The following is a 57,671-nucleotide window of genomic DNA, read 5'->3' on the forward strand; positions in this document are numbered from 1 at the left end:
CGGTTGCTGCGACAACTGTTTTGTCCAAATCTCGTTGTCTTTTTGAACAAATGCTTCGCGCAATGCTGGGTCAACCTGGATTTTTAACCACTCAATAACCATAAAAGCAACGTGTGATGATAGAGAAAACGTACTCTAGCGCTGCACGCTAACGAATGCAACTAGCAACCAGCGGCATCAATCACTGTTTTTTGTTGCATCGGATGAATTAGGCACAAACTAATGTCCTCGCTAAATACTTTGTAGCGAATGATTCGCTCAGAAATTAGCTGAGTGTAAATCTTTTTTACTGTAAGACTGCGCTGTTGTAGCGTTGATGCGGTTAACCGCACCCTGAACGACACAGAGGTAACCGCAAATTTGACAGAATAAAGCTATACGTGAGGGACAATGCCTGGAAAGCAGGATGGCAGTGTACCGTGTAACATAGTCACGCCTCTCCAACCCTGGCACTATGCGTTGGTGATTGGAGACAGTCATCCCGTTGCTCACAATGCCAACTTTCAACGTCATTATAGGAAAACCGCATGGATAACAATAATTGGCTCTCGCAACTGTTGATGCTGGGTGTTGGTACAACATCACTAGTTGCAGATAAGGTGAAAGAGGTGAGCGAACAGCTTGTGAAGGATGGCAAGCTGAACCCAGAGCAAGCGAAAGACGTTGTAGACGATCTTATGCAGACATTGAAGTCAGAGCAGGGTAACTTTGAAACGGTTGTACAACGGCAAATTCGTAACATTATGCAAGATGTGGGCGTGCCCCGGCAGTCAGAAGTGGATGAACTGCGTGGTCGCATCGATCGCTTAGAACGACAGCTTCGAGACTTGGAAAATAAGCTTTGGCGTAAGCCGTAGGGGTTAATTGTTGTTTCTGGGCTGCTAGAGAACGTTACTGTTACAGCATTTGTGCGTAAACTAACAGCCAGCACATATCTATTCATCCTAAAAGCTCTTCTGCCATGAACCAACGAGCGTTGCTTCTAGTCAACCGTCATGCCCGTCGTGGACAGACAGATCTATCACGGGCGATCGATCGATTGCGCGAACTTGACTTTGAGCTAGTGGAAGTGCCCATTGAGTCATCAGAGCAGATCTCAAAGGTAATTCGGCAGCATAAGGACGCGGTTGATCTAGTGATCATTGGTGGAGGGGATGGCACGCTAAATGCTGCGATCGACGGTTTAATTGCTACCCAACTGCCACTAGGGATTTTGCCGCTGGGTACTGCCAATGACCTGGCTCGTACGCTTCAGCTGCCAACGTCACTAGCCGAAGCCTGTGATGTGATTGCAAAAGGACAATTGGAACGGATTGACCTGGGTTGGGTCAACGGCAACCATTTCTTCAACGTGGCGAGTTTGGGCTTGGGTGTCAAGATTACGCAGCGGTTGAGCCGTGATATTAAGCGACGCTGGGGTGTGTTTGCCTACGCGATCGCCGCCGTCCAGGTATTGTTAAAGTCAGTCCCGTTTACTGCTGAAATTCGCGTGAATGGCGAGAGCTACCAAGTGAGAACCGTGCAAATTGCGATCGGCAATGGTCGTTATTATGGCGGCGGTATGACCGTAGCCAAAGATGCAGCAATTGATGATCAACGCCTCGACCTTTACAGTTTAGAAATCCAGAAGTGGTGGCAAATGGTAGCGCTATTGCCCAATATGCGATCAGGGACCCATAGCTCCTGGTCGTTTGTGCGATCGCTCTCAGGGCAGGAAATTGAGATCAAAACGCTGCGACAGCACTCCATCAATACAGATGGTGAGCTTACAACCACTACTCCAGCTCATTTTCGCGTCATTCCCAAAGCTATCTCAGTTCTAGTGCCTTGAGAGTGTAAGAACCCACTAGCTATTAACTAGATTCGGTTAAGGATAGAAGGCAAGTTGCGGTAAGCCTAGAGTCTCATCCCAGCCCATCATGATGTTGACACATTGGATTGCTTGCCCTGCCTGTCCTTTCATTAAGTTGTCGATCGCGGACATCACAATCACGCGATCGGTGCGGGGATCAACTTCTACCCCGATGTAGCAAAGGTTTGTGCCTGCTGCCCATTTGGTTTGAGGATAGGTGCCGCTGGGCAAGACTCTGACCCAGGGTGCATTACGGTAAAAGGCGTTGTAGATGGTCAAGAGATCCTCGCGTACTAGCCCAGGATCGCGTAGGGTGGCGTAAATGGTTGCCAGAATGCCGCGTACCATTGGCACCAGATGCGGCGTGAATTGAATCAGCACCTCATGTCCTGCCAGGTCACTGCAAACTTGCTCGATTTCTGGCGTGTGGCGATGGCGACCCCCAACGTTATAGGCTGCAAAGGTATTGTCAGCCTCTGCCAGCAGCATCCCTACTTTTGCCTGTCTGCCACCACCAGACGTACCCGATTTTGCATCAATAATGGCAGTCTCAGGAATCACTAAACCTTGTTTTAGCAAGGGCGAAAGACCGAGCAAGCTGGCAGTGGGATAGCAACCAGGGCAACCAACTAGCTGTGCTTCTGCAATACGATCGCGGTACAGTTCCGGCAAGCCATACACTGCTGTTTCCGCGATCGTCTGATCGGTTCGATCGCCGCCATACCAGCTTGTGTAAGTAGAAAGATCGGTAAAACGATAGTCTGCGGACAGATCCAGCACCTTACAGCCCTTTGCCAGCAGCGTGGGAGCCATCTTGTGCGCCAAGCCATTTGGCAATGACAGAAAGACCACCTCACAGCGATCGGCGATCTTCTCCAGATCAAGTGGCTCTACAACCTGCTGAACGCAATGTCCCAGGTGGGGATAAAGATCTGCAAACGGCTTTCCCGCACTGCTTTCGCCACCAAGATAGGCAAGTTCTAGACGCGGATGATCCATTAAAAGGCGCACTAGCTGCACACCGCCATAACCCGACGCACCGACAATACCAACCGGAATGCGTCCTACATCACCCATGATGATTTACCTTCTTTGCGGATTAAAAGACTCAATGTTTGATGCATTGTAGTACCAGCGCACCCATTTTTGGGAAAATCGTTTGCCATCTACCAAGAATTGCTGACTTTGTGGAGGCGTTAGCGGTCAGCAGCCAGAGGGCAGTAGTCAGCGGTCAGCTTTTAGCTTTCTGCCAGCCTTTAGCCTTCTTTCCTCCTCTCTCTGCCTAGCGTTCAGAAGTCAGCAATGCATGATGTGCTTATGTTCAGGCTACAAGGAAGCCTGAAACAATAACGCTTTTCTCAACCACTGCTCGCTGATGGCTAATAGCTGACGGCTGATAGCTGATAGCTGTTAGCTGATTCCTTCAGTCAGTTATTCTAGCCTCATGCTGCCAGAGCAAAAAGACTACAATTTAAAGATAAGTTCGCTTCAAAAAACTTTACGGTACTCCTGCCTTGAACGTCTCTGCTGATTCTTCTCAACCCATTCCCTTTAAATTTGATGCCATTGAAACAGCGCTGGCAGACCTTAAATGTGGTCGGGCGATCGTCGTAGTCGATGACGAAAATCGCGAGAATGAGGGCGACCTTATCGGTGCTGCCCAATTTGCCACACCAGACATGATCAACTTCATGGCAGTGGAGGCCCGTGGGCTGATCTGTCTGGCAATGACGGGCGATCGACTCGACGAACTCGATTTGCCGCTGATGGTGACAAACAACACAGATAGCAACCAAACTGCCTTTACCGTCAGCATTGATGCATCACCTAGCGCTGGTGTGACAACGGGTATCTCTGCCGAAGACCGTGCCCGTACGATTCAGATTGCTATCAACTCGGTGACGCGCCCTAGCGATCTGCGTCGCCCTGGTCATGTGTTTCCGTTGCGTGCTAGAGAAGGCGGCGTGCTCAAACGAGCCGGACATACCGAAGCTGCTGTTGATCTGTCGCGGTTAGCAGGGCTGTATCCGGCTGGTGTCATTTGCGAAATTCAGAATTCTGATGGCTCCATGGCACGACTCCCCGAACTGATCGAGTATGCCAAACAACATCAGCTTAAAATCATCAGCATTGCCGATCTGATCAGCTATCGCCTGGAGCATGAACGGCTGATCCAACGGGAAGCGATCGCCGATTTACCGACCGAATTTGGTCACTTTCAGATCTATGCCTACCGCCACACTTTGGACAACACTGAACACGTAGCGATCGTCAAAGGCAATCCAGCGACCTTTCATGATGCGGCTGTGATGGTGCGGATGCACTCTGAATGTTTGACCGGCGATGCGATCGGTTCCCTTCGGTGCGATTGTCGGATGCAGCTACAAGCTGCCCTAAAGATGATTGAGAATGCGGGACAGGGTGTAGTGGTTTACCTGCGGCAAGAAGGGCGAGGCATCGGGCTGGTAAACAAACTTAAGGCGTACTCACTGCAAGACATGGGCTTGGATACCGTCGAAGCGAACGAGCATTTGGGTTTTCCGGCTGACCTGCGAAACTATGGTATGGGTGCCCAAATTCTCAATGACCTGGGCATCCGTCAAATGCGGCTAATTACCAACAATCCCCGCAAAGTTGCTGGGCTGAAAGGCTACGAATTAGAGATTGTTGAACGGGTGCCGCTGCTGATTGAGGCTACCGCTTACAATTCCGATTACCTGGCAACGAAAGCCGAAAAGCTGGGTCATTTATTCTTACGGACGTATTTGGTGACGCTGGCAATTCGTTGGCAAGCAACCGCTGATACTGTGGCAGAGCGCTACGATCGCCTCCAAAAACTACGCTATCTTGCAAAAGCACACGATCTGCTGTTGCAAGAAGAGGTGCGACCCGTTGCCAAGGCGTTGTTTGGTGACTCTGCGCTGATTGTTCATCTCGGCTTTGACCAACCGCTTTTGGGAAACCCAGACTGGTATCACACGCCTGGGCATCCCTATGTGCAAGCGATCGCCAATATTTTGGATAGCCTTGTCGCGTTGCCCAACCTGCAAACGCTTGAGTTTATTGTTTCTCCTGGCACTGATCCACTTACAGGCTTACAGGTGCAAATCGATCGTCAGGTTTTTCCCCTCCAGCAAAAGCCTTCGACGCTCATCGAAACCTTACAAACACAAACCATCTATAGCTTCATAACCGATATGGTTTGAAGAAAGAGTGGTATGGAAAGATGGTGATGAAACGGGATGAAGTGCTATCTCAAGTGGCAGTACACCAGGAAGAACTTAAGCAACTGGGCGTGAAGTCACTCGATCTCTTTGGCTCTGTTGCACGCGATAAAGCTCGTCCTGAAAGCGATGTCGATTTCTTAGTAGAGTTTGCGATCGATGCTGGCTTTTTTGATTTGTTTCAGGTGCAACATTACCTAGAAGCTATTTTGGGGAGTGGCGTTGACTTAGGCACTCAAGCGGTGTTAAGGGAAGACCTCTGTGAACCCGTCTTAAGGGATCTAATCCATGCCTTCTAGAGATTGGCGATTGCGCGTTCAAGATATTTTGAAAGCCATTGAAGGTATTCAACAGCGCACTGCAACCCTTACGCTAGAGGAGTTTGAGTCAAATGACACGATCGCTAAAACCGTTCTTTTTGATTTCATCGTGTTGGTGAGGCAAGCAGAAATATTCCGATTGCCACTCAGGCTCGCTACCCTCATGCCCTTAGCGTTTGATGAACGATATGCGAAACATAGCCGCTCACGAATATTTTCGAGTCAATTTGACCCTCGCTTGGCGAACGATTCACAACAATCTGCCTCCGCTGATTGCCCCATTACAACAGCTCTTGGCAGCAGAGTTGGTCGAACCTTAGGCGATTGCCGTTCATTCTCGTCTCTCTTGCTTACGGTGCAGCGGTTGTGACAGGTTGCGTAGAACCAGCGGCGATTTGATTAAGCTGATCAGCCGTCAAGGTGCGAAGGAGGGTTAAGGGCAACGGTGCTTCACTAATAGCATTGCTGTAGGAAGGACTCAAATAGCTGCGATAGGTTGGTTGCTTAGCAATGTAGGTTTGGAAAAAAGCAACCGCCAGCGCATTAACATAACGACGACCAGTGGCAGGGCTAGGACCAATCACTTCTTGGGGTAGGGGCACCACATCTTTAGACGCAGTTGGGTCCAAGGTCGAAAAGTGCGTGCCACCTTCCATCAGCACCAAATAGCGATCGGTTGTTGTGAGCCAAGTAAATGGCTGGATTTGCTCTGGGACAGCCGGGGCGATCGTATCGGCATTGCCGGTCATCATCAGGGTTGGCACTTTGATCTGGCTGATGCTGGCTTGTCCTAACACAGCACTTGTGATGGGATTGATGGCAAACACTGCCTTAATGCGCCCGTCCTGTAGTATGGGTGCTGGCTGCGCCAACGCACCAGCTCGACATTGCAATAGCAACGATAGGTTCAGCGTTTCTTCTAAATTCTGACAGCTTGCCTGTAGCTGCTGCGAGTTAATCGGTGCGCCTGCCAGCGCTAGCGCAGTATAACCCCCAAACGATTGCCCTAGCACTCCCACCTGTTGAAAGTTGAGCCGTCCGCGTAGCTCTGGTGTCGCGTTAATTCGGCTTTCGACCTGATTGAGTACAAAGGTAATATCCAGTGGTCGATTCACAAACTCGGCGGGTTCCGAAACTTCGCTAGCCGTACCAGTGACCAAAGCCTGAAGCCGTGCGGCGTTGCTCCCTGGATGCTCTGGCACCAGCACAGCAAAGCCATAGGATGCCAGGTGAATAGCTAAATAGGCAAAGGTGGTGCGATCGGAGCCAAGTCCATGCGAAATCACAACAACCGGGGCAGACGACTGGGGTTGCGTTTGAGTCGGTAGATAGAGATCAACAGGAATTGATCGTCCGCTAACTACGTCACTCGGAACCGCCTCTGACAAAGCGGCTTGAGCCGAAGGTGCAACAGTACCCGCAAGGGTAGGATTTAGTACCGCACTACGGCTAGGGTCTACCAGCGCGATCGTTTGTTTTTGCCAGGTGAATGATCCTCGTTGCCGCAGATCTGGGAATGGGATAGTAATGCCGTCTGTCGCTTGCTCTTGCTGTGCTGCTTGAGTCACCACCGTTGTGGCTCGCTGGGTTTGATCGATCAGTTGCCCTACGTCAGCAGCAATCTGCAAGCTTTGTGCTACATCAATCCGCAAAGCACGAGTTGGGAACCGACGCAGAATATTGAGAAATGTCAGCCCTTGTGGATCGGCTGCTGCTAGAATCAGCGCTGCCCGAATGGCTTTAAAGCCAGAATCTCGCGTTTCCGGCTGAATTACCTGCCCCAACCGTTTCAGCAGCACTTCGCCTTGAGGCGTGTAAAGAAACTGCGCGACAGTCACAAGATCAACATCTGCCCGTGCCACAAGCGCGCTTTGAAGCTGTGCGAGCTGCTTTGCATCCCCATACTGCGCGTAAACAGCTAGATCATCATCGATCGTACCGTCTTTGGCATAGGCTTCTAAGGAAGAAACCGGAATCGATCGCTCCAAAAGACCATAGGAGATATAAACTTTTTCGGCTGCCTGTGCAGGAGTAGGGCTGAGAACAAGCCAGCCAAGCAGATTTAGAAGCACCCCTGCCCAGAGTGGGGGACAAGATGGGGCTGTTTTAGTAACATTCATCCAGGAAGTTTATCCACAAAGAGCTGACGCGAAGGTGCGGAAAGCCGCATTGTTGACCTGTCTCCGATCGGGGAAAGGGGTTGGTAGATGAGAGCCTTAAGAGACACAGATGTAGTAGAGCCAGCTTTTTTATGTAGGGGCATGGGATTGCCATGCCCTGACGATATGTGAGGTTTGCAGGTGATCTAATTCTCTGAGCCTAATATTGGCTACCGACTTCGAGTACTGCGATCTCAGTTAGTTTTGGATCATTTTTCGCACTTCTTGCTTCAACTGTGGGTCTTTTTGCACAGCCGCAAAGATCTGGTTGAACCGCTCCATAGGTAACCCTTGGGCTTGCACAACCTGATCCATCTTAGTCTGAGCATCTTTCTGAAGCTGGGTGAGTTGAGTTACTGCTTGCTTATAGCTTGCCTCTTCTTTGGAGGTGATTTGAGTCGCCGGTTTAGCATTGGGGTTTTGCTTCGACTGGTAGATTTCATTGAAACGGGTTTGAGAGAGCCCCTGCTTTTCTACAGCCTGTACCATTTGGCTTTCTGTGTCATTCACGATCGCCAACAATTGCTTGGTCGCACTGGCAAACTTTTTCAGCTCCTCTGGACTTACTTTTTCTTGAGCGGTGGCTGGTTTGGTGGGTGCAGGGGTTGCCGCTGGCGCAGTCTGAGTTGCAGGAGCTGGCTTTGCACCAGGGGCGGGCTGAGTTGCAGGAGCTGGCTGTGCTGCTGGGGCTGGCTTTGCAGCAGGGGCGGGAGTATTCTGTGCTTGTGCTGGCAAGCTACTTACAGCTACCGCAACCAGAAGTGAACAACCTGCCAAAATATGTCTCATCATCGGTGAACTCCTGGAGTAAGTAACTGGGTTTTTGATTACCTGCTTCTTCAGCAGATTAATTCGCAATCAGATTAAACAGTGTTAGCTCTAGATTGGCGCGAATGCATAGCTTCAGTGTAATCACCCTCAAATTTTCTGCAACGCTGACAGGAATCATAGTCATCTTTATATCGCATCACAAGCGTGCTTACTAAAGGCTGACAATGGACTCAATTGACGAACTTTTAGTCAGAATTGCTCCCCCTTTTTGTAGAGATTCATGCGTCAATTACGGTTAACGTGCGGTAAATTTAATGGCGGTGAAGGATGCAATACCTTTGTATCAAACTTTCTTGTCTGTAGGAGTTCGCTTCTCGCTTGGTGCATACTGAGCGATGCCAACACTGCTAACGGTTGGTCTGTTTTTTGAAAGCCTGTAACTCAAATTCTGTGATCAAGCAACTCTCTCCCGATGCCGCTACCGTCAGAAAACTACCCGATCAACGCTGGCAAATCGCGATCGCTCAAGCTGACCAGGTAAAGGCGATCGCCCAGGCGACTAAGCTTTCCCCGCTGCTGGCGCAAGTACTGCTAAACCGGGGCATCAACTCTCCAGAGCAAGCGCAACGCTTTTTGCATCCAGAAACCGAGGTGCTTACGTCACCACTGGACGACTTTACAGATCTGCCGCTCAGTTTAGAACTGCTGATTAATGCCATTAATCAGCGCCAGAAAATTGCGATTTGCGGTGATTATGATGCGGATGGGATGACCAGTACAGCCCTGTTGCTACGGGCACTGCGAACACTGGGCGCACAGGTCGATTACGCTATCCCCAGCCGCATGAGTGAAGGGTATGGTATTAACCAGCGCATTGTGGAAGAGTTTTACGACGAAGGCGTAAAGCTGATTTTGACCGTTGATAACGGTATTGCTGCTCATCAACCGATCGCCCGTGCCCGCGAACTGGGTGTTGCGGTCATCATCACCGATCATCATGATTTGCCGCCAACACTGCCAGACGCAAATGCGATTCTCAACCCCAAGTTGATTGCTACCACTTCGCCCTATCGCGGTGTGGCAGGTGTGGGCGTTGCCTATATTCTGGCGATCGCGCTGGCACAAAGCCTGGGCAAAACCTACGAGTTAGGTAACTCATTGCTGGAGCTGTTTACCCTCGGTACGATCGCGGATCTGGCACCGTTAACGGGCGTAAACCGACGCTGGGTGAGGCAGGGGCTACAACTGTTGCCAAAATCGAAGTTGGCAGGTGTGCAAGCCTTAATTCAGGTGACAGGTCTAAGCGGTGCCAAGCAGATGAAGCCAGAAGCGATCGGCTTTCGGTTAGGACCGCGCATTAACGCCGTGGGTCGGTTGGCTGATCCGCAAATTGTGATTGAGTTGCTGACGACTGACGATGATGGTGAGGCGCTGGAGCGGGCAATGCAGTGCGAACAGATTAACAAGCAGCGCCAGCAGTTGTGTGAACAGATTGAGCAAGAAGCGATCGCGATCGTCGAAGATGCTATCAACCAAACAGCGAACGGTTTAGCCAGTTCCTTTGCGCCGCCCACAAAAGGACGTGTTCTGGTAGTAGTGCAACCCGGATGGCATCATGGCGTGATTGGCATTGTTGCCTCGCGTTTGGTGGAGCGGTACGGAGTGCCTGTCTTCATTGGCACCTATGAAGATGAAGCCCAGACCCACATTCGCGGCTCGGCACGAAGCATTCCCGAATTCAACGTGTTTGATGCGCTCCAGTTTTGCAGCGATTTGCTTGGCAGGTTCGGTGGACATCGCGCAGCGGGGGGCTTTTCCCTGGAGGCTAGCAATTTGGGAGCATTGCGATCGCGTCTCCAAACTTTTGCACATCAATGCCTTCAGCCCGAACACCTGAAGCCCTTAGTCGTTATCGACACCCAAGCAACCGTCGAGCAGCTTGATCTGAGTCTCTACGCCCAGATTGATGCACTGCATCCCTGCGGCATTGAGAACCCCGATCCGGTCTTTTGGTCTGCGAATGTACGCATCTGTGAGCAAAAACGCATTGGCAAAGGGCATATCAAGCTAGTGGTCACCCAGGATGATGCCATAACTGAAGCGCGCAAGTTCACAGCGATCGCGTGGCGCTGGGGTGACTACTATCCGCTGCCCAGCCATCTGGATCTTGCGTATCGTCTGCGAACTAATGACTGGAACGGCGAAATTTCCCTGGAGCTAGAGTTAGTCGGTGTCCGCAAACCGGGCGCGATCGCTGCTGTCACTTTTTTGCTTAACGATCGCACCTATACTTGCGAGGAACTTCAGCACCCAGTAGGCAGGCAGCTTAGAATCCGCAATGACCAAGGGAAGGAACTAATTGTGCAGCAGGGTCAAAAGGTAGCCACTTTAAATGAGGCACAGCGTGAACCAACATCGGTAGATATTTGTAAACCCCCCTATTACGCTGTGGTTAAAGCCGCCTCAGAAGCGATAGACAGTGCTAACGGCAAGTTGGGCTTTGTGTGATCTATTTGCCGTAGATGCAAGCGCTACCAACGCTAAACTGCAAGGTATTTATGCACCAGCGTGTCGGTTAAATCGGCTGTGTTGCCTTTTGCCACAACCGAACCTTTTTCCATAATGAAAAACTTCTGGGCAAGCTGGCGAGCAAAGTCAATCTTTTGCTCAACCACGACAACCGTGATGCCTTTTTCACGGTTGATCCGCTTGAGTGTTTCTTCAATTTCCTGAACGATCGAGGGTTGAATACCTTCGGTTGGCTCATCCAGCAGCATGATTTTGGGGTTGCTCAAGAGCCCACGGGCGATCGCCAACTGCTGTTGTTGTCCCCCGCTCAACAGCCCGCCCTGACGCTTGAGATGCTGCTTGAGCATAGGGAAGAACTCAAAAATTTCTTCTGAGATCTTTTTGGACTTTTGCTTGGCGGCAGTCATGCCCAGCTTCAAATTATCCAACACTGACAGGTAGGGAATAATCTCCCGACCCTGAGGAATAAAGGAAATACCGTAACGGGCACGCAAGTAAGTGGGCGTTTTGGTAATTTCGTCTGCATCAAAAATAATGCTGCCAGACGAGACTTTGTTCAGCCCAATCACGCTGCGGAGAAGTGTCGTTTTGCCCACCCCATTACGACCCAGAATGCAAGCAATTTCGCCTTTTTCAACTGCCATATCGACGTTGAACAACACAGGCGTTTGACCGTAAGAGACGGTGACATCCGATAGATTAAGCAGCGGCATCGATTCGTTCACGACCTAAATACACCTCAATAACTTTGGGATTTGTCTGTACTTCCTGGACGGAGCCTTCGGTGAGTTTCTCGCCTTGATGCAACACCACAATACGTTGAGCAATCTGCTTCACAAATTCCATGTCGTGCTCAATAACCACAACCGCATGATGGTTTGCCAGCGTTTTGATAATCTCACCCGTCTCGTGAGTTTCATCAGTGGTCATACCGGCTGTGGGTTCATCTAGCAGCACTACTGTAGGATCTTGAGCCAGCACCATGCCGATTTCAATCCACTGCTTTTGCCCGTGAGAAAGGGATGAAACTTTGGTAAACGCTTTGTCCAGTAGACCAATACGCTCAAGAACCGTTTCAATCTTGGCTTTTTTGACGCTTGTGAGCTTGGTTTTGATGGATGCAAACACACCATGCGACCCTTTCAGCGCCAGCAGGATGTTCTCAAAAACGGTTAGGTCGTTGTAGACGTTGGGATTCTGAAACTTGCGCCCAATGCCCATGTGAGCGATCGCATGCGGTCTTTTGTTGGTGATCTCGTTCCCTTTGTAATAGACGTGACCAGACGCAACAGGCGATTTGCCAACGATCGCATCCAGCAGCGTACTTTTACCCGCACCATTGGGTCCAATAATGGTGACAATTTCCCGATCAGCGACATCCAGGCTCACGCCTTTAATCGCCTGAAAGCCGGAGAACACAACTTTCACATCTCTGACAGACAGAATCGATTCGGCGGGTTGTGCCCTGACATCGTTGGCAGACAAGAGTGTATCCATACTAGCCTTGTGTTCAAGTTGATTAACGTACCTTACAATTCCTCGCCGCCGCTGTTCTGTGACCTAACTAGCGCTTTGAGAACGCATTGACTCAGAGACTATTTCAGCTTTGAGCGCCCTTTGGACGATCGTGCTGAACCGCTTACAGTTCTGCTCCAGGTGATGAGCGATCGACCTGAACGCTGCACCATCCGTTGTAGTGGAGTGAACCAATCAAAGAGCCGTGCCTGCACAAACCCTGAGGTTGTGTTGGGGGCGGGCAAAAGGCTGCTTTGTTCGGCTAGCTTGAACTGCTTTGGCAACAAACCCATCAGCCCATTTGGTAAAAACAAGACAACAATCAGCAGCATAATGCCGACAATCAACTGCCAGTCTTGTGTGATTCGGTCTACAGAGTTTTGCAATTGACCCAGCAAAATGGCAGCAATTAAGGGACCAACCAGGGTGCCCCGCCCACCAACTGCCACCCAAATAACGACCTGTGTACCAAAGGCAACGCCCAGATAAACGGGTGAAATAAAGCGGTTCAACGGTACAAATAAGCCACCCGCAATCCCTGCAATGCCTGCGGATAGAGTCCAGATGAAAATTTTGAAGCTGGCAACGTCATAACCCAGGTAGGAAATCCGCTGTTCATTCTCTTTGATGGAACGCAGAACCAAGCCAAAGTTAGACTGCGTTAACCAATAACTGCCCGCCAACACAGCGGCAGCAAAGATGAGAATCATAAAATAAAGACCGATCGGCGGAATGACTAAGCCACCGAACAGAGTCAATCTAGAAACATCTGTAATGCCATTTGTACCACCTGTGTACGCCTGTTGGCTGACAAAGAATGTGGTGAGCGCTGAGGCGATCGCCAGCGTAATGATCGTGATATAAACACCGCTGACCTTTGAGCGGAAAATGAAAGAGCCAATGATGTAGGCAAATGCTGCGGGAAGCGCCACCATCGCGATCGCTGCAATGGGAAAGAATTGTAGTGGTGCAATAAACCAGGGCAACTCTTTTAGCCCGTTCCACACCATGAAGTCAGGCAGCGTACCGCCATAGTTATTGGCAGTTGCAGAGAGGTTCAGCTTCAGGTAATACGCCATCGCATAGCCACCCAGCGTGAAGAAAACGCCGTGGGCAAAGCTCAAAATGCCTGTAAAGCCCCAAACCAGATCGAGTGAGATCCCTAGCACACCAAACAGCAGTAGCTTTGCCATCAAGTTTGCCTGAAACTCACCCGCGACAAATGGCAGAATAGCGAGAATCAAAAAGGCGATGCCACCGATCGCCAGTAGTTTGACTGGTACGGTTGATTGTCGCAGCCGACCCATAACCTGTGTCACGTTGAAAACCCCCTACATTGATGGCAAAAAATAAACCCCGCCAAGCGATGCAACGTTTTTTGCTGCTGGTCTAGAACAGAATATCTATTTAGCAACCAACAGCTAAAAACTCTAAGCCCGTTTCTGTACCGTGAACAGACCTTCGGGACGGTAACGGATCAAGACGATGACAGAAAAAAGCACGATGACTCGTGCCGCCGGATCGTTTAGCAAGTAGGCGATCGCGGAGTTGGCAGACCCAATCAGCACCGAACCTGCCAGCACGCCAATCAATTTGTCTACACCGCCCGTTACAACCGTCATCCAGGCATCCACTAGGTAGTCTTGTCCCATGGGTGGTGCCACGCTCTTTAAGGACGAAATGACTGAACCTGCAATACCAGCCAGACCACAGCCGTAAGCAAACGTTGCCATGTCTACTAGGCTCGTATTCACGCCCAAACACCGCGTCATCTCCCGGTTTTGCGTCACTGCCCGAATCTGACGACCCAGAGCTGTCTTGTAGAGTAAGAACGCCGTTAACCCTAGTAATGCGATCGCTACAGCAAAGATGAACAGCCGATAGTACGAGATTTCAACTGACTGACCACCTGCATTAAAGAGGGATAGATTGCCTTTAATATAGGGCGGTGCTTTCACATACTTTAGCTGTGCCGTAAAGATCAGCTTGACAACACCTTGCAACACAATGCTGAGCCCCCACGTTGCCAGCAGTGTTTCTAGCGGTCGCCCATACAGCTTTCGGATAATGGTAATTTCAACGATCGCCCCAATTACTGCCGTCAGCAAGAAGGCAAAGGGAATCGTGAGCAGCAAATCCATCTTGAAGTTCTTTTGCAGCACAAAGGTAGTGTATGCACCCAGCATGATGAACTCACCATGTGCCAGGTTGATGATCCGCATCACTCCAAAGGTAATTGCCAAACCTAACCCAGTTAGCAGCAAAATACCTATGATCCCGATACCATTCAAAAGTTGATTGGCAAAGGCGATCGGGTCAATGCTTTTTGCTGGTGGAGACGACTGTGCTAGATAGACCAGAGACGAAAGAAAATCCATGAACCCCCCTACTCAACCAGAACAGCATCTTGTCAAATGAGCGTGATAAAAACAGCCTGACCAAACACGATCGCATCCAGTCAGGCTCAGGTTTGCAGGCGCTATGCCTGCTTCAGAAACTCAACCGGAATATCCTTCTTCGTTTCTATAGTGGGGTTGCTGCGATCGTCCGGTGTTTTGTGCTTGCAGATCCGACCCTTGTAGAGCGCTTGACTCCAGGGAATCGGCTTCACTGCCGCCTCGGTGGAAAACACAATTTCTGCCTGTCCATCTTCTTTCCACTTGCCAATGCGGGAGTACAGATAGGTGTGGTAATTGTCTGGGTCAACTTTGACGGTGCCCTGTGGTGCCTTAAATTCTTGCCCACGAGTGGCTTCACGTAGGTTGGCGGTTGTCAATTCCTTGCCTTCGCTCACGCACTTCTCCATCGCCTGTGCCATAAAGAAGGTTTGGAGATAGGCGGCTTCCATCACCCCATTAGTTACACGATCGGGACCAAACTTTGCCTTGAACTGTTCTACAAACGCTTTGTTTTCGGGCGTATCAACCGTTTGGAAATAGTTAAAGCTGCTGTAGTGCCCTTCGGCAAACTCAGAACCCATCGCCTGAATTTCTTCTTCGGTGGTGGGGTACGCCATGATGGGCGTGTCGGCTGACGTGAGTCCAGCGTCTTTGTACTGCTTGTAGAACGCGGGAATGCTATCACCCACCAAGTTGCTCAACACAAAGTCAGGTTTTGCCTGCTTGATTTTGTTAATGATGGTGATGAACTCGGTTGTCCCCAGTGCAGCATATTCATCGCCAACTACTTCTCCACCGGCTTTGACAAGCTCGGCTTTCGCAATCCGGTTGCTTTCTTTGGGGTAGATGTAGTCAGACCCGATGAAGAAGCCTTTCTTGCCAAAGTTTTTAGCGCAGTAAGGGATCGAGTCGGTGATTTGCTGGTTCGGTGCTGCGCCCGTGTAGATGACGTTGGAGCTACACTCGTTTCCTTCGTAGTAAACGGGGTAGTAGAGCATTTTGTCTTTTTCTTCAAAGACAGGCAGTACAGATTTGCGGCTGGCGGAGGTATAGCAACCCAGGACGCAAACCACTTTGTCTTCGTCGATCAACCGCTTTGACATCTGGTTGTACAAATCCCAGTTGGAGTCTGGGTTGACGACCACTTGCTCAATCTTTTTGCCCTTAATCCCTTGCTTACCTGCCCAGGGACCTTTGCCTTCGTTGATTTGCTCGATCGCCAAAAAGGTAGCGTCTTGCAGAGATTTTTCCACAATGGCGATCGATCCCGTTGTGGAGTACATTACCCCAACCTTGATGCCATCGCCAGATGCGGTTGATGCCACCGGGCTAGCACCAGGTGATGCAGCGGTATCACCCGTTTGGGTGCCGCCAGAGCAAGCGGCAAGAATACTAGAGCCAAGTGCAAGCGAACCATACTGGATAAACCGACGACGGTTGATGCCACCAAGTATGATCTGGGATCGACGCGACTTCATGAAGCAATTCTCCTTCCTGTAAAAAGCTTGTATGTGCAATCCCATGCAACCGAGCTGGCGCGATCGCGAAGCCCGACTTAGTAATCCTTTATGTAGAGGAGTGCAGCAATACTGTGTGATATTAGAGTTACGCCTGCACAGTATTTGTATCTGGCTATACAAATAACTTTTGGTCAAGCTTAAAAGGCACTCGGTGAGCCAGATCACAAGCTACCAAAGAGATAGATCACAAATTGCTAAGGGCATACGTTAATGCCGCGATCGCTCCTTTGTCCCAGCACGTAGACAAGCTGCCTTGAGTCATTGGGCTTTGACCCCTTTAGCAGCACGACAGCGTTGAGCTTTCAACTTATGCAGAGGTTTGCACTTGATTTGTGTGGAGGCTTGGTGGCAAGTTGGCAACCAGAAAAGCAATGACAGCCGTTAACCCTTCCTGAGTTTTGAGATTGGAAAAGATGAATGGCTTGGTGCCCCGCATTTTTTTGGCATCTCGATCCATCACGTCTAAATCTGCACCGACATAAGGGGCTAGGTCAATTTTGTTGATCACTAACAGATCAGACTTGGTGATTCCTGGACCACCCTTGCGGGGAATTTTGTCGCCACCCGCGACATCGATCACATAGATGGTGAGATCCACTAATTCTGGGCTGAATGTGGCTGCTAGGTTATCGCCGCCGCTTTCTACAAACACCAGATCGAGATCAAGAAATTGCTGCTCCAGGTCTTCGATCGCCGCCAGGTTCATTGATGCATCTTCCCGAATTGCCGTATGCGGACAGCCTCCTGTTTCTACCCCACGGATGCGATCGCCCTCTAATGCCTGACTCCGCACCAAAAACTGCGCGTCTTCCTGGGTGTAAATATCGTTGGTGACAACTGCCAGATTGTAGCGATCACGCAGCGCCTTACACAACGCCTCCACCAGCGCTGTCTTCCCTGACCCAACCGGACCCGCGACCCCAACTCGAAACGCACTCATAGGATTTTTAACTTACGAACTCTAGATTCTAAAACGATACTGCCCCAATGCTTAAAGTTGAACTTGGCAGAGTAACCACAGACTAATTTAGCAATTAACCAATTCTCCGATTTTAGAAAACATGGATAATGTGCTTTCTTTACATCAGCGTTTAACCTTCATATTTTGTTAAAGAAAACCGAAGCAGGGCGAACCGTTGCGTCGATCGCTGAGTTAGCAAATTTTCAGGTGAAAGCTGATACTCGCACGGAAGCATTAACAGTAATTCAAGCATTGGTAAGCAATCGATTGAAAAATGTTGAATTATTGCCGTTAGCAGCCTCTTTAAAGCAATTTGATTGAAAGAATCCCTGGGCAGATTTTATCTGTATGCTGAGGGTGACACTGAGTTTGCAGAATTAGCAGAGCAAGGTTAATTAGAGCGCTAACAGGATGACGCTCATCTGTCATGAGTGCTTGGATTTGAGTTACCGATCACGTTTCGTTGCTGCTAGCAGGACATTGCAAGATTAGTCGTCGAATGACTGAAGTGGAAGCAGATGTTTCTCTCTCAGTTGTAACGGTTCAAGAACTTTTTAATGGCTGGATATCGCAAATCAACAATTCAAATGACGTACAAGATTTAGTGCGGCTGTATAGCAAGCTAAACCAAGAGATCGCACTGTGTAAGCAAGTACCTGTGGCAGAGTTTAATCAAGCTGCTGGCGATTGTTATCAACAACTGTTAATTAACACTCTTACATTATCAAAAGGGCGCTTGCAAAAAGATATGCGGATTGCTGCGATCGCATTATCAATTGAGGCAACTGTTGTCGCACGCAACCATCAATTTCCCAAATTCCAGGGTTGCCGCTAGAGGGTTGGACATAGGAGGGCTAAACGATCGCCTTGTAAAACCAAAGTTTTAGCTGAATTGAGCAGGTCGCTAAAAATAGTGATGGGGCAAAAACTTTAAAGGATGTGCTTTAAAGATTATCCCAGAGCAGAATTCTTAAAAACCAACAGTACTGGCTGGTGATCGAGTGGCTTGTATTTCAAAAAGTAACCTGGCGACTCGTTAACCAAAGGCTTGCAGTGGTCGTCGCTTCTTTCGGCTAAAGACCAGTAGGGCGACCAGCACGATCGACAGCACGATCGCCGTTATCCAGATCGCTGGGTTGGCAGCCTGACGTACCGCGATCGCGATATATGCCCAAACAAAGACGAGCGTAAAGGTAATATCTGCCTGCCGCAACGCAACAGTAGCAGCGATCGTGGCACTCACCAGCAGCATAATTACCGTCCAGGTAGTTGCGTTGATGCCCCACCCTTGCCATCCAGCCGCATACAGTGCTGATGCCACATTGACGACCGTTGCAACTGAGATCCAGCCGAGATAAAGGCTAAAGGGCAGGTGTGCAAAGCGCAGGCGATCGCGCGAGACTCGTACGTTGCCGCTGCTCAATTGTAGGTATGCCCCAATGAGCGCTAGCAGTATGCCCAGCATTGCCACGATCGACAGCCCAAAGAACCGCAGCGTAAAGAGATACACCCAAATGATCTGCGCGACACAGGCAACAATCAGCAGCCAGTTCACCCGCTGAAACGTGGGATGGCGACGTTGAGCTGGACGAAGCTGGTAAAAGCCGTAGGCAAGCAACCCAAGGTAAATAAGTCCCCAAATGGCAAAGGCATAGTTGGCGGGCGTAATCTGCACCCCTTGCAGAATCGTGTTGGCGATCGCGCCAATATTCAGCCCTTTCGGCGGATACAGGTTAGACAGTACATTTACCATCAGCGTGGCGAAGATCGCTATGAGGGTGGCGATCGCCAAACCCAGCCCTGAACCTGGTTCTCGCGTAAATGTTCTTATCATTAGAGCGGTGCCTGCTGCATACTACATCCATCCTAAAGGGATGGAGCCATCCTGACGCTGCCTAATCCTAAAACACGGGTTACATTAAATAGGCTGTACAAAACCTGCATGAAGGCTTTATGAGTAATGCCATTGAGTGGACAGTAGAAGCGGAAGCTCGCTTGAAGGAAATTCCGTTTTTCGTGCGTCCTGCTGCCCGCAAAAAGATTGAGAAATTTGCCCAGGAGTCTGGCATGACTCAGATTACGATCGAGGTTTACGAACAGGCAAAGAAACAATTTGGCTCGTAGAACCAGACGGTAGCGATCAATCTGGTCAACGATTCGGTCAACTTCTAGATCTACGTCCACTGCAAATGTGAGATCGGTATGCCGCTAGTCACACTTACCATCGTGATGGTTGCCACCCTGGCGCTGATCAATCTGTTAGTGCTACCACTTGACTGGTTAAGTGCCTTGAGTCTGCCAACATGGCTCTATTTAACTGGGGCATTAGCGCTACTATCCTGGTGCCTCGACGATTAGCAAACGGCTATTGCCTGCCTGTTCAGCCTTCGCCTTCAGTTTGTATGCTTAAAAGCTTGCAGTCTTAAGTAGAAGGGCTAAATTAAGCACTACTGAGAGACCGGGTTGAGCACAGTCGAAACCCGCCGACATATAGGACTGAGAGCCTTGAGACCTTGGCGTAAGTGCTCTGTCGAAAGGCAGCTTATCAATAATTATGCGCAGCTATTTAGTCGTGGGACGATCGCCGTGCTGCCAAGTGCAGGAAAATGGTCTGGGAGCGTGAGTGTCGCTACTGATTAGGGCAGACTCATAAAATATTTGGGCAGTCACGGACAGCCTCAGTCATTTGTAAGCAAAGCTCTAACAACGCGGGACTAATAACTGCGCCTCTACAACAGTCTCATGGCGTAGGTGAGATGGTTACAGATAAGCAGAATGCGTACTGAAGCAGGCAACCAGAGGGTAGATATGAAGGCAGTGCCACAAACAGAGGAAACGAAGCGGCTAGAGGCTCTGTTTCAGTACCAAATTCTGGATACAGCGCCTGAGGAAGCCTTCGATGACCTGACGCAGCTAGCGGCTCAGGTTTGCGGTACACCGATGGCGATGATGACTCTGGTAGCGGGCGATCGCCAGTGGGTTAAGTCAAAAGTAGGGGTGGCGATCGATACCCTAGAGCTTCACGTTGGCTTTTGTGCCCTCTGCGTCGAACGGCGGGAGCCTCTCATCATTGCTGATACCGCCGCTGATCCTCAGTTTGCCAAAAACGTAGTGGTAACAGATGCGCCGTATGTCCGCTTTTATCTGGCTGTTCCTTTAATTACACCATCAGGGTATGCGATCGGCACCCTTTGCGTGATGGATCGGCAGCCTCGCGAACCGCAGCCAGCGCTTGTGGATGCTCTTTGTCGGCTCGGTCGCCAGGTCGTCAGACAGCTAGAGCTACGCCTGAGTCTTGATGCCTTGACGACTGCGATCGACGAACGGCGGCAGGTCGAGGTCGCACTCCAACGCAGTGAAGGTCGCTTTCGGGGCGCGTTTGACTCTGCCGCAATCGGCATGGCGCTCGTTGGGCTTGATGGACGCTTCTTGCAAGTCAATCGCTCAATCTGCGCCATTTTTGGTTACTCCGAGTCAGAAATGCTGACCAAAACCTTTCAAGAGTTGACCTATCCTGATGACCTGGAGCAAAATTTGCGCTTTTTTCAGCAAATGTTGTTAGGCGAGGTTGAGTCCTATCAGTTAGAAAAACGCTACCTTCACAAAACAGGGTATATAGTGTGGGTCTTGCTCACATCGTCTCTGTTGCGCGATGCCGAGGGCAACCCGCTACACCTGGTTTCTCAGCTTCAAGATATTACCCAGCGCAAGCTGACCGAACACGCCTTGCAGCAAAGCGAAGCCCATTTTCGTGACCTGGTGCAGAAGCTCTCAACAGGTATTGCGTTGCAGGGTTCAAAGGCTGAAATGTTGCTGGTTAACCCAGCCGCCCTAAAAATGTTGGGTCTAGACGAAGCCCAAATGATGGGGATGTCATCTCTAGATCCTCGCTGGCGAGTCGTGCATGAAGACGGCTCTCCCTTCCCTGGCGAAGAGCATCCTGTACCCCAGGCGATTGCCACTGGCAAACCTGTACATAACGTCGTCATGGGCGTGTATCGTCCCAAATTCGGTGATCTGGCTTGGCTTTTAGTCAACGCCGACCCGCACTTCAACCCTGATGGCAGCATCCAGCACGTTCTTTGTTCCTTCAACAACATTACCGATCGCAAGCAAATTGAGGAAACCTTACGCAAGACTGAAGCTCGCAGTCAGGCGTTGCTTAATGCCCTTCCTGACCTGATGCTGCGCGTCAACCGTGAGGGTGTTTACCTGGATGTCAAATTTGCTAAAGACTTTGGTACGCTTCTGCCGCCTGCTGAAATTATTGGCAAATGTGAAGCCGATGCCCTGCCTCCCGAAGTAGCTCAGAAGCGTCGCCACTGCCTGGAGCAAGCCCTTAAAACAGGCGAACTCCAATTTTGTGAATATCAACTGACGCTGGAGGATGGTATTCACTATGAAGAAGCCCGCATTGCCGTTAGTGGTGATGATGAAGCCGTAATCATCGTGCGCGATGTCACCCAACGCAAACTGGCAGAAGCAGAGCTAGAAAGTCAAAACTACCGCGCCTACCTCCTTACAGCGATCACTCTCCGCATTCGGCAATCGCTGAAGCTAAGTGAGATTTTGAGTACAACGGTGGCTGAGGTGCGCCAGTTTCTGCAAGTCGATCGCGTTCTCATGTATCGCTTTGAACCGAATTGGGATGGCACGGTTGTTGTGGAGTCGGTCGCTCCAGGCTGCATGTCTACCTTGGGAGCGATGGTTCAGGACACCTGCTTTAAAGATGGTGGTTGGCAAGTGTACTACCGGGGCAGAACGCAGATACTCGACGATGTTGAACAGGCTTCCCTCTCCACCTGTTACAAAGACCTGCTGGCTCAATTTCAAGTGCGAGCCAATCTGGTAGTGCCCATTCTCGAAGGGCGCAGTGCCACTGGCAAAACCAGGCTTTGGGGGTTGCTCATTGCTCATCATTGCGCTGCTCCTAGGCATTGGCGCACTTTTGAAATTGACTTTTTGACCCAGCTAGCCGATCAGGTGGGCATTGCGCTGACGCAGGCGCATTTGTTAGTACGCGAAACCCAACAGCGCGAACAGTTAGCACAACATAATGTGGCGCTAGAGCAAGCCCGCCGCGAGGCAGAGCAAGCCTCTCAGATGAAAAGTACCTTTCTGGCAACTGTCAGCCACGAAATTCGCACACCAATGAACGGTGTCTTGGGCATGACTGGGCTGCTCAAGGAAACCAGCCTTAACCCAGAACAGCGCGATTTTGTCGAAACAATCCAGACCAGTGGTGAAACGCTGCTGCATTTGATCAATCAAATCCTCGATTTTTCTAAGCTGGAAGCTGGGGAAATGGAGCTAGACGCGATCGACTTTAACTTAAACCTATGTGTCGAAGAGGTCGCAGGCATCCTGGCTCCCGTTGCCCATGCTAAACGGCTTGAACTGGCAACCCTTGTTTACCGAAACCTACCGACTCAACTTCGCGGCGATGCCAATCGGCTTCGGCAAATTCTGACCAATCTGGTGGGCAATGCGATTAAGTTCACCAGCGCTGGTGAGGTGGTGGTACAGGCATCGCTCATTGCTGAAACGTCTACCACAGCCACCATTATGTTCTCTGTAACTGATACGGGTATTGGTATTCCTGCTGCTGGTCTAGAGCGGCTGTTCAAGCCGTTTTCGCAGGTAGATGCGTCTACCACACGACGCTATGGTGGTACAGGCTTGGGGTTAGCCATTGCCCGCCAGTTGGTCGAGCTGATGGGCGGCGAGATTGGAGTGGAAAGTACGCTGGGGCAAGGATCGCGGTTTTGGTTCACGCTGACATTCGATCGCCCCTATCGTCCGGCTACATCACCGCCACTGACGATCGCCGCTCCCCTCCATCAACTCCGTCTACTAATCGTGGATGACAATGCCACCAATCGCAAAATCATGCGTTATCAGGTTTCTGCCTGGGGGATGCACGCTGATGAAGCTGAAAATGCAACGACCGCGCTCCAGGCGTTGCGAGAACACGCCAGTATGGGCATTCCTTACGACGTAGCAGTGTTAGATATGCGAATGCCAGAGATGGATGGCGAGATGCTGGGCTGTCAGATCAAGGCAGAGCCACTGCTAGCTAGCACAAAGCTGATTATGATGACCTCCCTTAATCAGGGGAGCAGCAGTAGCCGGATTTTAGCGCAAGGGTTTTCGGCTTACCTGGTCAAGCCCGTTAAGCAGTCTCGCTTGATCGACTGCATTCTAAATGCCGTGATGGCTGATCCATCGCTGCGATTGCCCCTCGTCCCTGCACCATCTGATGCTGAGCAGTTGGCTTGTCCTTTTGATGCTGGCTCTTTTGATGCTAGCTCGCTACTAGCTAGCAAGACAGGGCGATCGACCGATTCAACTCCTGACAATGCTCATCCCGCAATCCCCCTGACCTTGTTGCTTGTAGAGGATAATGTCGTGAATCAGCGGGTGACATTGAGCCAGCTTAAGCATTTAGGCTATACCGCTGATGTTGCCTCTGATGGCGAAGTGGCGTTACAAATGATGACCCAAACCACTTACGACCTGGTGCTGATGGATTGCCAAATGCCTGGGCTGGATGGCTACAGCACAACTCGTGTCATTCGTCGGCTGGAAGAAGGGCAACTGCAACAGGTGATTATTATTGCGCTCACGGCAAATGCGATGAAAGAAGACCGCGATAGATGTCTTGCAACCGGGATGGATGACTACCTGAGTAAGCCACTGCGGAAGGATGTTTTAGCTGCTAAATTAGCCCACTGGAGCCAGGTGCTGCTAGCACGTAGACAGACCGCTACAAGTGCGCTACCATCCCCAGCAATAACTACTGTTCTCCAGCCACCATTGGCACCATCGGCAGACGCGATCGCTTCCTCTACGATCGCTAGCCCACCCACGGCTAACAACGCATTGAGCCACGTGATTGATTGGAATTATTTACATCAACTTTCGGACAATAATGAGGAGTTTGAGCGTGAGCTACTGCATATTTTCGTCGAAGATGTTGGTAATCATCTAGCGTGCCTGAAAGTAGCAATCGAACACCGTCATTTTCTTGACGTAGAACATACCGCTCATCATATTAAAGGTGCCAGTGCTAATGTGGGTCTAGCGGCAATGTCCGCGATCGCGTCTCAATTTGAGCAAGAGGCACGGCACAATCAAATTCAAGCAGATGCGGTTGAACAATTAGCTAAATTGCAACAAACCCTTGATGCTGTTCAACTCTTTCTGTCAACCGGAACCTGAGCCGTAATGGGTATCTGATCAATCATTAAGTAGGAGGGCTAAATTAAGTACTATTTAGAGACTAGGTTTCGGCTGCGCTCAACCTGCCTACATATAAGACTGAGAGCATTGAGACTTCGGCATGAGCTTTCGACCTGAGCACTCATGCCTAAGGGCGTTTAAGCCGAAGGACGTTCAGGCTTCGACGTTGAGCTTCGTGGAAACGTCGAACGCGAAGTCGAAATGCAGCTTGTAAATAACGCCCAGCTACTTACTGACACCTAAAGACTGACACCTAAAGCTGCTGCTTTTACTTTAGTCATTTTAATTAAAGTGATCGCTATGGTAGTTAGGAGGATTGGGAAAACTGATCCGACTATTGCTATAAAAGATAACTCCAAACCTTTAAACTAACTTTCTTTTTATGGCTCAAATCTTAGTTATTGATGACGATCCAACTACTCAGGTTATTCTGAAAAAAATACTTAAAGATCAGGGACATAACGTTGCTGTTGCCAACAATGGGCTAGAGGGTATTAGACAAGCACGAGAACTTCGTCCATCGCTTATTATTTGCGATTGGCTAATGCCGTTGATCGATGGCTTAGAAGTGTGTCGTCAGCTTAAAACTGATTCTGATTTAGCCAACATTTTCTTTATTTTGTTAACGTCTCGCGGTGCGATCGAAGACCGTGTACATGGGTTAGATAATGGTGCGGATGACTTTTTAGCTAAGCCAGTTGATCTCAACGAACTGAAGGCACGAGTGCGGGCAGGCTTGCGTTTGCAGCAAGCAAATCAAGACTTGCAGACTCAGAAAAATCTGTTGGAAGCTGCTTTTAGCGAAGCGGCAGAGTATGTGCGATCGCTGTTGCCAGCGCCTTTAGAGGGCAGCATTGTGATTGACTCACGGTTTGTACCATCACAGCATCTAGGTGGCGATTGCTTCGACTATTACTGGCTTGATCCTGAGTACTTAGCGATTTATCTTTTGGATGTTTCTGGGCATGGTTTAGGTGCAGCCTTGCCATCCGTCTCAGTCCTAAATATGCTGCGAGCGCAGTCAATGGGTGACGTAAACTTCTATCAACCCAGCCATGTTTTGACGGCTCTTAACGAAGCCTTTCAAATGGATAGTCAGAATGCCAAATACTTTACAATTTGGTACGGTGTTTACAATCAGACGAAGCAGCAACTGGTTTATTCAAGCGCCGGACATCCGCCCGCTATCTTGCTGCACGACAGCACTGATCAAGGCATTCAAGTCACGCACTTAAAGACGACTGGTATGCCGATTGGTCTCTTTTCTGATACACGTTTTACTGATCAGCGTTGCGATATTGACGAAGCCAGCGTTCTCTATGTCTTCAGCGATGGTCTTTATGAGTTCTTTCAGGGCAATGAGCTTTGGGGTTTTGATGCTTTTGCTTCTTTATTAGTTGACGATCGCGCTGCAATTGAAGCGCACGGCTTAGATCATATTCTGAACCGTATCCATACACTTAATAATCAAGCGGCGTTAGACGATGATTTATCGTTACTGCGAATTCGCTTTGGTGCCAGTTAACTTTAATCTAAGTGCCAGCTAACTTTAATCTAAGCGCTAAAAAATTGGCTGCACCAAATATAGTGAGTTTCGTTAAGCGCTAACGACGAATGCTACAGGGCTTGGTCAGATAGAGCGCTGCTAGAGAGAGAAACTTATGCAATGTTTGTATAAACTTTGCGGATATATTGAAGGCATAAGAGAAGCAAGAGTATTAGACAGACAGTTGCTTGCTACGGCTAGTAATAGATTTAGTTTTCACTGTAAAATTTTGCCCAATTGCCTTGAAAGTTATAGCCGGTATGCTTCTATCGTTGGACGTTCTTAGTCATGGCTAATGGTCTTTCCCTTGCTTCTAAAAACCGCCGTATCCACGTTGGACTGACACAGCGATCGCAGCACGCGGTGATTTTTCTGTTGATTGTAACGGGGTTGATCAGCACTTGCCTGTTGCGATTGATTCAGCTTCAGCTTGTTCAGGGTGAGTATCACCGACATCTTGTTGATAAAAACCGGATTGCACTAGTGCCTTCGCCGTCCGATCGAGGCAATATTCTCGATCGCAATGGCAAACTGCTGGCATCCAATCGGCTGGCGCGATCGGTCTATCTTTCGCCTAGAGAACAATCTAAGGCGCAGTGGGCAGACACCGCAACAAAACTAGGTCGCATTCTTAACATGCCGCCTGAAGAGATTCTTGCCAAGCTAGAACAGGGTGGGTATAACTCTCCCGCACCAGTGCGCGTGAGCCGTGATTTGACACCGTCTGCCTTTGTTGCTTTAGCAGAGACCCATAATCAGTTTCCGGGGTTAGAGATTCGCAGTGAGTCAAACCGCCACTACCCCCATGGCAGTCTAGCCTCGCACATCCTGGGCTATATCAGTGAGGCAACGATTGATGATCTCAAGCAGCATCCTGAGTACCACATGGGGATGCTGGTAGGGCAGATGGGCGTTGAGCGCATTGCCAACAACTCACTTCAAGGAGTGTGGGGCGGACAACTGCTGGAAGTCGATGCCGCTGGACAAATCGTTAAATCGCTGGGCATGAAGCCGTCGCAGGCTGGTTCGCCGATGCAGCTAACCCTCGATTTGGAGTTGCAAAAAACGGCAGAAAAAGCGCTGGCAAAGCGTCGAGGCGCTGTCGTGGCACTAGATGTGCACACAGGTGAAGTACTCGCGCTGGCAAGTGGTCCTACGTTTGATCCTAATTTGTTCACACGCCGCATTTCTCCAGCCGAATGGAAAGAGCTACAGAGCAGCAGCCAGCCCTTTTTGAATCGTGCTTTGCAAGGCTATCCACCTGGTAGCACCTTTAAAGTGGTAACGGCAGCCGCTGGTATTCAGTCTGGCAAGTTTTCGCCCGATTCAACGCTGGCAACCTTTGCTGCACTCAACTTGGGTGGGCACTTGTTTCACGAGCATGGCGCTGGCTATGGGGTGATTGGCTTTCGGGATGCTTTTGCTTACAGCAGCAATACGTTCTTCTATCAGGTGGGGTTGGCAGCGGGACCCGAACAAATTTCTAAATGGGCAAAACGGTTGGGGATTGGCACTACAGACACGATGGGCTTGGATGGTGGAAGCCGGGGCTTAGTACCAACACCAGCGGAGAAGGAGACGTTATACAAAGAACCCTGGTATGGTGGCGACACCGTAAGTATGGCGATCGGTCAAGGGTTAGTGCAGGTCACACCGTTAGAAATGGCAGTGATGACAGCGGCGATCGTGAACGATGGCAAGCGTGTCAAGCCGCATTTACTGAAAGCTCAAACGGCTGATCCCCAACTGAAACCTGAAGCAACTGGGTTAGACCCAGGCACGATCGCCATTATTAAAGCAGGTCTGAACGCCGTTGTACAAAAGGGGACAGCTAAACAGCTTAGCGATGGCTCGATTCCTCCGACTGGCGGCAAGACAGGAACATCCGAAGTGTTGGGGCAACCGGATCATGCCCTCTATGTTGGCTTTGGTCCTGTAGGTAACCCCCGCATCGCAGTGGCAGTTGTAGTCGAGAATGGCGGTTTTGGGGCTGTGTCAGCAGTGCCGATCGCTCACGAACTTTATAAGACGTACTTCAAATCTCACCCTAAGAAGTGAGGTTAAACCTTTCCCTAACCAGGGGCAGTGTACATAGATCTCTCAGGGAGCCGCAAGTTGTAAAGTGCCCCTCCTTAGTTCCCTTAAATAAAGAAACTTAAACGTTGTAGTTTGGTTTCCTTTTTGAAAGCGGGCTAGGGAGGATTAGTGCGACTTTTGTCTACAGGCAGGGAGACGATCGCAAAAAGTATCGTCTAGCAGAGGCGCAGAGTTTGCAGGGAATTTCCTTAGCATTCTCGGCGCTTTTGTGTTAGCAGCTTGTACAGCGCTCGCTAAAAAGCTAACAAGTTGTGACTTTTGCACCTTTTGCAATTCTTATCATTGCCTTTATTTTTCCCCACGAAATCCACAGTGTTTCCACAAGTTGTTGAGCGCTTTTCCCCACGAAATCCACAGCTTATCCACAAGATTGCGAAAGTTTTCCACAGGCTGCACGAAGGCATCGGTCTTTGCCGCCGCGATCGACCAATTGGGGACGATCGGGTTCAAGGCGCGAAAATCGCCCAAGCTTCATGAAGTTATGTAACAAAAAAGTGCCTCAAACCATGATTGCCTCGTGAATCTTTTGATCGTCTAAAGTCGTATGTAACATTTCGCAGCATTGACAAGACAGGGAACCCGACCGCACAATGTGACGACTGGCTTGAAAGCGCACCGACCGATTGCTGGCAAACGTCCATCCTGTCTAACTTCAGAGATGGGCGCGTCTCCTGGTAAGGTCAGCTTTGCGCTGCGTTTGGCTGCTTAACACACCATCCGTCAAGTATTCGCGTTGCTTCATAGCGAGATGAATTGTGCTCATTCCTGACCCTTCTCCCTTTCCCAAAAGGAGTGGGAGAAGGGCAGGGCAGATTAGATGACTTCATCTCAGATCCAGCAACGCCAGGTATTCCACCCATTCACCCTGCCCAGATTAGGGAGAACCAAAATTTCTATGAATAGCACCGTTAGCCTGTTAGTCGAAGTCCCTGAAGTACTACACGATTCCCTCAAGCATTACCTAGAAGTCCGTCCTGACTGGGATCAGGATCGGGTGTTTACTGCTGCCCTATCGCTATTTCTACTGCAAAACCGTAGCCCCGATGCTTTCCCAGAAAAGCAAAACCAACGTCAGGCTTCGCGCATTTACCTGGATGCCTTGTTCAAACGTCCGATCGGGCAAAACAATTAGCTAGCAGCCGTTAGCGGTTAGTAACTAGTAGCCGGTGGTCAACCTTGACTAAACGGTGAATGCAGAAAACTAGCTGGCAATTCCATTCCCAGTGCCTTTCATTCAAAGCGAGCAGTATGGCTTACCAAATTTCAGCGACGAAGCTTCAGGCGTACAACCGCTGCCCCTACGCCTACTACCTCCGCTATGAGCGAAAGCTAACGACCAACGAGTTTTTTGGGTCAGCCTCATTGGGTATTGCGCTTCACCAGGCGCTTGCCCAATGCCACCGAGACTGGCACTACGAACAGCCAATACCAGATTTACGCTGGGTGCATCATTGCTGGCGGCAGCATTCGACAGAACTGAGCGCTAGCCAGGCTATGGAAGGATTTGAAATCCTAGAAAATTATTACCACCGTTTTATCGCCAGCGAAGTTGCACTGAGGCAGCCGCTGGCGGTAGAAGGGCGGATTCAAGGCTTTTTGCAAGTCGAAAATTTGGAGTTTTTGATCACGGGACGGTACGATCGCCTCGACTTTCTCTCAGATGGCTTGGAGCTGATCGACTACAAATCGAGCCGTGAGGTGAAGCTGCCAGACGCAACAGAGATTGATGTTCAAATTGGTCTGTACTACCTGGCACTAGAGCAAACCTATCAGCAAAGCCTGAAATACCTCAGCCTCATCTTTTTACGTACGGGCGAAAAAATTCGCTTTGAAGCAACAGCAGAGCATCGGCAGCAGGTGGAATCAATGATTAGCAATCTGGCAGTGCGGCTACGCTATGATCGCGGCTGGGAGCCAAAAACCGGACGGCAGTGCGATCGTTGTACCTTTGCCCGTTACTGTTCAGCAGTGAGTGCCAGCCCTGTACCGCTACCCGAAAACCGCTCTCGGTCACAGCTTCAGTTAGCGTTGAATTTGTAAGGGCGATGAAGAACTAATGGATAGCTATCAGCTATCAGCCTTCAAGGTTCACTAAATAACCAGCTGACTGCTGACCGTTGAATTTGTGAGGGCTATGGAGAACCAATTTAAGAGCTATCAGCTATTAGGATTCACTAAATCATAGGCTGACTGCTGACTGCTGACTGTTGACTGCTGATAGCTAAACCTCTCGAACGATGCACGGCACTCATAGCCAGCGTTACAGTAAGCGTGAACCCTAGCCTAGCGACAGAGATGGAAACGCGAGAACTTGGTACATCAGGCATCCATATCACACCCATCATTACGGGCACCTGGCAAGCCGGTAAAAGCCAATGGGTTGGTGTTGAAGATGCCGAAACCATCAAAGCCATACGAGCTGCGTTTGATGCTGGGATCACAACCGTTGATACGGCTGAGGTTTATGGAAAAGGACATTCTGAGCGGGTTGTTGCCGAAGCGCTCTCGAACGTGCGGGATCAGGTTGTCTACGCCACGAAGGTATTTTCCAATCACCTTAAGTACGATCAGGTGATTGCCGCTTGTGAGGCTTCGCTCCAAAATTTGAAGACCGATCGCCTCGATCTGTATCAGATCCACTGGCCCTCTGGTGCATTTAAGAGTGAAGTAGTGCCGATCGAAGAAACGATGCGGGCGCTTACTGATTTGAAGCAACAGGGCAAAATCCGGGCGATCGGTGTGTCTAACTTCTCCCAGAAACAGCTAGAAGAAGCGGCTCAGTACGGGCGCATTGATAGCCTGCAACCACCCTACTCGTTATTTTGGCGCTATGTGGAAAAAGATGCCGTGCCCTATTGTGTAGAACAGAAGATTTCCATCATCGCTTATTCATCGTTGGCACAAGGACTTCTGACAGGCAAATTTGGACCTGATCACCGCTTTCCGCCAGAAGACAACCGCGCGAAGAACAAGCTATTCCAAGGCGAGACCTATCAACGTGCCCAGACTGCTTTAGAAAAACTACGCCCGATCGCTGATCGCTACCAAACCAGCCTTGGCAATCTAGCATTAGCGTGGCTGATCGCCCAACCTCAGGCAAACGCGATCGTGGGTGTCCGCAATGCCGAACAAGCGATTGACAATGCCAAAGCAGGCGAAATCAAGCTTACTGACGCAGATATTGCCGAAATTGACCAGATTGGGCGTACCGTCACTGATTCATTAGACGACAGCCCGCTGATGTGGAACTGGGACTAGCAGACAACCATGCACATCGATCGCCTGGATCATCTGGTTCTCACCGTTCGCAGCATTCAGGCAACTTGCGACTTCTATACCTGCACTCTAGGGTTAGAAGTGATTACGTTTGGAAAGGATCGCAAAGCGTTACGCTTTGGTCAGCAAAAGATCAATCTGCACGAAGCAGGCAACGAGTTTGAACCCAAAGCACTCCAGCCTTCACCAGGCTCAGCGGATCTCTGTTTTATAACAACGGTGCTACTGGAAGATGCGATCGCACATCTTCATTTCTGTGCTGTTGAGTTACTGGGAGACGCGGTAGAACGGACAGGCGCGATCGGCTCTCTTCGCTCTATTTACTTCCGCGATCCAGATGGCAATTTAATTGAACTCTCCAACTGTCTGTAAGCAATGATTAGGTAATCAATCTGAAGAAGTGTAGCAAGTAGAAACGTTGGCTCAGGGATATTACAGATGATCCCTGAAAATTCGCTGCTTACCAGATCTTCGCCATTTGTAAAACAAACCCTGGTAACTCTGGATCACCATTCACAGTCTCAGGGTTATGTAAGATGGTCGGTTTCTGCTGAGGACGATAAAGATGCACCGCTTGGTTTTTGCGATCGATTAAAAACCCCAGCACAGTTCCATTCGCAATGTATTCCTTCATCTTGTCTTGCAAGCTGGTCAGCGTGTCGCTAGAAGAACGTAGCTCAATCACAAAATCAGGGCAGATCGGTGCAAAGGATGCTTTTTGTGCTTCCGTTAAGGTCTGCCAGCGCTCTAGCTTAATCCAGGAAGCATCAGGAGAGCGAGTTGCACCATTCGGCAGAGTAAAGCCTGCACTGGAGTCGAAGCCGATACCTGTTCCATCTTGCTCTGTCCAGTTCCAAAGTTGGGCAGCAATGTTGAAGTTTCGGTTCCCTGTATCGGCAAAAGCAGGCGGCATAATGATTACATCTCCGCTGGCAGTGCGTTCAATGCGTAGATCGCGATTGGCTAAACAGAATTCGTAGAACTGCGCAGTAGTCATGGGGGCGATCGCAGGCAAATTCACTGTTAATGGACTGTTTTCTGTTTGAATGAGCAGCGTTGTCATGATTGCCTCTCAAACTGTGAATGGGAAAGACCATGAATGTAAAGGCGTAACTGAGATCTCTATGCGAGCAGCCTGTAACTCTGCAACGACTTTGAGAGCGATCGGCTCAAAGGTCTCGTGCACAAGCGCTACTTCTGAACAAATTTGTCTGTAGGCGATCGCTCTGCCGATTCTGCTTTACCAACTATGCTGACACTTTCCTGACGTTTTAGTGACAATCAACGACGAGGAAAGCTCTATGACTTTGAACGATCGCGTTAGCAGTTGTCGTTCCAGAAAGACATTATTAGGATTACGCCAAGATCCCCGGCTCCTACAGTAGGCTAAGGCTTACAGTTGAGCTTTAACCATAAGTCGGGGATCTAAATACTTTATGCGTAAATTCTAATTATCTATATAACGTCTTTGCGGTGGGCGACACATTCAAGTCTTCTCTCTAAATACAACTTTCCACGCTTCGACAGTGCCTTTACCCACTTCGATATCTTTTGTTTTGCCGTTCTCCCACACCAACCGGATTCGCATATTTCCTGGCGGAGCGCTGGCAAGAGCGGTTGCTAATTCAGGCTCCACTGCTCCATCCTCATAGGTATAAAGCTGACCATTAACGGCGAACAAAATTGCCTTGGGTGTCTCGTCGAAGCGGGTGTAATGGTAGATTGGCTCCTGCTGAGAGTAACTTTCTTCAACTTTTTTACCCTTCTTTTCAACCCAACGAGTGCGCCAAACAGTTTTATAGCCAACGAGGTCTGACTCGTACCAGGTATAAGTAGCGCGAATACTACCTTTTGACCAGCTTGTGACAAAGACAAAGCCGTGGTCAGAGGGGCTAAAGTTTTTGTCATAAACAACCACACCATCAAAGGGATCGCTGATGACTTTAGACCATTGCACTTTAGCATTGCCATCAATCGGCGCAGGTTGAACAGCCTCAGCGGTCGATCCCATTAACGCGAACCCGATACCAAGCCCGAAAGCAAGTACTTGTTTCTTCATCTCAATCTGTTTTACGAAAGCAACTGATGACGTGGAACTTAGCTAGCGATGCTAGTAACTAATATTGTTTTTCTACAAACGCTGTAAGGGCGATCGCGGACAATTCGTGAAAATCAGGAGCAGGGGAAGGAGAGGTAGCAAGGGAAGCAGGGGTCGCAGGGGAGTCAGAAAAAACTTCATCCCCTTGCCTCCAACGCTTCAGCCTTCAGGACTGACCAGGACTCGCGATCGCCTCTAGCACTGTCGCGATCGCCCTGTCCTTCTGAGGATCACTTCCCTGTGCGTAGGGGACGGTGAACGGTACATCAATATCAGGGGCAACGCCTTTGCCTTCAAGCCGCTCTCCATTGACTGACACGTCGGCAACCGCAAGGTAGAGCAGGCTGCCATCCCGCATAATGTAGGCGCGTCCGGCTAGCAAGGCTCCAGCCGTTTTGCTGCCCACAATTTTGCCGACTCGAAACTGTCGAAAGCCGTAGGCAAGAATTTCTTTGCCGCTGCGTGATCCCTGGTTAACTAGCATCACGACTGGCTTCTTCCACGGCAGGTCAAAGCGACCTTTGGTGCCGTTGCGATTGGTAAACGTTATGTTGAGCGCGGGTGCCGTAAACGGATTCAAATAGCTTGGGTCAGCGCCACCCCAGCCATCCCGCAGATCCCAAACGAGTCCATCGACTTGGCTCAGACGATCGCTCAATTCTTGCTCAAGCTGTCGTTGGTAAAGGTCATTAGCGTAAGACCAAATGTGGATATAGCCAATTTTTTTACCGCCGCGCTCAATGACTTCGACGCTTGACTTCATCGCTTCGAGAAACATGGTTGTGGGGTCAAGGCGCTTGGGTGTAACGGCGATCGTTTGAGGTGCTGCATTTGGAGTGCGCTGGATTTGGATTTTGACGGGGCGATCGGCGCTTTCAGCAAAAGACTGGATTGGCTGGAAGGGTTTGCTATCCACAGACAGGAGTTGATCCCCAACCTTTAGTTCAGCACGGGCAGCAGGCGAACCATCTAACACCGCACGAATAAAGGTCTTGCCGTCAACGTCACGAGTATAGGCACCAATGCCCACGTACTCTAGTTTGCCGTTGGGTAGAAAAGGCTTGAGTTGCCGCTGTATACCTCGCTGCCAAAAAATGCCTGCAAGCTGGTAATACTCTGGCTCTGCCGACGTGTAATAGCGCGTATGAGAGACGTTTAGCTCGCCAAGCATTTGGTTAACCACCACTGCTAAGGCTTCGGGCGATCGTGCCTGCGTTGCTTGGGGCGCATACTTCTGCCGCATTGCCTGCCAGTTAACGCCATTAAACTTTGGATCGTAAAAATTGTCGTTGACTGTTTGCCAAATTTGCTCGAATACTTTTGCCTGCGAGGACTCTGCGCGTGACAGCACAGGTGCAACAACCCCATAAAACAAAAGCGCCAGCACGCTGGCTAAGAGTACAGTCAACCACTGACGAGATAACCGCCGCGATCGGTCAGCCAGCGATCGTGTGAAATTGGTTAGCATAAGCACCTTGCTACCGTTCTAAGAACGATTTCACTCTTTAAATACTGTTTAAATTGAATTGAATTGAATCCTTAAAGTTCCACAAAGCCCTGATTCCCCCATGCAACTCCGCGTTCAGCTTTTTACTGTCCATAAACGCTTTGCTCTTACTATCAGCCGTGGCACGACAGCACAGACAACAAACGTTTGGGTCGTGATTGAGCATGATGGCATTGAAGGGTGGGGAGAAGCATCGCCCTTTTCGATCGGTGAGCAGCCACAAACTACTGAGGCGATCGCGCGATCATTGCAAAAAATTGCGCCACTGTTGAAAGCGCTCAGCCCCCTGGAACGGCAGCGCGTTGAACGGCTCATGCTTGAGGCACGTTTGCCCTCTGGAGCGCGAGCAGCTTTAGACATAGCCTTGCATGATTGGGCGGGTAAGCAAGCAAACCTGCCGCTATGGCAACTGTGGGGCTTGGAGCGCGATCGCATCGTGCCGACCTCAATCACGATTGGCATCAACCCACCTGATCTTGCCCAACAGCGCGTCAAAGATTGGCTGGGACATGTGCCTACCCTTCAGACGCTGAAACTCAAACTAGGCAGTCCTGCCGGGTTGGAGGCAGACCAGGCAATGGTGTTAGCCGTCCAAAATGCTGCGCCCCACATTACCAAAATGAGCGTTGATGCAAATGGCGGCTGGAAGCTAGAGCAAGCGTTGCAAATGTCCTCTTGGTTAGCCGATCGCGGCATTACCTACATTGAGCAGCCCCTACCAAAGGGGCAGGAAGGTGATTTGCCCACGCTTTACCACGAATCGCCCTTACCAATTTTTGTCGATGAAAGCTGTTTTAGTAGCTATGACATTCCACCGTTAGCCGATCGCGTGCATGGCATCAACATCAAACTCATGAAATCCGGTGGTTTAACAGAGGCGTGGCGCATAATCCATACTGCTCGCGCTTGTGGGTTAAAGATTATGTTTGGCTGCTACTCCGACAGTGCATTACTGAACACGGCGATCGCTCAGCTTTCGCCCCTAGCTGACCATCTAGATCTGGACAGCCACTTGAATCTGCTTGACGATCCCTTTATCGGTGCCAGCTTCCAAAATGGGCGAGTGCTGCCGCAGGAGCAACCGGGCATTGGGGTGAGGTTGAGAAGTCCAAAGGCTGAGGGCTGAAGGCTAAAGAATCCTGCTTCCCCTGCCGCACCTGCTCCCCACTCCCTACTCCCGACTCCCCAATTCCTCCTCTTCTCTCAGACCGAGCGCCATTTGCACCACAAACGGTTCGCCGCCGACCTGATGATACTTATCTGCCCACTGGCGGATGACTTTATCCAGCTCGTCTAGCGCTTCTTCGGTGCGATCGGTTGGTATATCCAATTCTTCAAGCACTCGCATCGTTTTAGCTTGGCGCTTTGCCCACGCATTCATCAAGCGGAAGTACCGGGCAGTATCCTCCACCATCATAAAGGTCCGCTCTTCCTCATCGGCAGGGGAGTAGGATGCCCGCGTCAACGCATAAAAAGGCATTCCCCAGGGAGAATCAAGCCGGGTTACGGTGCCAGAGTAGAGCAGTCGCCGCTTGATATGCTCTGCCAGTGCTTCGCTAAGGGGCATTTGCTGGTCTGCCGACACATATTCTTGAGAGCGACCGTGGAGAAACTCAATAAGGTCTAAGAACTGGAACGAATTAATTAACTGGGCATCAGGCAAACTGCCAGGCGGTAGCTTTTGCTCGATTTGGCGCTTTTCTTCAGATGTGAGGCTGGTGCCAGCAATGCGCGATCGCCCCGTTTGCCAAGGATACTGCTCTAACCAGACGTAGGGAAGCTGAATCAGGTAGCGTGGTTCTTGAGAACCCAACATCTTCAGCAGTTTGCCTTCAGTCAGCGCTTGCCGCACTTCTTCGACGATCGCTTTAACGCGCTTTGGCTCAATGTGATGCAAGTGCCCCGTCATGCGGAGGTTTTGGTCTTGCTCCAGATAGGTCATGTAGATGGCACATTTTGCTGCCGTTGCTGCCGCATCCAAAAACGCGCCATGCCGATGCCCACTCGTTCGCATGGCACTAAACGCCAGATACAGCATGATCTGATCCATGGCACTTGGACCGAGACGTTTGATCAGATCGAGATCTTTAATCATGTCAACACAACTAACCCAATGAAGCCACTACGGAAAATTGATGCGGCAGCGATCGCCTGTTTGATACAAGCTGTCTGCTGAGATAACTGCATCATACAAAGCAATGACACTTAAGCTAAACATTCTGCCACTGCGCTCATTAAACCGTTCTCTTTAAACACCTGAGTACTTACTATCCTAGTGTTCCCTTGTAAGCAAGCTTCTAAGCCCACGCTTCAGACGAACTTGTGTTGTCAGGCGGGTTGAAGCCAGTGATCTAAAGACATCTAGACGTTGCACTTTGATTTGCAAACGCCCTTAGTCGGCAAAATGAACCAGCTCTTACCAGACTGCATCAGGGTAAAAACGATGCTGGTTTGCTAATAACCCTCGCATCGATCGATACCAGTAGTTTCTGTTCAGAGCACTTTTTTGCACATTTTTTAGTTGGTGATAGCAACCAATGCGACGGCAATGCTCTGTGCCTAAAGGCAACACATTAAGCCAGGGACACTTAACGTTCCAGCATGAGGGTAGTAGGCGCTCATGGCAAGGACGCTGATCACACAAGAGCAATATTGACTGGGTAAGATAAACTGTCGTGAACGATCACAGCCTACGATCGACGCTTAGGAAAATGTCGAGCGCGGAGACAAAAAACGTAGAACAAAACGTGTTGATCGAAGTCAGCGCTATAGCCAGGGCTGTCGCTATACATTCTGGCTATAGTCTTCCGGGGCTAGTAGTGCACAAGTAGGGCGTAAGGCTCTAAGCATGAGAGGTCGCCTTATAGAGTCGTTGGAGACGACCACTACCACGATGAAAGGGGTGTGTATTCGAACCCACCAACTGCATAGATGAAGTAGATTGGTTGAAGGCTTGCAACTGCTTGTCGCTCGCCTTAGCGTTTTGCAAATCGCCTGCTAGAAACGCCAGCAATAAGCTTGCCAGCAATGCGGTCGGATAAAAGCACATAAGTTTAAGTTCGTGTCTGGTTTCTAATACCTGTTACGGATGTTTTGTCAACGCATCAGGATCAATCTCCGAAAACAAACTTAATCTGCTTGTTGCTGTGGCGTTTTTTTCAGCAAGCTGCCATTTCTATAATTGGCGCGATCGCTCTGGTAGAAGCCCTACACACTGTTTTTCCTTTTACCCACGCACTATTTTTGCTGGCAGCACCATCTTGTTTAACAACAGGTGCTTTGTTAAGAGTGAATGTGCTGGTGTGCGATCGACTTTGGTGACTGAAGGCTGATGACTCTTTGGTTAATTGCTGCTTAAAATGCCTTTGAGTTGTGGCATTGATTGGAAAAGTATCAAAGGCTACTGTTTGTAGTGGCTTGCCCCTCTATTGATGAGGGGATAGGCATTGGATCAAGCGCTGTGCAATTTAACGACTACGACCCAGGGAATTTCTACGACGAGCTGTTTGCCTCTGAAGGCAAGCCTCGTCCAGATGCGATGCCATTAGTTAATCGCATTGATTCGCTCTCACGCGAAGAGGTGCAGCGACGACAAGAGGCGGCACAAATCGCCCTCTTTAAAATGGGCGTAACGTTCAACGTCTACAGCGACGATCAAGGCACAGAGCGCATTATTCCGTTTGATATCATTCCTCGCATTGTCTCAGCTGACGATTGGGCAACGCTGGAAAAAGGCTTAGAGCAACGCATTCATACACTGAATCTGTTTTTGGCAGATATTTACAGCGAACAGAAAATTTTGCGGGATAACGTCATCCCGTCTGAAATTATTTATTCTGCCAGCGGTTTTCTCAAACCTTGCATCGGGCTGAAACCGCCGGGTGGCATTTGGTGTCACATCACAGGGACAGATTTGGTGCGCGATCGCAGTGGGCAGTGGTTTGTTCTAGAAGACAATCTGCGCTGTCCTTCTGGGGTCTCTTACGTGCTAGAAAACCGTCGAGTGATGAAGAGTACGTTTCCCCTTGTCTTCAACACGATGGCGATTCAGCCCGTTGAAGAGTATCCCAGCCATCTGTTAGAAACGCTGCTTAACCTTGCTCCACCGCACCTGACTGATCCAACCGTTGTTGTGCTAACGCCTGGTATCCACAACTCTGCCTATTTTGAGCATTCCTTTTTGGCACAGCAGATGGGCGTAGAGCTGGTTGAAGGGCGCGATTTAATCGTGGCAGATGGCTACCTGCAAATGCGAACGACTAAAGGCTTAAAGCGCGTTGACGTAGTATATCGGCGGATTGACGACATTTTTATTGATCCCACAACGTTTCGCTCTGATTCGTTACTGGGCATCCCTGGGCTAATGGATGTCTATCGCTCTGGTAAAGTTGCACTGGCAAATGCACTTGGCACAGGTGTAGCGGATGACAAGGTGATTTACTCCTATGTGCCAAAAATGATTCGTTACTACTTAGACGAAGAGCCGATTTTGGCAAATGTGCCAACGTACCTGTGTTGGGAGCAGCAGCAGCAGCAGCACGTGTTGGCAAATCTAGACAAGCTAGTTGTCAAAGCGGCAGATGAGTCAGGTGGCTACGGTATGTTGATTGGTCCGACTGCTACTGCCCAGGAGCGAGAAGACTTTGCCGCACGCATCGCCGCGTCACCGCGTAACTACATCGCGCAGCCAACGCTCTCGCTCTCGCGGGTGCCCACGCTGATTGGTGATCAGTTTGAAGGTCGCCACGTTGATTTGCGCCCCTATATTCTCTACGGCAAGAAAGTCTACGTTAGCCCAGGCGGCTTAACTCGCGTTGCTCTCCGTAAAGGTTCTCTAGTGGTTAATTCATCCCAGGGCGGCGGCAGTAAAGATACGTGGGTTGTTTGTAAGTAAAAAGGCAAACGGTAAAAGGTAAAAGTGAATGTTTGCTTCCTACCTTTTGCCTTCTGCCCTTTGCCCTCTGCCTTTTACTTTCGCCTTTTTACTTTTACCTTATGCCTTCATTATGCTAAGTCGTGTTGCTGATTCAATTTACTGGCTCAATCGCTACGTAGAACGGGCAGAGAATGTTGCCCGTTTTGTCGAAGTGAACTTGAACTTGCTGCTGGACTCGCCTGCGGGTACACAGCAGCAGTGGGAACCAATTATTGTGACAACGGGTGATTTACCGCTGTTTAAAGAGCGCTATGGCGAAGCGACAGCAGAAAATGTGATTCAGTTTCTCACGTTTGATACGGCTTACCCTAACTCCATTGTTTCGTGTCTGCGGCTGGCGCGGGAGAATGCCCGATCGGTACGAGAAATCATCTCCTCAGAAATGTGGCATCAGGTGAATTCGTTTTACCTGATGGTGACGGAAGTGGCGCGATCGCGATCGCTCCACGATCTGTCTGCCATCCTCCGTTTTTTTGAAGAAGTGAAGCTGTCAAGTCATCAGTTTATTGGCGTGATGAATGCGACGATGACTCACAACGAAGGCTGGCACTTTGGACAAATCGGCAGATTTCTAGAACGGGCAGACAAAACAGCGCGGATTCTAGACGTGAAGTATTTTATTCTGCTGCCATCTATTAAAGATGTGGGTAGCACGCTGGACGAACTGCAATGGATGGCGTTGCTAAAATCTGCCAGCGCTTACGAAATGTACCGTAAGCAAGGACTACATCGCATTTCACCGAATTCCATTGCCGAATTTTTGGTGCTGGAGCGAGACTTTCCACGATCGGTACGGTTCTGCATCCTCCAGGCTGAACGATCGCTGCATCAAATTACTGGCACCCCTATCGGTACCTGGTGTACACCCGTTGAGCGTACACTGGGACGGCTCCGCTCTGACCTCGACTACCTGACGATCGAGGACATCATTGATACTGGCTTGCATGAAACGCTGGACGACTTGCAGCGACGCATGAATGATGTCAGCAAGAAGGTTTTTGAAACGTTTATAGCGCTTCAGCCGATCGGATAAGGGGAGAGGGAGAGGCAGGGGAAGTTTTGAGTTTTGTTCTCCTTGCGTCGGACCGGGAGAAGCTTTGAATTTCTCCATTCCCTCCGCTCCCCTTGCTCCCTCTGCCCCTTGCTCCTTCTAACAACTAAATAACCAACCACTAACAACTACTCGTGCTTTACCAAATCAGCCACACCACCAACTATGCCTACAGCCAGCCAGTGCGCTTACAGCCTCATGTGGTGCGGTTGCGTCCTCGGAGCGATAGTTGGCAGACATTGCGATCGTTTTCGTTAATGGTGACACCGCCACCGTTGCGAGAATCAGCGTTCACCGATTTGGATGGCAATACGCTGATCAAACTTTGGTTTCAGCCAGAGGAAACTGAAGCGCTAGCAGTGCAGGTTTTGTCGCAGGTGGAAACGCATCGCACGAATCCCTTTGATTATTGGTCAGAACCGTGGGCTGTGCGATCGCCGATCGACTATCCAGCCTCGCTACTCTTACAGCTACAGCCCTATCTGAGCGGGCAACCGATGCAATATGCCACAAGCGTTGACTCGATCGCGCTGCAACTGGCACAGGACATTGTTCAAGTAGTGGATGGTAACGTGATTCGTTTTTTGGGTGAACTGAATCAGCGTATCCATAGCGGCTGCAAATATATGATTCGTGAAATGGGCGATCCTTTGCCCCCGGGCGTTACCTGGTCTACGCGATCGGGTTCCTGTCGTGATTTCGCGGTGCTGTTTGTCGAAGCGTGTCGGGCGATCGGGCTGGCGGCTCGCTTTGTCAGTGGCTATCAGGAAGGTGATACTGACAGCACCGATCGCCACCTTCATGCTTGGGCTGAGGTTTATTTGCCGGGTGGTGGCTGGCGCGGCTATGACCCAACTCAAGGGCTGGCGGTTGCCGATCGACATATTGCGCTTGTTGGCAGCGCCTTTTCACGCTACGCGGCTCCCATTTCTGGCTCGTTTCAACAGGCAAACGGCGCTCAATCGACTATGACCTACCAGCTTACGATTCAAGGGGGGTAGGGCAGAATGCAAAAGGCAGAGGGCAGAAGGCAAAAGGCTGATAGCTGACCGCTAGCGAAACTTGGCTTGTCTCTGTCACGTCTCAACTGATATAACCTGGGGTAGAGATGGGTTGTATCCAAGTTGCCCTGATTCGTGAGGTTCACATGATTGAAGTTGAGCACTTAAGCAAGGTCTACGGCTCAACCCCTGCCATTGAGGATGTCACGTTCGCGGTGGAACCAGGGGAAATTTTGGGCTTTTTGGGACCCAACGGAGCCGGCAAGACGACGACAATGCGGATTCTAGCGGGCTATCTGCCTGCATCAGCGGGAACCGCTAAGGTGGCAGGGTTTGAGGTGCATGACCAGTCGATGGCAGTACGGCAGCACATTGGCTACTTGCCCGAAACACCGCCACTGTATACCGATATGACGGTCGAAGGCTTTTTGCATTTTGTGGCACGGATTAAAGGGGTCAGTGCAGGCGATCGCCCTAACCGCGTGCGAACGGCGATCGATCGCTGCAACCTGACCGAAAAGAGCCACACGCTTATCCGCAAGCTCTCGAAAGGCTATCGGCAACGGGTAGGCATCGCGCAAGCGATCGTCCATGACCCACCCGCCATCATTTTAGATGAACCAACCGTGGGGCTAGACCCGCGTCAGATCGCCGAAGTTCGGAGCCTGATCAAAAGCTTGGCGGGTGATCATACGGTAATTCTCTCAACGCACATTTTGCCGGAAGTGAGCATGACCTGCGATCGCATTGCGATTATCAACAAAGGTCGGGTGGTAGCGACAAATACGCCCGAAAACCTGATGGCACAGCTAACAGGCGGTTCAGGTTACGACCTGGAAGTGGAGGGTGACGCGGCAGATATCCAGTCGCGCTTAATCGTTTTTCTTCAAGGCTTACCCAATGTGAAACTGGTTGAAAAAGTAGCAGCAGATCTGCCGGAACGCCACAAGCTGCGGGTCGTTGCCGAGCCAGGAACGGCACTGGTCGGGCGAGACATTGCTGCAACCGTGGTGGGTGCTGGTGTGGGGCTGTACGAGATGCGCCGATCGCAAGCCACGCTCGAAGATGTTTTCCTGGAACTGACGACCGAAGAAAAACCTCTGGAAGCGGCAACCGATGCCGATGAGGATGAACCATCAGCGGGAGAAGCGGCTTAGATGCGTGTGATTATGAGTAACATTCTGGCAATTTACCGACGCGAGCTACAGAGCTACTTTGCGTCGCCGTTGGCTTACGCGATCGCGGGTGTTTTTTGGCTGCTGTCTGGGGTTTTCTTTGTCACAATTCTGGGTGGCATTACCCAACAGGTTGCCTATGCCGACAGTGCGGGTTATGCCTCACCGATCGATGTACCTTATCAGTTTTTGCAGTTCTTTTTAGGCACTCTGGGTTCAGTTGCCCTCTTCATTCTGCCGATTTTGTCGATGGGGCTATATGCCGAAGAGCGCAAACGCGGCACCCTGGAACTGTTAGCAACGTCACCCATTACCAACTGGGCTGTGGCGCTGGGCAAGCTCTTGGGTGTGGTGACATTCTTTATAACGATGGTGCTGCCGCTGCTCATTTATGAGGCGATCGTGTTTAGCTCTACGACTCCACCCTTTAACTTTACGGTCGTGCTGGTGGCGCACTTGGGCTTAATTCTGCTGGCTGCTGCCATTCTCTCGTTGGGAATGTTCGTCTCCTCGCTGACCGACAGCACCATTCTGGCGGCAATCGGCACCTTTGGCTTGGTACTCTTCCTCTGGATTGTCGAAGTGCTGGGTCAAAAGCTAGGCGGACCCGTTGGTGCGGCGCTAAGTCATATCTCGTTGCTAAAACACTACAACAACCTGACGCAAGGCATTCTGGACAGCAGCAGCCTGGTTTTGTTTGCCAGCTACATTGTGTTGGGGCTGTTTCTGACCGCGCAGTCGATCGATGCGTTCAGGTTCCAGCGGTCTTGAGGGAGTCGGGAATAGGGAGTCGGGAGTTGGGGTAGAAGAGAAAAATTGCAGCTTGTAGGTTGAAGATTTCGGAGCGCAGAGCGTTGCTCAACGAATCAAAAATCTAAAATTTCTGCTCTCGCTACTGCCTCTCATTAACTCCTTTTGCTTTCTGCCTTCTCTATTCCCCACTCCCTACTCCCTACTCCCTTTTTTCTTTTGCTATGAAAACGCTTTCTACCAATCTCAAATACCTCAAATATCTCTTCTGGCTGGGTCCCATGCTGGTGGTTGCAGGCGCGATCGCGGGTATTGTGTCTGGTTCGTTTAGTGCGATTCCCTTGGGCTTGGTGATTGCAGGCATTGTCGTGATTGGTTTGTGGCTGGTTCAGTCTACGTATGGTGAGACAACGCGACCCAGTTTTTGGAGCCAGCGATCAACCCAGGTGGGCGCAAATGCGCTCATTACCACGCTGGCAGTCATTGCAATTTTGGGCTTGATCAACTACTTAGCGGCAAATAATGTCGGGCGGCTAGATGTGACGGAGAACCAGCTTTTCTCGCTGGCACCCGAAACGCAGCAGTTGGTACGAAACCTGAAGCAGCCCGTTAAAGTTTGGGTCTTTGTGCCGCAGCCAAGTGCGCGCGATCGTGAACTGCTGGAAAGCTACCACCGTCAGAGCGATCGCCTGAGCTATGAATTTGTTGATCCAAACTTGCAGCCCTCGCTGGTGCAGCGGCTAGAAGTGAAGACTAATGGCGATGTCGTTGCCGAGCTTCAGCCAGAGGGACGAAAGCAGTATGTGCAGACGATCGCGCCCACAACAGGCGATAGTTTGGTCGGTGAAGGCGGCTTTCTGTCAGAAGTGAAGCTAACGAGTGCATTAGAGCAACTGGTCAGCAATCGTCAAGCGTTTGCCTATGTAATCCAGGGGCATGGTGAACACCCGATCGACCAGGCTCAAGGCGCGATCTCGCAAGCTGTGAAGACCCTGAAAGACAAGAATGTGACAGTCAAACCGCTCAACCTGCTTGAAACCGCGACGATTCCCACTGATGCAAATGTTCTAGTGTTGGCAGGACCGCAAAAACCATTGCTGGCTCCCGAGGTTAAGGCGTTGGAGGCGTATCTCAACGGTGGTGGCAACCTGTTTGTCATGGTCGATCCCAACACCAATCCGGGTTTAGACAGCCTGCTGAATGGATGGGGCGTGACAGTAGACAAGCGGATTGCCATTGATGCCTCTGGCAGACTCGCTCAACTTGGTCCCGCGTTCTCGTCAGTCAGCCAGTATGGTGATCACCCCATTACGAAAGATTTTGGCAACACGCTGTCGATTTATCCACTCGCACAGCCGATCGATGTCAAAACTCAGACCAATATAAAATCCACGCCACTGCTGTTCACCAGCGATCGCAGTTGGGCAGAAAGCAATGTGAAGGAACAACCGCTGAAGTTTGACCCCGCAACCGATCGGCAGGGACCGTTAGTGTTAGGTTTTGCCCTTACTCGTGCGATCACCGCACCCGCACCCAGTCCTTCTCCTAGCCCGTCACCGTCAGCATCAGCCAGCTCAGTGACGCCATCAGTCAGCCCGTCTCCCTCTCCTAAACCCTCTGCCTCTGCGAGTCCGTCGCCCAGTCCTTCTCCGGCAGCAACTGCCTCGAGTGACCAGAAGCCTAAAGAAGCTCGTCTGGTTGTGATGGGCAATTCCCGTTTTGCCGAAGATGGTGCAGTGAACCAGGGCATTAACGGCGATGTTTTTATCAACTCAGTGCGTTGGCTGAGTCGAGCTGATGATCAATCTCTCTCCATTCGTCCCAAAGAAGCGAAAAATCGTCGCCTGGGTTTGTCTGCACAGCAGGCAGGTCTGGCAACCTGGACTGCGATCGCCATTCTCCCCTTGCTCGGCTTTGCTGCTGCCTTTGGAGTTTGGTGGCGGAGACGGTAGGGGAAAGGATGAAGGATGAAAGTCATACTTAAACTCAAAACTCAAAAATTAAACGTTCGTTCTCGGTTATGAAATTTCAAAAGATGCCTTTAATCCTGTTGGCGATCGCCCTCTCTCTGGGTGCGTTTGTCTATTTCTATGAGGTGAAGGGCAAGCCACAACGGGAAGCAGCGCAGGCACAGACGGAACAGTTGTTTACGTTTAAGGAACAGGACGTGCGATCGCTGACGCTGACGACCCCAACGCAAACATTAGCGTTTGCCAAAACTCCAGCAGCACAGCTCTCATCTGTGCCCAAAGCGGATTCTGCGCCGAAAACGGATCAAAAGGCGACGGCTCAACCAACTGCTGAGACTCTGGTATGGGCGATGACTCAGCCAGATAAGGCAGCAGCGAATGATGCGTCCATTGCGTATTTGCTTAACCTGCTGACGGCAGACAAGCGGCAACAAACGCTGAAGGTGCCTGCTGCAAAGCTAGCGGAGTTTGGGTTAGACAAGCCGATCGCGATCGCTGAAGTCAAACTTGCTAACCAGACGAGCCATCGCTTGCTTTTAGGCAAACCCAACTTTAACCGCAGCGGTCTGTATGCTCAAGTTGATCCGCCTGCCCAGGCTAATGGCGATCGCTCGGTTGTACTTGTTTCCACTGATTTTGAGAATGCTGTACAGCGATCACTGCCGGAATGGAAGGCAAAGCCAACTGAGCAGCCAGCCAAACCAAAGACTCCAACGCCTGAGCCTCAAAAGCCCTAACCCTATTGCGATCGCTTGCGGAAGAGCCAACCAAAGTTGCGACTGCCTCGCGTTTGATGCTGACGGCGTGCTGCTGGCATACCATACTTGCGAAACCTGGCTCGCCGTTTAGGTTTAGTCGTGGTTGTTTCCTCATTGGCTTCGTCCTCTTCCTTCGCCTGCTTTTCTGCGGGTGTGGGTATGTAGGTTTCCTTTGGTTTAAGCCATGCGGCAATTACACCGCTGGCAATACCGCCAAGCGCCCCAAACGTAATGCTCAGGAAAGGTGTGTAGCCCAGCACTGCCAAGCCGACCATAAAAACCAGCCAGTACTTCAAGCCTGTAGCTAAGCCTAAGTTGTTATCCGGCTTTTTGGACATTGCAGGAGAGATGGAGGGGCGGAGGGAGAGGAATCAGGAGTGAGGGATAGGAAAGCGAAAGAGCAAGAAAAGCGGGGAAGTTGGGGGAGTCTTGGGGTGCTGCATCGTATTAGCAGAGAGTGGTTAATAATCAGCCTTTTTCTAACAACTAAGGAGATTTTTAGCAAACAAAAGACCTGTAGGGGCAGGTTTGATACTGACGTGATTGGCTATGAGCAAAGATTCTGGCAAAACCCGCCCCCTACAAGCGGTACATTCTTTCTCAGAAACCTCCTAAGCGCTAACCACGCCTCTAGCCTACTCCCCTTGCCCCTCTGCCCTCCTAGCTTCTGCCTCCTGCCTTTTCTAACTGCGCTTCCAGGTTTTGGGTTGTATCTAATGTGAGGACGTAGGGTTGCTCTTCTACGCTGAATTCGTCCATGTGCTGCTGGGGTATAAGGTCAGCCGTTGCGTCGGAGATATCGTCGTGGCGCTGCCGCAGGCGTTCTTGTAAAACAGGTAGCGGTGCGGTGCAGTGGAGTATCTGGAGCGGCAGATTGTAGGTTTTAGCTTGGGCGATCGCGGCTTCTCGTAAGGGTTGGCGATCGTACTTGGCATCCAGAATCACAGTGTAGCCCTGAGCTGCCAGCGTGATGCCGAGGTGCAAGAGGCGATCGTAGGTTTTCTGCGTCATCGCAGCGGTATAGAGGTCATCGTTGCCGTGCGCGTCTAAAGGAATGCCTGCCAGATGTTTGCGAACCGCATCTGAACGGATCTGGATAGCACCCTGCTGTTGGGCGAGATGGCGGGCAGTCGTGCTTTTGCCAGAACCAGACAAGCCTGCCATGAGCAGCAAGCGTCCTTTCTGCGGCTGGGTGTACTCCCACGCTAAACGGTAATAACGGGCAGCGGTAGCAGTGGCTTCTTGCTTGGCAGCGTCGGGAACGGATGGATCGCTCAACAAAAAGGAGGTGACTTTGGCGCGGACGTAAGACTGTCGGCTGAGGTACAGCGGCAACACTTGCAAACCTTCCCAGTCGCCTGTTTGCTCAAGATACGCATTGAGGAACAGGTTGCTGAGGTCGCGTCGATCGCGCGCATCCAGATCCATAATGATGTAGGCGATGTCGAACATGACATCCACAAACCGAAACGGCTCGTTGAACTCGATGCAGTCAAACAGTAGGATTTTGCCTTGCCCGCTATCGTCGTGCCCCAGACTGTCTTTCCAAAGCGCAATGTTGCGTAGATGCACGTCCCCGTGGCATTCACGAATCCAGTTGTGCTGAACGCGGCTGTCAAAGAGTGCCTGTTGTTCGGCAAATAGCTGATCGGTATATTGGCGCGTTTCGTCAAGCTGCTGCTGGGTTTGCGGTCCACCGACATACTGGAGCGTTTGCTCGTAGTTTTCGTCGATCGCCGCGCGGATTTTCTCAACCGTACCGAAACTGCGGATATAGTCGTTGGTTGCTGCCTGAGCATGAAAGTTTGCCAACACCCGTGCCAACTGCTCTAGCAGCGGTGCCGTCAATTCACCCCGATCGAACAATTCGGTAAACAAACTCGACTGGGGAAACTGCTGCATTTTGACGACGTATTCAACGGCTTCGCCTGCGCCACTGAGCTGGAAGCGATCGCCCGTTTGCGCGATCGGCAACACGTCTAGATAAAGTTGCGCGGCACCCCGTTGATTAAGCCGCAGTTCTTCGGCACAAAAGTGCTGTCGTTTTTCTAGCGTCGAAAAATCGAGAAAGCCAAAATTCACAGGCTTCTTTACCTTGTAGGCATAGTCACCCGTCAGCAACACGTAGGAAATATGCGTCTGAATCACCTGAATGGGTGCTTTGACGGGATGGGGGTAAAACGCTGGTTCTGTCATCTGTTGAATCAGCGCTGGGAGCAAAGCATCAGTCATGGGTAGTGATTTCGGTGAAAAGTGATCAAACGTAACAGATCTCTGGTGTTGCAAGCTTTTTAATCATAGAGTTCTCAGTCCTCATGTCAAATGTGTTTTATCCTTCTGTAGCTTTTGTTGCAAGAGACACATGCTCAAGCGATCCGTTCTAGGTCATAAAGAGATATTGTGATCTGGACGGTAGAAGCTACGACCGTGAGGTTTTCAAGCGCCTTCAAGCTTTTGAAAAAGAAGGACTATACCCTCCTTGGTATTGAGTCAGAAAAAAATAGAGCAGTCTAGATTCAGCGTTACCGCCTCTCTATAGGGTTTGCCAAGTGTCATCAGCCTAGGGCTAAGTACGTTTTGCGACTGAATGTTCATGTGTGGTGTGAGTGAAATAATATGATGACCAAGCTTTTTTGGGGTGCCCTGAGTGCAACTCTCACCCTCTTAAGTAGTGGGCTGCTGCTTGAAACGCCAGCAATGGCTGACTCTAGCCGCGAAGCGTCTGCTGAAGGTGGCAACCCTCACGGCGTTACAACAGAGGCAAACTCTCTACCAATGGGTGGCGAGACAACAACGGCTGTTGGACTGGAGCAATCACTCGCAACGATGCCAGAGGTAGAGCCGTCAGCAGAGGAATTGATCGCCGAAATGGAGCAGGTGACATCTGTTTCCCAGCTAACGGATGTACAGCCAACTGACTGGGCTTTTCAAGCGCTGCAATCCTTGGTTGAACGCTATGGCTGCATTGTCGGCTATCCCGATCGAACCTATCGCGGCAACCGTGCCCTCACTCGCTATGAATTTGCAGCGGGTCTCAATGCCTGCATGGATCGCATTAGCGAATTAATTGCCGCTGGCACTGCCGATCTGGTTAAAAAAGAAGACCTGCTGGCAGTGCAAAAAATGCAGGAAGAATTTGCCGCAGAACTGGCGACGCTGCGGGGTCACGTGGGTGCTCTCGAAGTCCGTAGTGCCACCCTTGAGAAGCAGCAATTCTCAACCACGACTAAAATTAGCACCGAGTTGATTACCTATGTTGCAGATGCCTTTGGCGATCGTGCTAGCCCACTAAATAATGCAAACATTGGTCACCGTCTGCGCCTTGACTTTGATACCAGCTTTACGGGTAAAGATCGGCTGCGAACCCGCTTGCAAGCCACGAACCTGCGGAAGTTTAATGTGGGTGATGTGTTTGGTGTGTCGCCTGTGGGTAGAGCCACCAGTGACTTATCGGATGAAACGCGCTTTTTGGCGACCAGCACGAGTTCTAACAGCGAGGTCACGCTGAATCGGCTCCAGTATCGCTTTCCGATTGGCGAGAAGCTCACGGTCTTTTTAGATGCAAACACGATCGACCCGTCGATCGTCACTGACCCTATTACACCTTTCAACGACCAGGCAACGGGAGCGCTGTCTAACTTTGCTCAAATTAACCCTGTATGGTTTCCCTTAGGCAACCAGGCAGGTGTCGCAGTCAACTATGCGATTAGCCCCAATTTTCAATTCGACTTTGGCTATCAGGCTGAAGGCGGCAGCCCAAATGATCCTCAGCTAGGTTTGTTTAATGCGGGTTACAGTGCGTTTGCCCATTTGATCGTCTATTCCGGCACGTTCAAACTAGGCTTCTTCTACATGAACTCGTACTCACCTCAGTTTGGGGTCGATACGCTGGCTGGCAGTAATGCTGCCAAAATTTTGGGCGCAGGTCCGGTTGTGGGCAATGGTTACAGTGTCGAGTTTGACTACCGCATTAATAGTTGGTTTGAGCTTGGCGGTTGGGTTGGTCTAACGCAGGCGCGCACCTTGGGCACGGGCACTAGAGGCGATGCCAATGTCTGGAACTTTGCGCTCAATCTTGCCTTTCCTGATTTGGGCAAGAAAGGTAACCTGGGCGGCATTGTGTTTGGTATGCAGCCGAAGCTGACGGGCACCAGCAACGCTGCTGTTGCTACTGCGATCGGGCTGCCAGAGGGACAACGCGAAGATCGGGATACGGGCTACCACATTGAAGCCTTCTACCGTTATCAGTTGACGGACAATCTCTCAATTACGCCTGGTTTTATCTGGCTGACGGCTCCCAACCATGACAGTCGTAATCCCGATGCTGTGATTGGTGTCATCCGCACTACTTTTGTGTTTTAGAACGGGCTACTCAGGCATACTGCGATCGCCCCTGGTTCACTCCTCGCCGCGTGCCAGTCTTTGGCTTTACCAGATGACGCTAAGAATTATGCCAGGGGCTTTGCAAGCTGCCGCGATCGTGTGAGATTTGCCTGATAGCTATCAGCTCTTTAACCCTCAGCTCTTTACCTTTCACGCCCCCTTGACAAGGAACTAAGTTTGATGAAACGTCGATCGCTTTTAACACTGTTATGCACAACCACCCTTGCTGTTAGCGCACTGGCAAGCTGCGAACCACCCCAACCTGGGCAAAACACGACCTCCAGCAGCGGCAAAAAAGTGCTGACAATGGTGACATCCCCCGACTATCCGCCCTACGAGTTTTACGATACTGCTGGCGGAGAACGCAAAATTGTCGGCTTTGATGTGGATATTGCCACCAAAATTGCGGCTGATTTAGGGTACGAACTCAAGATCAACGAGTCGGACTTCAACGGCTTGGTGCCTGCTTTGCAAGCGAAACGGGCTGATTTTGTGATGGCGGGTATGACCCCAACACCCGAACGCCAGAAGAACGTGGACTTCTCAAGCATCTATTACGAAGCCAAGAACACTATCATTGCGCCTAAAGCCAGTAACCTGAAGACAACGAAAGATCTGTCGGGCAAAACCGTGGGTGTGCAGTTGGGTTCCATTCAGGAAGGCGACGCTAAGAAAATTGCTGCAAAGGTGCCGGGGATGAAGGTGAAGCAGCTTAATCGAGTGCCAGATATTATTCAGGAAATCAAATCCAACCGTATTGATGCCGCGATCGTCGAAGATACTGTCGCTAAGGGCTTTACCGATTCCAGTCCCGATCTGGTTTTTAACGTTATCCCGCCTGAAGGTCCGTCTGGTTCTGCGATCGCCTTCCCTAAAGGATCGCCACTGGTCGCTGAGTTCAACCAGGCGTTAGAAAAAATGAAGGCAAGCGGCGAAATCAAAACGCTGGCGGCAAAGTGGTTTGCGACTAGTGTGCCTCCTTCGCCTACAGCATCCCCATCTGGCTCACCATCGCCGTCTGGAGCCATGTCACCCTCACCCAGCAAAACGCCCTAACGCTAGTTAGGTTCCTGTTTCTACGGGGTGGTGTACCTGGTGCTTAAGGCAGTGATGGCGCAAAACGTTAGCTCTGCCCGCTCAGCGATCGCATTCGCCCCCAGCCAGGAAAGGCTTTTGACCTTCTTGACGCGCCCTGTTGCTTGCTTGATGAAAGGCAATTTATGTCACTCCGCTTCAGCAAACATAGCTTGAGAAAACGTATTTTGACTGCTTTAATTTCTGGACGATCGCGTTGGGCGATCGTGGCTCTACAAACGTTCCTTGTGATTGTTTTTGTCAGTAGTTTGGTGGCACAACCGCTCTTGCCATCAATCGCGCAGGACAAACCAACGTTGTCGATTGAACGTGCGGCTGCTTCCCCTAGCGATGCTAATCAGGGGGCAGTGCAACAGGGGGCGATCGTTGCCCAGGCACCCGCTACCCCATCTGCTGCGCCAGCCAAAAGGGGTTTCGATCTCGACTTCAGACGCATCGTGCCAGACATTCCTTTCATTCTGGCAGGCATCCCCGTTACGCTCATCTTCACCCTTTCGTCCGTCTTTCTGGGCTTGATTTGGGGTTCTGTTCTCTCCTTGTGCAAGATTTCGGGCATAAAGCCGCTTCAGTGGTTGTCGTTTGCCTACACCACTATCTTTCGCGGTACGCCGCTGCTGTTGCAATTATCGCTGGTCTACTTCGCTACGCCCCAGTTAACGGGCTACAACATTACGCCCTACCAGGCTGGGGTGCTAACGTTTACGCTCAACTCTGGGGCATATATGTCTGAAACTATCCGAGCTGGCATTCAGGCAGTGGATAAGGGACAGGCGGAAGCCTCGCTCTCGCTGGGTATCCCTTACTGGCTGATGATGTGGGATGTAATTATGCCGCAAGCATTAAAAAACATTTTGCCTGCACTGGTAAACGAAACCATTAGCTTGCTCAAAGATTCTGCGCTGGTCTCGACGATCGGCGTGGTCGAAATTCTCCGCGCTGCACAAATCGTTGGTGCCAATAAATACATCTACTTTGAGCCGCTGCTGTTTGCGGGGCTGATTTACTACGTTCTGGTCATGGGTCTAACCTATGCTGCAAGTACGCTCGAAAGGCGGTTAAGGCGTAGCGAATGACGCAGTAATACTTGCGCTCGTTGCAGCATTCTAGGCGCAGACAGTACCTTTAAAGTATTTAGATCAGGAGTTTAAAACCGTGGCTGAAACCATTATTAAAACTGAGGGGCTGTGCAAGTCCTTTGGTCAATTGGATGTGCTAAAGGGCATTTCTACCGAAATTCGTAAGGGTGAAGTAGTTGCCGTCATTGGTCCTTCTGGCTGCGGCAAATCAACGTTGCTGCGCTGCATGAACCTTCTAGAAACGCCTACTCAAGGCAAAATTTACTTTAAAGGTGAAGATATCACAGCACCCAAGACTAAGATCTCAAGCGTCCGTGAGCGTCTGGGCATGGTATTTCAGCACTTCCACCTGTTTCCACATATGACGGTGCTAAAGAATGTCACGTATGCTCCCACCAAAATCTCAAAAGTATCGCCCGACGACGCTAGAAAGCTTGGTATGGATCTGTTGGCAAAAGTGGGACTAGAAGAAAAAGCGAATGTTTATCCATCTAAGCTTTCGGGTGGGCAAAAACAACGAGTAGCGATCGCTCGTGCGCTGGCAATGAAACCCGATGTCATTCTGTTTGATGAACCGACTTCTGCGCTTGACCCTGAAATGGTGCAGGAAGTGTTGGAGGTGATGAAAGGCTTGGCAAAAACAGGCATGACAATGGCGATCGTGACGCATGAAATGGGGTTTGCGCGTGAAGTTGCCGATCGCGTCTGGTTTCTCAATGAAGGCTGTCTAGCCGAAGATGCAGCACCGGATACCTTTTTCACCAATCCACAGTGCGATCGTGCCAAACAGTTTCTCGAAAAGATGCTTTAGACGGACTGCTTACATACTCTGTCTACATCTAAATGCTACGGCTAGACGGGCTGACTAGCCTGGAAGTGATAGGAGGATTATGGCTAAAGACATTGCTTTCATCTTGCCTATAAAGAGTGCAATTGCCTTCTAGGGTGCTAGCGATCGCTGAGTTGCTCATTTTTTATTAAGACCAAAAACAAGCCTCCTCGCTCTACGACCCTTGTTTTTTGATCAATACTAGAGATCGAATGAAGCAAACGAGGAAAAGCTGAATGGATGTGCGAACGACAGGTACGCCCCTCTTGGAGTGGTCTGGAGATGGCTTGGCGATCGGTCTGTTTGAGGACAATGGTGCGCTCTCGGCTGAGCTGGCGACCCTGGACGAAAAGTTGTCGGGCACGCTGAAAGAACTAATTGCTGAGGCAGAGTTTAAGGGTAAGGATGGCAGCAGCGTAGCGACGCGAGTGGGTTCGGGCAGCGCTGTGCGCAAAATTATTTTGGTCGGTTTGGGCAAAGCGGAGAGCATGAAGCTAGACAGCCTGCGTCGGGCAGCCGCCGCGCTCGCGCGCTTAGCAAAGAAGGAAAAGTGCAAAACATTGGGCATCAGCCTGCCAATTTGGCACGATAACGCGGCGCTGACGGCTCAGACGATCGCTGAAGGAGCCGAGCTTGCTCTCTACAAAGACACCCGCTTCAAATCAGAAGCTGACGAGAATGGTTCCTCTATTGAGCAGATTGAACTCTTGGGCTTAGGTGATCAAACAGCGGCGATCGCCCTTGCCCGTCAAATTGCGTCTGGTGTCTTTCTGGCGCGGGAACTGGTAGCAGCCCCAGCCAACTATGTCACGCCGATCACGCTGGCAGAAACGGCAGAAGCGATCGCCCATGATCACGGTTTAGCACTCGAAATTCTGGAGCGGGAAGACTGTGAAAAGCTCGGTATGGGTGCCTTCCTAGGTGTTGCCCAGGGTGCTGACCTGCCGCCCAAATTTATCCACCTGACCTATACACCGGATGGCAAACCCCGTCGCAAGCTTGCCATCATTGGCAAAGGGCTGACCTTTGATTCGGGCGGACTCAACATCAAAGGTGCCGGTAGCGGCATTGAAATGATGAAAACCGATATGGGTGGTGCAGGGGCAATGTTGGGTGCAGCAAAGGCGATCGCCCAAATTAAGCCTGATGTGGAAGTGCATTTCATCTCTGCTGCGACCGAAAACATGATTAGTGGCCATGCCATCCATCCCGGTGACATTCTCACCGCATCAAATGGTAAGACGATCGAAATCAACAATACCGATGCAGAAGGTCGCTTGACCTTGGCGGATGCCCTTGTGTTTGCTGAGAAGCTTGGTGTGGATGCGATCGTCGATCTGGCAACCCTTACGGGAGCTTGTGTCATTGCGCTGGGCGACGAAATCGCTGGACTGTGGAGTTCTGACCCTGACATTGCGAACCAACTAACACAAGCAGGCGAACTGGCAGGCGAAAAGCTCTGGCAAATGCCGATGGAAGAAAAATATTTTGAGGGGCTGAAATCTCCGATCGCCGATATGAAAAATACCGGACCACGACCGGGCGGTTCCATCACCGCAGCACTCTTCCTGAAACAGTTTGTGAAAGAAACGCCCTGGGCGCATCTTGATGTCGCGGGTCCTGTGTGGACTGAGAAGGAAAATGGCTATAACAGCCCTGGTGCTACAGGCTATGGGGTTCGCACGCTTGTTAACTGGGCGATCGGGGTTTAGCGATCGGTGCTTAACCTGCTATCGCAAGCGAAGAGGGCGTTAGGACAGACATAAACCTTGAAATCTCCTTGAAACAAGGGTTCCGATTCATCCTTCATCCTTTTGCTATAACTAGCATCGGCAGGGACATTGCGCTGTAATGTCCCTGCGGCACTGGGTTTACTACAGGTCAGATCGATCAACTCAGCGATCTAGACAGACTCTAAAGAAACCCGTAACATTTAAATACCTTTATGGTGAAATTAATCTCTCGTTATGGTTCTTAAGGTTGGGGACCCTGCTCCCGTTTTTAGTTTGCCCGACGGCAAAGGCAATATTATTCACCTGGCTGAGTTGAAAGGCAAGCGTGTAGTGCTGTATTTCTATCCTCGTGATAACACTCCTGGTTGTACAAAAGAAGCTTGTAGCTTTAGAGACAGCTACTCTGATTTTCAAGAAAAAGACGTTGTGGTTTTGGGCGTGAGTACGGACGACGCAAAATCTCACGAAAAATTTACCACTAAGTTTGCACTGCCCTTTCCGCTATTAACAGATGTAGATGGACAAGTAGCAACTGCCTACGAAAGCTATGGGCTGAAAAAGTTTATGGGCAAAGAATACATTGGTATTAGCCGCAATACGTTTGTAATTGGACCGGATGGTACGATCGAGGCAATTTATAAAAAAGTTAAGCCAGAATTTCATGCAAAGGAGATTCTGGAGGCACTTGTCTGAATGGATCATCACGCGATAGAGTCGCCATGTGGTTGCCAATAGTCAGCCGCTAGACTTTTTAGTCAGTGATTTAATCTATGCGTCGGTTATGGCATTTTGGGCAAGCGGTCTTAGGCATTCTGTTCCGGCATCCGGTGACGGGCACAAGTATTATTCCGCTTTTGCCCGATGGGCGGATTGTGCTGGTGCAACGCCGTGACAATGGGCAGTGGGGCTTGCCGGGCGGTATGGTCGATTGGGGAGAAGATCTGTTAGCGACCGTACACCGAGAGCTAACCGAAGAAACAGGGCTAGAGGTTGCTAACATTCGTCGTTTAGTCGGCATTTATTCTTCACCAGAGCGCGATCCTCGTATTCATTCAATTTGTGTGGTGGTGGAAGTTGAAGCCCGTGGCGAGATTCAAATTCGGGACACGATGGAAGTTCTGGCGGTGAAAGCCTTCTCGCGATCGGATATGCCCCTGGGTCAGTTGTCGCATGACCACGATCGCCAACTTCAGGATTACTTCGACGGAAAAACTACACTGGCATAAGACGGTTGAGTTTTAAGCTCTGAGTTTTGAGTGTGAATGATGTAAGTGTTCTGTTACTGTCTTAAGCAACAAGGGACAAGAGCGTTAGCTTGCACTCACACCTCGCCCTTTACTCCTCTCTCCTCACACTATTTCATGGTTCAGGATGCCTCTACCGCTCAGAAATGCTCGTATCAAACTACCTCAAGGACAAATTTTTTGGCGCGAAGTGGGTCACGGGCGATCGATTGTCTTTTTGCATGGTTCCTGGGACGACAGCAGCCAATGGCTTCCGCTCGTTGAACGCTTAAGTACGACGTATCACTGCCTGGCTCCAGATCTACTGGGTTTTGGTGAATCAGAGTGCCCTAACGTGCATTACTCGATCGAGCTTGCAGTGGAATGTCTTGCGGATCACTTAGACGCCTTGAAGCTGCGACGGGTGTATCTTGTAGGACATTCGTTGGGCGGTTGGATTGCGGCTAGTTATGCGCTGAAGTATCTCGATCGTGTTGAGGGTCTTGTTCTACTGGCACCCGAAGGTGTTCAGGTGAAAGGACTAGGCTGGCGTTGGTGGAAAATTCGCTTGTTAAAGCTGCCTATGGTGGGCTGGGGGCTGCGATCGCTCCATGCGTTTCACAAATTTCTCAAACTCCGCCGTATCGAGCAACTTTTACAACGACGACGGCAACT

Annotated in this window: 53 protein-coding genes and 2 pseudogenes (2 of these 55 cut by a window edge); 35 read left to right on the top strand and 20 right to left on the bottom strand. The window is 50.4% G+C overall.

The genetic code is table 11. The features are described from left to right. On the bottom strand, positions 1-102 hold the start of the coding sequence (locus H6F76_RS23665; RefSeq protein ID WP_190511969.1) for a TIGR03792 family protein. Its footprint begins 216 nt before the window's first position; the window shows 102 of its 318 coding nt (coding positions 1-102); it begins with the start codon at positions 100-102; its stop codon lies off the left edge, out of view. 425 nt (positions 103-527) lie between these two features. On the opposite strand from H6F76_RS23665, the gene H6F76_RS23670 reads away from it, so the two are divergent. Together H6F76_RS23670 and H6F76_RS23675 are read left to right on the top strand one after the other, a co-directional pair. Continuing rightward, positions 528-857 (top strand): phasin family protein, encoded by a 330-nt coding sequence (locus H6F76_RS23670; protein ID WP_190454173.1) that lies wholly within the window; start codon positions 528-530, stop codon positions 855-857. 104 nt (positions 858-961) lie between these two features. After that, complete coding sequence (locus H6F76_RS23675) at positions 962-1,831, top strand: lipid kinase (protein ID WP_190511971.1); 870 nt, start codon at positions 962-964, stop codon at positions 1,829-1,831. Between the two features lie 36 nt (positions 1,832-1,867). Here the strand turns inward: H6F76_RS23675 and argC are convergent, their stop codons facing one another. Next, on the bottom strand, positions 1,868-2,929 hold the full coding sequence (gene argC, locus H6F76_RS23680) for an N-acetyl-gamma-glutamyl-phosphate reductase (protein WP_190511972.1): 1,062 nt from the start codon (positions 2,927-2,929) through the stop codon (positions 1,868-1,870). Positions 2,930-3,366: 437 nt separating this feature from the next. Between argC and ribBA the strand changes: the two genes are divergently transcribed. The 3 genes and pseudogenes from ribBA to H6F76_RS30705 all read left to right on the top strand — a co-directional run bounded on the left by ribBA (position 3,367) and on the right by H6F76_RS30705 (position 5,716). Next, the gene (ribBA, locus tag H6F76_RS23685; protein WP_190511973.1) at positions 3,367-5,058 is read left to right on the top strand and encodes a bifunctional 3,4-dihydroxy-2-butanone-4-phosphate synthase/GTP cyclohydrolase II; all 1,692 of its coding nucleotides are present in this window, start codon (positions 3,367-3,369) and stop codon (positions 5,056-5,058) included. 26 nt (positions 5,059-5,084) lie between these two features. Then, a complete protein-coding gene (locus H6F76_RS23690) occupies positions 5,085-5,375 on the top strand; it encodes a nucleotidyltransferase domain-containing protein (RefSeq protein WP_190511974.1) in 291 nt (96 codons plus the stop codon). Continuing rightward, positions 5,365-5,716, top strand: a pseudogene (locus H6F76_RS30705) (HepT-like ribonuclease domain-containing protein). The gene H6F76_RS23690 and the pseudogene H6F76_RS30705 overlap by 11 nt, the downstream one beginning before the upstream one ends. 30 nt (positions 5,717-5,746) lie before the next feature. Here the strand turns inward: H6F76_RS30705 and H6F76_RS23700 are convergent. Further along, positions 5,747-7,516, bottom strand: coding sequence for an alpha/beta hydrolase (locus H6F76_RS23700; RefSeq protein WP_190511975.1), 1,770 nt, complete (start codon positions 7,514-7,516; stop codon positions 5,747-5,749). Positions 7,517-7,753: 237 nt separating this feature from the next. Further along, the gene (locus H6F76_RS23705) at positions 7,754-8,347 is read right to left on the bottom strand and encodes a DUF4168 domain-containing protein (RefSeq protein WP_190511976.1); all 594 of its coding nucleotides are present in this window, start codon (positions 8,345-8,347) and stop codon (positions 7,754-7,756) included. A gap of 429 nt (positions 8,348-8,776) precedes the next feature. Between H6F76_RS23705 and recJ the strand changes: the two genes are divergently transcribed. Next, on the top strand, positions 8,777-10,834 hold the full coding sequence (gene recJ / locus H6F76_RS23710; protein WP_190511977.1) for a single-stranded-DNA-specific exonuclease RecJ: 2,058 nt from the start codon (positions 8,777-8,779) through the stop codon (positions 10,832-10,834). A gap of 32 nt (positions 10,835-10,866) precedes the next feature. Here the strand turns inward: recJ and urtE are convergent, their stop codons facing one another. The 6 genes from urtE to ureG form a co-directional block, all read right to left on the bottom strand. Continuing rightward, on the bottom strand, positions 10,867-11,568 hold the full coding sequence (urtE, locus tag H6F76_RS23715) for an urea ABC transporter ATP-binding subunit UrtE (RefSeq protein WP_190454446.1): 702 nt from the start codon (positions 11,566-11,568) through the stop codon (positions 10,867-10,869). Beyond that, entirely contained in the window at positions 11,555-12,352 is a 798-nt protein-coding gene (urtD, locus tag H6F76_RS23720; protein WP_190454145.1) for an urea ABC transporter ATP-binding protein UrtD, read from the bottom strand. Before urtD ends, urtE begins: the two co-directional genes overlap by 14 nt. A gap of 98 nt (positions 12,353-12,450) precedes the next feature. Continuing rightward, on the bottom strand, positions 12,451-13,689 hold the full coding sequence (gene urtC / locus H6F76_RS23725) for an urea ABC transporter permease subunit UrtC (protein WP_190511978.1): 1,239 nt from the start codon (positions 13,687-13,689) through the stop codon (positions 12,451-12,453). 111 nt (positions 13,690-13,800) lie between these two features. Continuing rightward, positions 13,801-14,748 (bottom strand): urea ABC transporter permease subunit UrtB, encoded by a 948-nt coding sequence (urtB, locus tag H6F76_RS23730; protein ID WP_190454138.1) that lies wholly within the window; start codon positions 14,746-14,748, stop codon positions 13,801-13,803. Positions 14,749-14,849: 101 nt separating this feature from the next. Next, positions 14,850-16,247, bottom strand: a complete 1,398-nt coding sequence (locus H6F76_RS23735; RefSeq protein WP_190454136.1) for an ABC transporter substrate-binding protein — start codon at positions 16,245-16,247, stop codon at positions 14,850-14,852. 349 nt (positions 16,248-16,596) lie between these two features. Continuing rightward, on the bottom strand, positions 16,597-17,229 hold the full coding sequence (gene ureG / locus H6F76_RS23740; protein WP_190511980.1) for an urease accessory protein UreG: 633 nt from the start codon (positions 17,227-17,229) through the stop codon (positions 16,597-16,599). A gap of 165 nt (positions 17,230-17,394) precedes the next feature. On the opposite strand from ureG, the gene H6F76_RS23745 reads away from it, so the two are divergent. Both H6F76_RS23745 and H6F76_RS23750 read left to right on the top strand, forming a co-directional pair. Continuing rightward, the gene (locus H6F76_RS23745; RefSeq protein ID WP_190511982.1) at positions 17,395-17,571 is read left to right on the top strand and encodes a hypothetical protein; all 177 of its coding nucleotides are present in this window, start codon (positions 17,395-17,397) and stop codon (positions 17,569-17,571) included. Positions 17,572-17,758: 187 nt separating this feature from the next. Beyond that, the gene (locus H6F76_RS23750) at positions 17,759-18,085 is read left to right on the top strand and encodes a type II toxin-antitoxin system VapC family toxin (RefSeq protein WP_190511984.1); all 327 of its coding nucleotides are present in this window, start codon (positions 17,759-17,761) and stop codon (positions 18,083-18,085) included. Positions 18,086-18,286: 201 nt separating this feature from the next. On the opposite strand, the gene H6F76_RS23755 is transcribed toward H6F76_RS23750, so the two are convergent. After that, complete coding sequence (locus H6F76_RS23755; protein ID WP_190511986.1) at positions 18,287-19,084, bottom strand: tryptophan-rich sensory protein; 798 nt, start codon at positions 19,082-19,084, stop codon at positions 18,287-18,289. A 119-nt stretch (positions 19,085-19,203) separates the two neighbouring features. On the opposite strand from H6F76_RS23755, the gene H6F76_RS23760 reads away from it, so the two are divergent. The 5 genes from H6F76_RS23760 (at position 19,204) to mrdA (ending at position 28,096) form a co-directional block, all read left to right on the top strand. Next, a complete protein-coding gene (locus H6F76_RS23760) occupies positions 19,204-19,374 on the top strand; it encodes a PCP reductase family protein (RefSeq protein ID WP_190454126.1) in 171 nt (56 codons plus the stop codon). 78 nt (positions 19,375-19,452) lie between these two features. Further along, positions 19,453-19,608, top strand: a complete 156-nt coding sequence (locus H6F76_RS23765) for a hypothetical protein (protein ID WP_190511988.1) — start codon at positions 19,453-19,455, stop codon at positions 19,606-19,608. 417 nt (positions 19,609-20,025) lie between these two features. Next, the gene (locus tag H6F76_RS23770; protein ID WP_190511990.1) at positions 20,026-24,471 is read left to right on the top strand and encodes a PAS domain S-box protein; all 4,446 of its coding nucleotides are present in this window, start codon (positions 20,026-20,028) and stop codon (positions 24,469-24,471) included. Between the two features lie 403 nt (positions 24,472-24,874). Next, positions 24,875-26,017: a SpoIIE family protein phosphatase gene (locus tag H6F76_RS23775; RefSeq protein WP_190511993.1), complete on the top strand. Its 1,143-nt coding sequence runs from the start codon at positions 24,875-24,877 to the stop codon at positions 26,015-26,017. Between the two features lie 309 nt (positions 26,018-26,326). Then, positions 26,327-28,096: a penicillin-binding protein 2 gene (gene mrdA / locus H6F76_RS23780; RefSeq protein WP_190454113.1), complete on the top strand. Its 1,770-nt coding sequence runs from the start codon at positions 26,327-26,329 to the stop codon at positions 28,094-28,096. Between the two features lie 327 nt (positions 28,097-28,423). Here the strand turns inward: mrdA and H6F76_RS23785 are convergent, their stop codons facing one another. Next, positions 28,424-28,603, bottom strand: coding sequence for a hypothetical protein (locus tag H6F76_RS23785; RefSeq protein ID WP_190511995.1), 180 nt, complete (start codon positions 28,601-28,603; stop codon positions 28,424-28,426). 427 nt (positions 28,604-29,030) lie between these two features. On the opposite strand from H6F76_RS23785, the gene H6F76_RS23790 reads away from it, so the two are divergent. From H6F76_RS23790 to H6F76_RS23805, 4 genes are all read left to right on the top strand, one after another. After that, entirely contained in the window at positions 29,031-29,267 is a 237-nt protein-coding gene (locus H6F76_RS23790) for a DUF2811 domain-containing protein (RefSeq protein ID WP_190454107.1), read from the top strand. A 116-nt stretch (positions 29,268-29,383) separates the two neighbouring features. After that, positions 29,384-30,175 carry a PD-(D/E)XK nuclease family protein gene (locus H6F76_RS23795; RefSeq protein ID WP_190454103.1) on the top strand — a complete coding sequence of 264 codons (792 nt, stop codon included), beginning with the start codon at positions 29,384-29,386 and terminating at the stop codon, positions 30,173-30,175. A 255-nt stretch (positions 30,176-30,430) separates the two neighbouring features. Beyond that, entirely contained in the window at positions 30,431-31,393 is a 963-nt protein-coding gene (locus tag H6F76_RS23800) for an aldo/keto reductase (protein WP_190511997.1), read from the top strand. A gap of 9 nt (positions 31,394-31,402) precedes the next feature. Then, entirely contained in the window at positions 31,403-31,783 is a 381-nt protein-coding gene (locus H6F76_RS23805) for a VOC family protein (protein WP_190511999.1), read from the top strand. A gap of 88 nt (positions 31,784-31,871) precedes the next feature. Here the strand turns inward: H6F76_RS23805 and H6F76_RS23810 are convergent, their stop codons facing one another. The 3 genes from H6F76_RS23810 to H6F76_RS23820 all read right to left on the bottom strand — a co-directional run bounded on the left by H6F76_RS23810 (position 31,872) and on the right by H6F76_RS23820 (position 34,977). Next, entirely contained in the window at positions 31,872-32,474 is a 603-nt protein-coding gene (locus H6F76_RS23810) for a Uma2 family endonuclease (protein WP_190512001.1), read from the bottom strand. 423 nt (positions 32,475-32,897) lie between these two features. Then, entirely contained in the window at positions 32,898-33,470 is a 573-nt protein-coding gene (locus H6F76_RS23815) for a hypothetical protein (protein WP_190512003.1), read from the bottom strand. Positions 33,471-33,675: 205 nt separating this feature from the next. Then, a complete protein-coding gene (locus H6F76_RS23820; protein ID WP_190512005.1) occupies positions 33,676-34,977 on the bottom strand; it encodes a S41 family peptidase in 1,302 nt (433 codons plus the stop codon). 100 nt (positions 34,978-35,077) lie between these two features. Here H6F76_RS23820 and H6F76_RS23825 point away from each other — a divergent pair, with 100 nt between their 5' ends. Further along, positions 35,078-36,142, top strand: a complete 1,065-nt coding sequence (locus H6F76_RS23825) for a dipeptide epimerase (protein WP_190512007.1) — start codon at positions 35,078-35,080, stop codon at positions 36,140-36,142. Between the two features lie 45 nt (positions 36,143-36,187). On the opposite strand, the gene hetR is transcribed toward H6F76_RS23825, so the two are convergent. Both hetR and H6F76_RS23835 read right to left on the bottom strand, forming a co-directional pair. Further along, positions 36,188-37,111, bottom strand: a complete 924-nt coding sequence (hetR, locus tag H6F76_RS23830) for a heterocyst differentiation master regulator HetR (protein WP_190512009.1) — start codon at positions 37,109-37,111, stop codon at positions 36,188-36,190. Between the two features lie 747 nt (positions 37,112-37,858). Further along, the gene (locus tag H6F76_RS23835; protein WP_190512011.1) at positions 37,859-38,065 is read right to left on the bottom strand and encodes a hypothetical protein; all 207 of its coding nucleotides are present in this window, start codon (positions 38,063-38,065) and stop codon (positions 37,859-37,861) included. Positions 38,066-38,157: 92 nt separating this feature from the next. On the opposite strand from H6F76_RS23835, the gene H6F76_RS23840 reads away from it, so the two are divergent. The 8 genes from H6F76_RS23840 (at position 38,158) to H6F76_RS23875 (ending at position 46,636) form a co-directional block, all read left to right on the top strand. Continuing rightward, complete coding sequence (locus H6F76_RS23840) at positions 38,158-38,337, top strand: hypothetical protein (protein ID WP_190512013.1); 180 nt, start codon at positions 38,158-38,160, stop codon at positions 38,335-38,337. Positions 38,338-38,476: 139 nt separating this feature from the next. Beyond that, positions 38,477-39,910: a circularly permuted type 2 ATP-grasp protein gene (locus tag H6F76_RS23845; protein WP_190512016.1), complete on the top strand. Its 1,434-nt coding sequence runs from the start codon at positions 38,477-38,479 to the stop codon at positions 39,908-39,910. Between the two features lie 112 nt (positions 39,911-40,022). Continuing rightward, complete coding sequence (locus tag H6F76_RS23850; protein WP_190512018.1) at positions 40,023-40,985, top strand: alpha-E domain-containing protein; 963 nt, start codon at positions 40,023-40,025, stop codon at positions 40,983-40,985. A 152-nt stretch (positions 40,986-41,137) separates the two neighbouring features. After that, positions 41,138-42,004 (top strand): transglutaminase family protein, encoded by an 867-nt coding sequence (locus H6F76_RS23855; protein WP_190512020.1) that lies wholly within the window; start codon positions 41,138-41,140, stop codon positions 42,002-42,004. 146 nt (positions 42,005-42,150) lie between these two features. Beyond that, positions 42,151-43,161: an ABC transporter ATP-binding protein gene (locus H6F76_RS23860; protein WP_190512321.1), complete on the top strand. Its 1,011-nt coding sequence runs from the start codon at positions 42,151-42,153 to the stop codon at positions 43,159-43,161. Further along, entirely contained in the window at positions 43,162-43,950 is a 789-nt protein-coding gene (locus H6F76_RS23865; protein WP_190512022.1) for an ABC transporter permease, read from the top strand. It begins immediately after the preceding gene. A gap of 203 nt (positions 43,951-44,153) precedes the next feature. Then, a complete protein-coding gene (locus tag H6F76_RS23870) occupies positions 44,154-45,881 on the top strand; it encodes a Gldg family protein (protein ID WP_190512024.1) in 1,728 nt (575 codons plus the stop codon). 83 nt (positions 45,882-45,964) lie between these two features. Then, positions 45,965-46,636 carry a DUF4340 domain-containing protein gene (locus H6F76_RS23875; RefSeq protein WP_242036822.1) on the top strand — a complete coding sequence of 224 codons (672 nt, stop codon included), beginning with the start codon at positions 45,965-45,967 and terminating at the stop codon, positions 46,634-46,636. A gap of 2 nt (positions 46,637-46,638) precedes the next feature. Here the strand turns inward: H6F76_RS23875 and H6F76_RS23880 are convergent, their stop codons facing one another. Further along, a complete protein-coding gene (locus H6F76_RS23880; RefSeq protein WP_190512028.1) occupies positions 46,639-46,995 on the bottom strand; it encodes a hypothetical protein in 357 nt (118 codons plus the stop codon). Positions 46,996-47,317: 322 nt separating this feature from the next. Next, positions 47,318-48,889, bottom strand: coding sequence for an AAA family ATPase (locus H6F76_RS23885; RefSeq protein WP_190512030.1), 1,572 nt, complete (start codon positions 48,887-48,889; stop codon positions 47,318-47,320). Positions 48,890-49,273: 384 nt separating this feature from the next. Between H6F76_RS23885 and H6F76_RS23890 the strand changes: the two genes are divergently transcribed. The 3 genes from H6F76_RS23890 (at position 49,274) to H6F76_RS23895 (ending at position 52,096) form a co-directional block, all read left to right on the top strand. Then, positions 49,274-51,019 (top strand): iron uptake porin, encoded by a 1,746-nt coding sequence (locus tag H6F76_RS23890; protein WP_242036823.1) that lies wholly within the window; start codon positions 49,274-49,276, stop codon positions 51,017-51,019. After that, a complete protein-coding gene (locus tag H6F76_RS31175) occupies positions 51,009-51,143 on the top strand; it encodes a hypothetical protein (protein WP_277881274.1) in 135 nt (44 codons plus the stop codon). The genes H6F76_RS23890 and H6F76_RS31175 overlap by 11 nt, the downstream gene beginning before the upstream one ends. A gap of 77 nt (positions 51,144-51,220) precedes the next feature. Further along, positions 51,221-52,096 (top strand): transporter substrate-binding domain-containing protein, encoded by an 876-nt coding sequence (locus H6F76_RS23895; protein ID WP_190512032.1) that lies wholly within the window; start codon positions 51,221-51,223, stop codon positions 52,094-52,096. A 20-nt stretch (positions 52,097-52,116) separates the two neighbouring features. Here the strand turns inward: H6F76_RS23895 and H6F76_RS23900 are convergent, their stop codons facing one another. After that, positions 52,117-52,257, bottom strand: coding sequence for a hypothetical protein (locus H6F76_RS23900; protein WP_190512034.1), 141 nt, complete (start codon positions 52,255-52,257; stop codon positions 52,117-52,119). A gap of 282 nt (positions 52,258-52,539) precedes the next feature. Between H6F76_RS23900 and H6F76_RS23905 the strand changes: the two are divergent. From H6F76_RS23905 to H6F76_RS23930, 6 genes and pseudogenes are all read left to right on the top strand, one after another. Further along, a pseudogene (locus H6F76_RS23905) lies at positions 52,540-53,208 on the top strand (amino acid ABC transporter permease); the annotation flags it as partial. A gap of 79 nt (positions 53,209-53,287) precedes the next feature. Continuing rightward, positions 53,288-54,022 carry an amino acid ABC transporter ATP-binding protein gene (locus tag H6F76_RS23910; RefSeq protein WP_347241296.1) on the top strand — a complete coding sequence of 245 codons (735 nt, stop codon included), beginning with the start codon at positions 53,288-53,290 and terminating at the stop codon, positions 54,020-54,022. A 254-nt stretch (positions 54,023-54,276) separates the two neighbouring features. Continuing rightward, positions 54,277-55,752 carry a leucyl aminopeptidase gene (locus H6F76_RS23915; RefSeq protein WP_190512036.1) on the top strand — a complete coding sequence of 492 codons (1,476 nt, stop codon included), beginning with the start codon at positions 54,277-54,279 and terminating at the stop codon, positions 55,750-55,752. A 255-nt stretch (positions 55,753-56,007) separates the two neighbouring features. After that, positions 56,008-56,466: a thioredoxin-dependent thiol peroxidase gene (gene bcp, locus H6F76_RS23920; RefSeq protein WP_190512038.1), complete on the top strand. Its 459-nt coding sequence runs from the start codon at positions 56,008-56,010 to the stop codon at positions 56,464-56,466. Positions 56,467-56,543: 77 nt separating this feature from the next. Then, positions 56,544-56,999, top strand: a complete 456-nt coding sequence (locus tag H6F76_RS23925) for an NUDIX hydrolase (protein WP_190454041.1) — start codon at positions 56,544-56,546, stop codon at positions 56,997-56,999. A gap of 145 nt (positions 57,000-57,144) precedes the next feature. Beyond that, a protein-coding gene (locus H6F76_RS23930; RefSeq protein ID WP_190512040.1) for an alpha/beta hydrolase crosses the window boundary here: on the top strand, positions 57,145-57,671 show its 5' portion. It continues 274 nt past the right edge of the window; the window shows 527 of its 801 coding nt (coding positions 1-527); the start codon lies at positions 57,145-57,147; the stop codon falls past the right edge of the window.

The organism is Leptolyngbya sp. FACHB-321 (assembly GCF_014695975.1).
In the GTDB taxonomy this organism is placed as follows: Bacteria; Cyanobacteriota; Cyanobacteriia; order Leptolyngbyales; family Leptolyngbyaceae; genus Stenomitos.

Excerpts from the sequence above, each read along its gene's own strand:
- hetR (WP_190512009.1), bottom strand. The coding sequence starts at position 37,111 with ATGATTAAAGATCTCGATCTGATCAAACGTCTCGGTCCAAGTGCCATG.
- H6F76_RS23815 (WP_190512003.1), bottom strand. The coding sequence starts at position 33,470 with ATGAAGAAACAAGTACTTGCTTTCGGGCTTGGTATCGGGTTCGCGTTA.
- H6F76_RS23700 (WP_190511975.1), bottom strand. The coding sequence starts at position 7,516 with ATGAATGTTACTAAAACAGCCCCATCTTGTCCCCCACTCTGGGCAGGG.
- H6F76_RS23800 (WP_190511997.1), top strand. The coding sequence starts at position 30,431 with ATGGAAACGCGAGAACTTGGTACATCAGGCATCCATATCACACCCATC.
- H6F76_RS23915 (WP_190512036.1), top strand. The coding sequence starts at position 54,277 with ATGGATGTGCGAACGACAGGTACGCCCCTCTTGGAGTGGTCTGGAGAT.
- H6F76_RS23775 (WP_190511993.1), top strand. The coding sequence starts at position 24,875 with ATGGCTCAAATCTTAGTTATTGATGACGATCCAACTACTCAGGTTATT.
- bcp (WP_190512038.1), top strand. The coding sequence starts at position 56,008 with ATGGTTCTTAAGGTTGGGGACCCTGCTCCCGTTTTTAGTTTGCCCGAC.
- H6F76_RS23810 (WP_190512001.1), bottom strand. The coding sequence starts at position 32,474 with ATGACAACGCTGCTCATTCAAACAGAAAACAGTCCATTAACAGTGAAT.
- H6F76_RS23825 (WP_190512007.1), top strand. The coding sequence starts at position 35,078 with ATGCAACTCCGCGTTCAGCTTTTTACTGTCCATAAACGCTTTGCTCTT.
- H6F76_RS23860 (WP_190512321.1), top strand. The coding sequence starts at position 42,151 with ATGATTGAAGTTGAGCACTTAAGCAAGGTCTACGGCTCAACCCCTGCC.
- H6F76_RS23735 (WP_190454136.1), bottom strand. The coding sequence starts at position 16,247 with ATGAAGTCGCGTCGATCCCAGATCATACTTGGTGGCATCAACCGTCGT.
- urtD (WP_190454145.1), bottom strand. The coding sequence starts at position 12,352 with ATGGATACACTCTTGTCTGCCAACGATGTCAGGGCACAACCCGCCGAA.
- H6F76_RS23770 (WP_190511990.1), top strand. The coding sequence starts at position 20,026 with ATGCGTACTGAAGCAGGCAACCAGAGGGTAGATATGAAGGCAGTGCCA.
- H6F76_RS23690 (WP_190511974.1), top strand. The coding sequence starts at position 5,085 with ATGAAACGGGATGAAGTGCTATCTCAAGTGGCAGTACACCAGGAAGAA.
- H6F76_RS23705 (WP_190511976.1), bottom strand. The coding sequence starts at position 8,347 with ATGATGAGACATATTTTGGCAGGTTGTTCACTTCTGGTTGCGGTAGCT.
- H6F76_RS23805 (WP_190511999.1), top strand. The coding sequence starts at position 31,403 with ATGCACATCGATCGCCTGGATCATCTGGTTCTCACCGTTCGCAGCATT.
- H6F76_RS23760 (WP_190454126.1), top strand. The coding sequence starts at position 19,204 with ATGAGTAATGCCATTGAGTGGACAGTAGAAGCGGAAGCTCGCTTGAAG.
- H6F76_RS23820 (WP_190512005.1), bottom strand. The coding sequence starts at position 34,977 with ATGCTAACCAATTTCACACGATCGCTGGCTGACCGATCGCGGCGGTTA.
- H6F76_RS23795 (WP_190454103.1), top strand. The coding sequence starts at position 29,384 with ATGGCTTACCAAATTTCAGCGACGAAGCTTCAGGCGTACAACCGCTGC.
- H6F76_RS23850 (WP_190512018.1), top strand. The coding sequence starts at position 40,023 with ATGCTAAGTCGTGTTGCTGATTCAATTTACTGGCTCAATCGCTACGTA.
- H6F76_RS23835 (WP_190512011.1), bottom strand. The coding sequence starts at position 38,065 with ATGTGCTTTTATCCGACCGCATTGCTGGCAAGCTTATTGCTGGCGTTT.
- H6F76_RS23895 (WP_190512032.1), top strand. The coding sequence starts at position 51,221 with ATGAAACGTCGATCGCTTTTAACACTGTTATGCACAACCACCCTTGCT.
- H6F76_RS23925 (WP_190454041.1), top strand. The coding sequence starts at position 56,544 with ATGCGTCGGTTATGGCATTTTGGGCAAGCGGTCTTAGGCATTCTGTTC.
- ureG (WP_190511980.1), bottom strand. The coding sequence starts at position 17,229 with ATGAGTGCGTTTCGAGTTGGGGTCGCGGGTCCGGTTGGGTCAGGGAAG.
- urtE (WP_190454446.1), bottom strand. The coding sequence starts at position 11,568 with ATGCCGCTGCTTAATCTATCGGATGTCACCGTCTCTTACGGTCAAACG.
- argC (WP_190511972.1), bottom strand. The coding sequence starts at position 2,929 with ATGGGTGATGTAGGACGCATTCCGGTTGGTATTGTCGGTGCGTCGGGT.
- mrdA (WP_190454113.1), top strand. The coding sequence starts at position 26,327 with ATGGCTAATGGTCTTTCCCTTGCTTCTAAAAACCGCCGTATCCACGTT.
- H6F76_RS23790 (WP_190454107.1), top strand. The coding sequence starts at position 29,031 with ATGAATAGCACCGTTAGCCTGTTAGTCGAAGTCCCTGAAGTACTACAC.
- H6F76_RS23870 (WP_190512024.1), top strand. The coding sequence starts at position 44,154 with ATGAAAACGCTTTCTACCAATCTCAAATACCTCAAATATCTCTTCTGG.
- H6F76_RS23875 (WP_242036822.1), top strand. The coding sequence starts at position 45,965 with ATGCCTTTAATCCTGTTGGCGATCGCCCTCTCTCTGGGTGCGTTTGTC.
- H6F76_RS23865 (WP_190512022.1), top strand. The coding sequence starts at position 43,162 with ATGCGTGTGATTATGAGTAACATTCTGGCAATTTACCGACGCGAGCTA.
- H6F76_RS23880 (WP_190512028.1), bottom strand. The coding sequence starts at position 46,995 with ATGTCCAAAAAGCCGGATAACAACTTAGGCTTAGCTACAGGCTTGAAG.
- H6F76_RS23885 (WP_190512030.1), bottom strand. The coding sequence starts at position 48,889 with ATGACTGATGCTTTGCTCCCAGCGCTGATTCAACAGATGACAGAACCA.
- H6F76_RS23675 (WP_190511971.1), top strand. The coding sequence starts at position 962 with ATGAACCAACGAGCGTTGCTTCTAGTCAACCGTCATGCCCGTCGTGGA.
- urtB (WP_190454138.1), bottom strand. The coding sequence starts at position 14,748 with ATGGATTTTCTTTCGTCTCTGGTCTATCTAGCACAGTCGTCTCCACCA.
- H6F76_RS23670 (WP_190454173.1), top strand. The coding sequence starts at position 528 with ATGGATAACAATAATTGGCTCTCGCAACTGTTGATGCTGGGTGTTGGT.
- H6F76_RS23755 (WP_190511986.1), bottom strand. The coding sequence starts at position 19,084 with ATGATAAGAACATTTACGCGAGAACCAGGTTCAGGGCTGGGTTTGGCG.
- H6F76_RS23890 (WP_242036823.1), top strand. The coding sequence starts at position 49,274 with ATGATGACCAAGCTTTTTTGGGGTGCCCTGAGTGCAACTCTCACCCTC.
- H6F76_RS23765 (WP_190511988.1), top strand. The coding sequence starts at position 19,453 with ATGCCGCTAGTCACACTTACCATCGTGATGGTTGCCACCCTGGCGCTG.